This window comes from Streptomyces sp. NPDC057616 (assembly GCF_042800575.1).
Lineage (GTDB): Bacteria > Actinomycetota > Actinomycetes > Streptomycetales > Streptomycetaceae > Streptomyces.
On record NZ_JBHVGU010000031.1, the window covers coordinates 28,179 to 83,544 of the forward strand.

Below are 55,366 nucleotides of genomic sequence, written 5' to 3' on the forward strand. Positions count from 1 at the left end.
GTCACCGCGCGCAGCAGCAGATCGGTGAAGTCGGAGTCCTTCTTGACCGCGAAGAGGCCGGCCGCCTCACCTTCGTCGGCGTTCATCTCCCGCTGGTAGCGGAAGAGTTCGGGGTCAAGACCGAGGTCGCCGAGGTGCTCGATCCAACGGTCGTGGATCTCCTCCCAGTGCACCTCCAGATGGGGATACGCCTTGCCCGCCTCGGTGAGGGCGTCCCGGAAGCCCTTCATGGTGCGGCGGCGGCCCTGTGCGCCCGACTGCCCCTCGACGACCGGCCGCACGGCGGTCGACTCGGCCACGGGCAGGTTGTCCAGCGAGAGCCCCGGCCCGGGCCGGAAGGAGTACCAGGCCTCGGCGAACTTCCGCGGGTCGTTGGAGACCTGCCGCCCGCGCCACTCGCTGGCCTTGCCGACGACGACGCATTCGCCGGTGAGCGTGTGCTGCCACTCCAGGGCGACGTGCCCGCAGTCGTCGGCGAGCAGGAACTTGCGCAGCACGCCGGAGCTGGCGCCGCCGAGGGTGTTGCGGTGGCCCGGCAGCATCACGGAGAAGATCAGCTTCAGCAGCACGGACTTGCCCCCGCCGTTCTCCAGGAAGAGCACGCCGGCGGGCGCGGGGCGGCGCGGCGGGCCGACCGGCTCCTCCTCGAAGAACTCCGCCTGGGTGGGCGCTGGGGCGGGCACGGGCTCCCCGACGCCGCGCAGGTCAAGCACGGTGTCGGCGTAGCGCGCACCGGCGGGACCGATGGAGTAGAGGCGGACCCGGGACAGCTCGTACATGGCGGACTCTCGTAAGTCTTCGGCAGGAAGGGGGAGTTCAGGAGCGGGACGAGTGGAACGGCAGTCCGGCGTCGGCCGCCAGCTCCACCTCTTCGGTGTCCTCGGCGGGCACCAGCGTCGGCGTACCGTCGGTCACCGGGACCACGCCCAGCTCCAGCAGCTCGGCCATCGCGGCGCTGCCCGCCATGTCCCGCACCTGGAGCTGATAACGCGTCGTGGTCCGGTACGTACCGCCGTTGTCGTCGCCGATGCGCTGCAGGAAGCCGGAGTCGGTCAGGAACGCGGCGGCCTTGCCGACGATGCCGGTGGTCGAACCGGCGAGTCTGCGCGCGTCCTTGGTGGCGCCCGTGGCGCTGCGTCTGATCCAGATCCGCCACGCGGCCTCCAGGCCGGGCGCGTCGGTGGCCGGGTCGGTGTTGTCGCCGTGCTCGGCGGCGCGCTCCTCCAGACGGCGGCAGGCCTGCCGTACGAAGGCGTCGACGCCGTTGACCGTCACGCGGCCGATGTAGCCGTCGTCGGCGAGGTCCTCGGGGCGCGGGAACGCCATGGCGGCGACGGCGAGATGGGCCAGGCCGTGCAGGAAGCGGTCGCCGCCGTCGGCGGACGTACGGCGCGCGTAGTCGCTCATGCGGACGGCGAACACCGAGTCCTCGGCGGCCGTCACGGCCATCCCCGCGCGCGGGGACACCTCCAGGACCACGAGCCCGAGGCCGGTGGCCACCGCGTCCGCGAGCCGCGCGAACGGCGGGTCCTCGCGGTAGCGGCGCAGCAGTTCGGCGTACTCCTGGTCGCGCGCCGGCTGCAGCTTGGGCTGCAAGCCGAACGCGACGAGCCGCGCGGCGTCGGCGGCGTCGGCGGGCGTGACGGCGGCGCTGACCGGTACCGCACCGGTCTCCGGCTCACTCCACTCGACGTGCTCGGTCACGGCTGTCGCTCCTTGCTGCTCTCACACTGGTCCGTACGCTGCCCGGGTCCGCTCACGCCGCCTCCGTCCTGTCGGCCGCCATCCCCGCCGCGTCCAGCAGGGCCGTTCCCACGATCAGGTCGGCGCCGCCGAACTCGGGGTCGTCCAGCTCCGTCCCGTCGTCGACGGCGAACAGCAGCTTCTCCTCGCCCTGCCGGTAGGCCGTGCCCACGGGCGGGCTGGCCGCGTGGACGGCCAGCAGGGCCACCAGGTAGGGCAGATCGGGGTCGATGCGCCGCGCCTCGGCCAGCAGGCCGGAGAGTCTGCGGGGCGCGTCCGCCGGGAGATCGAGCAGCTCGGTCGCCGCGGCCAGCTGCTCCTCGCTGAAACGGCTGTCGTCCGGGGTGGCGATGAGGTCCGGTTCGGGCATCTCCGCGCCCAGGTGCTCCCGCTCCACCGGAGGCGTCAGCAGGATGTCGACGAGATCCGTCACCCGGACCGACACCGGGGTGCGCAGCCCGGTCCCGCGCGCGAAGAACGCGTCCGTGACGCGCACCGACTGCTCCAGCGGCAGCGGCAGGATCGGGGCGACGAGATGGCCGTAGAGGTCGATCCCCGAGGAGGTCATGGGGGTGGCGAAGGCCTGCCGGTCCTGTTCCGCGCGGAACAGCGGTCCGGCCTCCAGCAGCCGGGACTGCAGCTGCGTGTGCCTGCGGATGCAGTCCTTGACGATGTCGACGAGCTCGGCCGCGCGCCGCTTGTGCTCGGCGTCCTCGGTCTCGTCGCGTGCCTTGCGGATGTTGGTGAGGATCGCGTTCTCGTGGCGGTACCGGTCGGCGACGTGGTCCAGCGCCTCGGCGATCATGTCCGGCACGGCGTTGAGCCAGTCCACCGCGCGGACGTTGCGCCGGGTGGCCTCCAGGGCGCGGCGCAGCGTCTCCGAGTACTGCACCGTGCGGTACCGGGCCTGCTCGGCCGCGAGCTGGGCGTCGGCGAGCCTCCCCCGGTTGATCAGGACCTCCAGCTTCACCTCGGCGGCGATCTGGGCGCTGGTGACGTCCGTGTCCAGAGCGCCGACCAGGACGTTGACCGCCTCGTCGGTCGTGCGGAGGTAGACGGTGCCGCCGGGGCCGGGCACCTCCTCGATCAGTTTGAAGTCGTAGTCGCGGCGGACGTAGCTGCCGTCGGTGGTGAACGTGCCGTAGACGGCGCGGAAGCCGCGGTCCACGCTGCCGACGTTGATCAGGTTCTCCAGGACCCAGCGGGCCACGCGCTCGTGCTCGGTGACGGGCCGCCGCGGGGCCTGGGCGGCGATGCGCGGGATGAGGCGGGCGACTATCTGGTCGTGGTCGGCGCCCGTGTCGAAGTCCATGTTCAGCGTGACCAGGTCGATGGCGGAGAGGGCCACCTCCGCCATGCCGTAGACCGAGTACTCGCCTGCGAGGTTGGCCTTGCGCGTGTCGAGGTCGTGCAGTGGGGCGGTGCAGGCGAGCGCGCGCAGGCGCCGCGCCAGTCCCTCGTCGGCGGCCGGGCCCGGCGCGGGGCGCGGCCCCGCGCTGAGCTGGGGCGGAACGCTGTCCGTCGGTGCAGGCGAAGTCACGGTGCACAGACTAGGTCCTCGGTCTGACAACGGCCCAAACGGGCGTGAATCGTGTGTGCGCCGTCCGTGGCCCGCCGCGCCCTACGAAAGGGCGTCGCCCTCCCCGACCCTTCTGCGGTAGACGTCGACCACGCGTTCCAGCGAATCGTCGAGGTAGACCGCCAGCAGCTTCTCGGCCGCTTCCCGGTCCCCCGCCTGGAGGGCCTGCTGGATCTGGCGGTTGCGGGCGAGGTAGGGCTCGTGGAGGCGCTTGGGGTCGTCCACCACGTGGAAGGCGAGGCGGAGTTCGGCGAAGACGCTGCGCATCAGCTCGTCGGTGCGGGCGCTGCCGGCGAGCGCCACCAGTTCCCGGTGGAAGTGGATGTTGGCGGTACCCACCGCTTTCCAGTCACCTTCGCGCGCCGCCCGCTGCCCCTCCTCGACGACCGCGCCGAGCGCCTCGAGGGAGTACGGCGGCTCGCCGAGCCCGCGCACGACGGCGCACTCGACGAGCCGGCGGGTGCGGTAGATGTCCTCGACGTCCTCGACGGTCAGGACCCGGACGAAGACGCCCCGGTTCAGCTCGTGGACGAGCAGGCGTTCGTGGGTGAGCAGCCGGAACGCCTCACGCAGCGTGTTGCGCGAGACCCCGAGCGCGCCGCCGATGCTGTCCTCCGACAGCCGGGTCCCGGGCGGGAAGAACCCCTCGGCGATACGGCCTCTGAGGATGTCCGAGACACGCTCGGCGGTGCTGGTGCGCCCCAGGAGAGCGCGATCGTCGGCCAGTCCGTGCAACTGCTCTGCCATGCCCGGAATTCAATCGCAGACACAAGAACGAAACAACATGGGTATTGAAGGATCGTTGAACGATCCTCTACGTTGCTTCCCACGGCGCCGACTCCCCTCGGCGCCGCCCGCTCACGCACGGCACCCCCCACGGCACCCCCATGCACGGCACGGCTCACCTCCCAAGCACCCTCCGTCCTCCCACTGCGAGGTGCACATGAGCACGACCCCTTCACCGCAGGCCCTGAGCACACCCACCGGCGCGGACGAACGCGCCCTCGAAGACGGCGCGTTGGGCTGGCTGCGCGCCCTGGGGCCGCGCGGCCGCCGCGCCTTCGCCGGCGCGTTCGGCGGCTATGCGCTGGACTCGTACGACTACTTCACGCTGCCCCTGACGATGGTCGCGCTGGCCGCCTACTTCGGCCTGGACAGCGGCCAGACCGGCCTGCTCACGACCGTCACACTCGTGGTCTCCGCCGTCGGTGGCGCCCTCGCCGGAGTGGTGGCCGACCGGTTCGGCCGGGTCCGCGCGCTGATGATCACGGTGATCACCTACGCGGTCTTCACCGTGGCCTGCGGCTTCGCGCCCAACTACGAGACCCTGCTGGTCTTCCGGGCCCTGCAGGGCCTCGGGTTCGGCGGCGAGTGGGCCGTCGGCGCGATCCTGGTCGCCGAGTACGCGAGCGCCCGGCACCGCGGCCGCACACTCGGTGCGGTCCAGAGCTCGTGGGCGGTGGGCTGGGCGCTGGCCGCGGTCGTCTACACCGTGGTCTTCTCCTTCGCCGGCGACGACCTGGCCTGGCGCATCATGTTCTGGACCGGAGCGCTGCCCGCGCTGCTGGTGATCTGGATGCGGCGCCGTGTGCACGACGCCCCCGAGGCGGCCGCCGTACGCGAGAAGAGCGCGCACAAGGGCTCGTTCGCGGCCATCTTCCGGCCCGGCCTGCTGCGCATCACGCTCTTCGCCGGACTGCTGTCCACCGGTGTCCAGGGCGGCTACTACACGCTGGCCACCTGGGTGCCGACGTATCTGAAGAGCGATCGCGGTCTGTCGGTCGTCGGCACCGGCGGCTACCTGGCGTTCCTGATCTCCGGCGCCTTCCTCGGCTATCTGACCGGCGGTTACCTCACCGACCGGCTGGGCCGCAAACGCAACATCTGGCTGTTCGCGCTGCTGTCGGCCGTGTGCATCCTGGCGTACGCGAACATCCCTCAGGGCGCCAACGCGCTGCTCCTGGTGCTCGGTTTCCCGCTCGGGTTCTGCATGTCGGCGATCTTCAGCGGCTTCGGCTCCTACCTGAGCGAGCTCTACCCGACGGCCGTGCGCGGCACGGGGCAGGGCTTCACCTACAACACCGGGCGCGCCGTGGGCGCCGTCTTCCCCACCACGGTCGGCTTCCTCGCCGACAGCTGGGGCGTGGGCGGTGCGCTGGTGTTCGGCGCGATCGGCTACGGCGTGGCGGCGCTGGCCCTGCTGGGGCTGCCGGAGACGCGCGGGAAGGAACTGGCGTGAACCGTACGGAAGACCGCCCCCTGACCGTCGTCGAGGAGCACGCGCACGCGTGGAGCCCGTCATCCGCCCGGGCCCGCTTCCGGGACGGGCTCACCGGGCCCACCGCCGGGGTCGCGGCCGGCCACACCCAGGTCAACCTGATCTCGGTGCCCGCCGACTGGGCCTACGACACCCTGCTGTTCTGCCAGCGCAATCCCAAGCCCTGCCCGGTGCTGGACGTCACGGACGCCGGGGACTTCACCACGGTCCTCGCGGACGGCGCGGATCTGCGCACCGACCTGCCGCGCTACCGGGTCTGGGAGAACGGCGAGCTGGTGGACGAACCCACGGACGTGCGCGCGTACTGGCGCGACGACCTGGTCTCGTTCCTCATCGGCTGCAGCTTCACCTTCGAGTGGGCGCTGGCCGGGGCGGGCGTCCCGATCCGCCACATCGAGCAGGGCCGCAACGTCCCGATGTACGTGACCAGCCGCCAGTGCCGCCCCGCGGGGCGGCTGCACGGCCCGCTGGTGGTGTCCATGCGGCCGGTGCCGCCGGAGCACCTGTCGGCCGCGCTGCGGGAGAGCAGCCTGCTGCCGGCGGTGCACGGCAGCCCCGTGCACTGCGGTCCGGCCTCGGCGCTCGGCATCGAGGACCTCGGCCGGCCCGACTTCGGCGACCCGGTGGACGCCGAGCCGGACGACATCCCGGTGTTCTGGGCCTGCGGAGTGACCCCGCAGGCGGCGGTGATGACGTCCCGGCCGCCCTTCGCCCTGACCCACGCACCGGGCCAGATGTTCCTGACCGACGCCCGCGACGAGCAGTACCGCGTGGCCTGAGAGGAGACCGAAGGATCCATGACGTCGATCGATCTCAACGCCGACCTCGGCGAGGGCTTCGGCCGCTGGCGGCTGACCGACGACGAGCAGCTGCTGTCCGTCGTCACCAGTGCCAACGTGGCCTGCGGCTTCCACGCCGGGGACGCCGCCACCATGCGGCGGGTGTGCGAGCTCGCGGCCGCGTGCGGCGTGCGGATCGGCGCCCAGGTCTCCTACCGGGACCTGGCGGGGTTCGGGCGGCGCTCGATGGACGTGCCGCCCGCGGAGCTCGCGGCCGAAGTGGCGTACCAGATCGGCGCCCTGGAGGTCTTCGCTCGCGCGGCGGGCACGCGCGTGTCGTACGTCAAGCCGCACGGCGCGCTCTACAACCGCGTCGTGCACGACGAGGAGCAGGCCGGCGCGGTCGTGGAGGGGGTGCGGCTCGCCGACGCCGCGCTGCCCGTGCTCGGCCTGCCCGGATCACGGCTCCTGGAGCAGGCCGCCAAGGCCGGACTCCCGGCCGTCACGGAGGCGTTCGCGGACCGCGCCTACACCGCGGAGGGCACGCTCGTGCCACGCGGCCACGACGGCGCCGTGGTCACCGATGCGGAGGCGGTCGTGGAGCGCTCGGTGGGCCTGGCCCGCTTCGGCACGGTCACCTCGCACTGCGGTGCCGCCGTCGACGTACGCGCGCGTTCCCTGTGCCTGCACGGGGACACGCCGGGCGCCGTGGAGCTGGCCCGGCTGGTCCGGCGGCGCCTGCAGGAGTCGGGAGTCCGGGTGGAGGCCTTCGCATGAGGGCGCTGCCCGTGGGCGACCGCGCCCTGCTCGTCGAACTGTCCAGCGGGGACGAGGCGCAGGCCCTGCACGCGGAACTGCTGCGCCGCCGCGCGCAAGGGCTGCTCAGCGTGCACGAGATCGTCCCGGCGGCCCGCACCGTCCTGCTCGACGGCCTCGACGACCCGGCCCGACTGGCCTCCGAACTGACCGCCTCCGAGGTACCACCGGCACCCCCACGCGCGCGTGCGGCGATCGACATCCCGGTGCGCTACGACGGCCCGGACCTGACCGAGGTCGCCGCGCACTGGGGCGTGAGCGCACAGGAGGCGGCCCGCATCCACGCGGGCACCGAATTCACCGTCGCCTTCTGCGGGTTCGCGCCCGGCTTCGGCTACCTCACGGGCCTTCCGCAGCGCTACGACGTCCCGCGCCGGGCCACTCCGCGCACGGCCGTCCCACCGGGTTCCGTGGCTCTGGCGGGCCCGTACACGGGCGTGTACCCGCGTTCGTCGCCGGGCGGCTGGCGGCTGATCGGCCGCACGGACGCCGTGCTGTGGGACCACGCGCGCGTGCCGGCCGCGCTGCTGTCGCCCGGCACGCGCGTGCGCTTCGTCCCGGTGGACGGCTCATGACGGACCGGGCGCTCGTCGTCGTACGGGCCGGGGCGCTGACCACCGTGCAGGACCGGGGCCGCCCCGGGCACGCGCACCTCGGCGTGCCCCGCTCGGGCGCGCTCGACTCCCCCGCCGCCGCGCTCGTCAACCGCCTCGTGGGCAACCCGCCCGGGGCGGCGGTCCTGGAGACCACCCTCAACGGCTGTGCCGTACGGCCGCGTTCGACGGTCACGGTGGCCGTCGGGGGCGCCCCCTGCGCGGTCACGGTCGACGGACGGCCGGTCGCCTGGGGAGCGCCGGTGCACGTGCCCGCCGGCGCGCTCCTGGAGGTCGGAGCGGCCGTCTCCGGGGTCCGCGACTACCTGGCGGTCGCCGGCGGCATCGCGGTCGAACCGGTCCTCGGCAGCCGTTCCACGGACCTCCTGTCGGGCCTCGGCCCGCCGCCTCTCGCGGACGGCACGGTGATCCCCCTGGGCACGCCGGAGGACCTCCACACGCGCGTGGACGTCGCCCCGCAGCCGGCTCCGCCGGCCGAGCTGGTCCTGCGGGTGACGCCGGGCCCGCGCCACGACTGGTTCACGCCCGAGGCGCTGCGCACGTTCACGTCCCGCCCGTACCGCGTGTCCTCCGCGAGCAACCGCATCGGCCTGCGCACCGAGGGCCCCGCCCTGGACCGCGCCCTCCCGGGCGAACTCCCCAGCGAGGGCATGGTCCTGGGCGCGGTCCAGGTCCCTCCGGACGGCCGTCCGGTCGTCTTCCTGGCGGACCACCCGACCACCGGCGGCTACCCGGTGATCGCGGTCGTCCACCCTCAAGACCTGGCGGCAACGGCCCAGGCAGCACCGGGCACACCGGTCCGCTTCGTCAACGCACGCAGCCGCCAACTCCCCTAGGGGCGCTTCGTGAAGCCACGCAACCGCCAACTCCCTTAGGGGCGCGAGGAACCGCGCGACCAGCCACAAGGCACCCGCACCGAGCAATCAAGCCTCCTCCCCCGCGAGAACTAGACCGCATCAGGCTGCTCGACAACCGACACCGCAGCCAACGCGGCGGACACGGCGGCAGCCGCCCGCACGTCCAGCCGCGCACTCGTCCCCCGCGCCCGATGCCCCATCTCGTCCGCCGCGAGCCGCAGCAGCTGGGGCAGCAGGTCCGTGCAGCGCCGCGCGACCCACGCGGTCCCCGCCGTGGCCAGCCACAGCAGGCTCGCCGACGTGGTGGGCGCCGGGAACTCCGGTTCGGGCGAGGGAGGCGCACCGGCCGCCCGGTCGGCCTCCCGCAGCAACGAGTGGAAGCGCACCGCCAGTTGGCGGTGCCCCCGCTCCCCCGGATGCAGCCGGTCCGCGCTCCACATCGCGCGGTCCGTGATCCAGTCGGCCTCGGCCGCGTGCAGATGGACGGCCCCGTAGCGGTCGGAGAGCGCGTGGACCACCCGGTTGACCGCCCGCTGCCGCCGGGCCAGCGGACGGGCCAGCGAGCCCGGGAGCCCGAGCATCGAACCGGGGTCGGGCAGACAGGCGGTGAGCAGGGTCGCGCCCTGCCCGGTGAAGGCGGCGTAGACCTGGTCGAGGCGTTCGGCGACGGCGCGGATGTCGAAGGTGCAGCGCAGGGTGTCGTTGACGCCGATGACCACCGACGCGATGTCCGGCTCCAGTGCGAGACCGGCCGGCGTCTGGACCTCCAGCACCTCGCGGGTCTGCGCGCCGCTCACCGCGAGGTTGGTGAACTCGACGGAGTCCGCGGCCAGCCCGCCGGCGAGCAGCGCCGCCCAGCCGCGCCACCCGTCCCCGACGGGATCGCCCACGCCCTCGGTCAGCGAGTCCCCGAGGGAGACGAACCGCAGCGGTCTCATGCCACGCTCCCGGGCACGGAGGGACGCACCGGCACCGTCGCGTCGTGCGCGGAGGGACGCACCGGTACCGTCGCGTCGTGCGCAGCGAGGAACGCGTCCACGGCCGTGTTCCACCCGAAGCACTCGGCGCGTGCGCGTGCGGTCCGCCGCCGCTCCCGCTCGGGCAGGCCGAGCAGGATGTCGACGGCGTCCGCGAAGGCGTCCCCGTGGTCCGCCGCCACGGCTCCCGCCGACCCGATCACCTCGGGCAGCGCGGAGGAGGTGCTGACCACCACGGGCGTGCCGCAGGCCATCGCCTCCAGGGCGGCCAGTCCGAACGTCTCGGCAGGGCCGGGCGCCAGGCACACGTCGGCGGAGGCCTGGAGGGCGCCCAGCGCGGCGCGGTCGGAGACGTGCCCGAGGAAGGTGACCGGCAACCCGCGCTCCCGCGCGCGCTGTTCGAGCCGCGGGCGCAGCGGTCCGTCCCCGGCCACCACGAGCACCGCCCGCCTGCCCCGCCGCCGCAGCGACTCCAGGGCGTCCAGCGCGGTGCCGGGCCGCTTCTCCACGGACAGCCGGGTGCAGGTGACGATCAGCGCCTCGTCCTCGCGCGCGTACAGTGCGCGCAGTCCCGGGTCCCGCAGCGCCGGGTGCCGCTCCACCAGGTCGACGCCGAGGGGGGCGCGTACGACGTTGCGGGCTCCGATCCGCACGAACTCGCGCTCGGCGAACTCGGTGGTGCACACCACGCGCGCGTACGTGTGCGCGGTACGGACGTTGAGGGCGTCGGCGGCGCGCCGGGCCGCCCCCTCCGGCACTCCCCAGGTCCGCAGCACGCCGTCGGCGGTCTCGTGGGAGACCATCACGGCGGGGACCCGGGCCCGCCGCGCCCACCGGCCGGTCCACCGCAGGGTCGTCCGGTCCGAGACCTCGAGGCGGTCGGGGGCCAGCTCCTCCAGGAGGCGGGCCACACGCCGCTTGTCGGTGAGCACCCGGTACCCGCCGGTGCCGGGCAGCAGCGGCCCGGGCAGGGTGATGACGCGCCCCTGTTCGGTCTCGCGGTCGTCGGCACGCTCGCCGGGCACGATCAGCACGGGTTCGTGTCCGGCCTCCCGGAAGCCCTTGCCGAGCTCGCGCAGGGCGGTGCGCAGACCGCCGGACGCGGGGGCGACGAAGTTCGCCAGGCGCACGATCCGGAGCGAGTTCATGCCGCCACCGCCGTCTTCCTGCGCGCGGCGAGGACGTCCGCGTAGTGCCCGATGAGCTGGTCGCCGACGGCCGCCCAGGTGCGGCCCTCGACGGTGGCCCGCGCGGTGTCGCCGAAGGCGGCCCGCCGGGCCGGGTCTGTCACCAGGGACAGCACGGCGTCCCGTACGGCGTCGGCGTCGCGCGGCGGCACCAGCAGGCCGGTGCGCCCCTGGACGACCAGGTCGAGCGGGCCGCCGACGGCGGGAGCCACCACCGGGACGCCGCTGGCCATGGCCTCCTGCACGGTCTGGCAGAAGGTCTCGAAGGGCCCGGTGTGCGCGAACACGTCGAGGGAGGCGTAGATCCGGGCGAGTTCGTCGCCGGTGCGCCGGCCGAGGAAGACCGCGCCCGGCAGCGCCTCGGCGAGGCTCGGCCCGCTCGGGCCGTCGCCCACGATCACGACCTTCACGCCGTCGAGGCCGCAGACACCGGCCAGGAGCTCGATGTGCTTCTCGGGGGCGAGCCGGCCGACGTATCCGACGATCACCTCGCCGTTCGGGGCGAGTTCGCGGCGCAGGGCCTCGTCGCGCAACTCGGGGCGGAACCGGACGGTGTCCACGCCGCGGGGCCACAGTTTGACCCTGGGCACGTCGTGGGTCTCCAGGTCGCGCATCGAGGCGCTGGAGGGGGCGAGGGTGAGGTCGGCGGCGGAGTGGACGGAGCGGATGCGCCGCCAGGCCGCGGCCTCGCCGGCGCCCATGTAGGTACGGGCGTAGCCGGCGAGGTCCGTCTGGTAGACGGCGACGGCCGGCACGCCGAGCCGGGCCGCGACGGCCATGCCGCGGACACCGAGGACGAAGGGGCTGGCCAGGTGCACGACGTCGGCCCGGTGCTCGGCGACGGCCGCGGCGAGGCGGCGGCTGGGCAGGGCGACACGGACCTGGGGATAGCCCGGGAGCGGAAGGGAGGGGACACGGACGACGGGGCACGGCGCCTGGGCGTCGGGCCCGGTTCCGGCCCGGCCGGCGAGAGCGGTGCAGGCCGGAGCGACGACGAGCGGGAGGTGACCGCGATCTACGAGGTGCCGGGCGGTCTGGAGCGCGCAGTGGGCCACGCCGTTCACGTCGGGGGGAAAGGATTCGGTCACGATGACGACACGCATACCGGTGTTCTCGCCGCACCGGACGTGGCCGCGTCAACGTGGATCTTTCCGGACGAGGAACGTCCCGTGAGCGTTCCTCCGCACACCCGAGCAGGTCAGGCCGTGTCCATGACCGCCTGACCCGCGGGTCATCCGCTGTTCATCCGGCGGCCGTGCCGCCGCCCGGACGATCCGTGCGGGACCGGCTCACACCACGGGTTCGTCGGGTGCGATCCGGCTTCGTACGGCTGTCTGCACCTCGGCCTCCTCGGCCGGATCGGCGGCCAGCCGGCGGAGCTGCTCGACGACGCGGGCGTCGCCGGTCTCGGCGTACCGGGCGGCGATCTCCCGGGTGGTCTCCTCGCAGTCCCAGAGGCACTCGACGGCGAAGCCGGCCGGGAAGGAGGGATCGGTGGCGGCCAGGGCGCGGGCAGCCCGGCCGCGCAGATGGGACGAGGCCGTCTCGCGGTAGATGTGGCGCAGGACGGGGGCGGCGCAGACGATGCCGAGCCGTCCGGTGCCGTCGACGAGGGTCCACAGGGTCGGAGCGTCCGGCCCCTCGCCCCGTACGGCTTCGCGCAGTGCGGCGAGGACCAGGTCCCGGTCCTCGACTCCGCCGCGACAGGAGAGCATGCGGCCGGCGGCGGCGCCCAGGGCGTCCGGCCGGCGGGCCCAGCCGCGGGCCCGTTCGACGGCGGCGACGCTCCGCATCCGTTCGAAGGCGTCCACGGCGGCCTCCACCACGGCGGGCGAGCCCGTCACCACGGCCGCCTCGATCAGATCGAGGGCGTCGGGATCATTGCCGTCGGCGAGGTAGCGCAGTGCGGTGCAGCGGGCTCCGTCGCTGCCGTCCTTGGCGGCCCGCACGATCTCGGGCCGGTCCTCGGGGCCGGCCACGGCCGTGAGGCAGCGGGCGGCCGGGACGTGCAGCGCGGCACCGCGTTCGACGCCCTGCTGGGCCCACTCGAACACGGCCTGCACGCTCCACCCCGGACGGGGCCCGGTAGGTCGCATCTGCCGCTGCCAGCGGTCGAAGCAGCCGGTCTCCCGAGCGGCACGCACGCGCGTGGCGATCGATTCGCGCGGATCCTCGGCCCACAGCCGCCAGGGCCGGGGTTCGAAGGAGTCGCGCACGACGGCGGCCAGTTCGGCCTCGCCCTCGGCGTCGGTGGCGAAACGGGCCAGCACCGGGGCGGCGAGGGCGCGCAGCCCCGCGTCGTCGTCCCTGAGGGCCAGCTCGTCCAGGGCCCAGGCCCAGTTGGTGCCGGAGGCCGCGTACCTGCGCAGCAGTGCCAGCGCGTCCAGCCTGCCGTAGGAGGCCAGATGGCCGAGGACCGCGAGGGCCAGGCCGGTGCGGGACTCCTCGGTGTCGAAGGCGTCCTCGACGTCGAAGAGGTGCGCCTCGATCTCGTCCAGCTCGCCGTTGAGGTCGAGGTAGAGACGGGCGTAGTAGAGGGAGCGGTTCTCCACCTGCCAGTCGTGGCGGGGGTCGCGGAGCACACAGTGGTTCAGTGCCGCGAGCGCCTCGGCGCGCGGTGCGGTGAGTGCGTGCAGCGTGCCGTCGCCACGCCCCCTCTGCAGGAGGCCGAGCAGGGTTCCGCTGGGCGCTATGACCGGATCGAACATGGGAAACAGCCTCACATCAAGCGTCGACGCAACCGGGGAGCACGCATTACCTGGCCGCGTGACACAACGTCGGGGCGCCCGCCGTCTCTTGCTTGCTGTAGACCATCTTCCTCTGCCTCTCGTCAGTGGCCCTCACGGACCGATCACGGACCGCGCGGTGCGGCAACACCTGCCCAGCCATCGCGTCCGTGAATCACGACGTCATGATGACCCGGCACTTCGGCCTGCCGCGACCGAAATTTCGGCGGCCCCGTACCGCCTCCCCCGTTTCTCGTGTTTTCGCTGGTCAGAACATGCGGATCAGTGTGCGCCGAACAAGTCGAGCAGTTCAGCCTTGCCGAACATGCGTGCCGTGTCCACGGCCGACGGGGTGCCCGCGGCCGGATCGGCACCACCCTCCAGGAGGGCTTTGATCACTTCCGTCTCACCCTTGAAGACGGCCCCGGCGAGCGGGGTCTGGCCCCGGTCGTTGATCCGGTCGCCCTCCGCGCCGCGGTCGAGCAGCGCCCGCACCGCGTCGGCGTGCCCGTGGTACGCGGCGAGCATCACGAGCGAGTCCCCGCGGTCGTTGGTGAGGTTGGCCGGAACGCCCGCGTCCACGTACGCCACGAGCTCCTCGGTCCGTCCCTGCCTGGCCAGATCGAAGATCTTGGTCGCCAGCTCCACGACCTCGGGGTCGAGGGCTTCACTCATCGGCAGGACCGCCTTCCGTACAACCGTTCAGGTGAATCGCCAGGGTACTGGCTCCGGCGGCACATGAGCCGCTTCACAAGAGGTAAGGATCAGCACAGAACCGACCGAATGCACGAAATCGCCTCGGCCCGTGCAGGACAGCACGGCCATTCGAGGGAAAAACACCGGAATTCACCCAATTGCACCTTTTATAGTATGGATACATCCTGTGATCCTGGAAGTACTCATGGTGACTGTCCCCGTGAACCAGGAGAACTGAAATGATCTTGTCCATCTCCGGCGTGGTCCTGCTCGGCATCATCGTCTTCCTCTTCTTCCGCAAGGACGGGCTGAAGGCGTCCCACGCCCTGGTCTCGGCCCTCTTCGGCTTCTATCTCGCGAGTACGGCCATCGCCCCGAGCATCAAGGCCGGCGGCGAGAGCCTCGCGAGCCTCCTCGGCGGCATCAAGTTCTGACGCCGCCCGTCCCGCCCGTACGCACCAACAGGAGACATCTGTGGCCCGGCGCCCCCTTCCTCGCATCCTGAGCACAGGCAGCGCGCAGATCGCCCGGGGCCGGGAGCTGGCCCGGACCGCGGCCGACAGCGCCACCGACGTCCTCCACCCGCTGATCTCGATCACCCGCGGTCTGCGCCGGCTGGCAGCCGCCGGCCGGCGCAAGTGGGCCGACACGCCCCAGGACCGGCGCGGGCCGCTGCTGTTCCTGGTGGCCTCGGTGGTCCTGGTCGTGGCACTGATGCCCTACGGCCCGCTGCTCGCCGTCATCTCCCTGATGGCGGCGGCAGCATGGCACGGCAGGGAGCAGCGCGGTCCGGCGGAGCCCGAAGGGCCCGACGAGTCCCAGTCCGAGCGCCTGCGGTCGCTGTACGAGGCCCTGGTCCCGTACTTCTCGCTCGCCGGTGACCCCTCCCCCCTCTACGCCCACGGCGGCGAGTGGGAGAAGGCGTTCCCGGCGTACGAGTTCGACGGCTCGGGCCGCATCACCCACCTCGTGATCCGCTACCCGGCCTACTTCACCGACGGCGAGATCGACTCCCGTACCCGCATCGAGCAGCTGCTGCACGCCAAGTCGGGCCGCGGCCGCGAATACCACTTCGGCTGGGACGAGGAGGGCAACCGGCTCACCGTCACGGTCCTGCCGCCGCTGCCCACCGACATCGCCGCCCAGCGATTCGTCACGGCGCCGGGCGAGACGGTCCTCGGCTTCACCGATCCCACCCAGGTCCGGCGCACGCTCCCGCTCACCCACGGCGAGGAGCAGCGCGACGTCCCACCGGTCGTCTGGCGCACCGGCGTGCGCTCCACCGAGCCGCACCTGCTGGTCATGGGCCAGCCGGGCAGCGGCACCACGTCCCTGCTGCGCTGCATCGCCCTCCAGGCGCTGCAGCACGGCGACGTGGTGATCATCGAGGGCGGCACCGGCGAGTACACGTGCCTGACCGGCCGTAAGGGCGTGCTGGCCGTCGAGTGCGGTCTGGCCGGGGCGCTCGCGACCCTGGAGTGGGCCACCAACGAGACGGAGCGCCGGCTCCTGTCCGCCAACCGCGCTCGCCAGGCCGGCCACCCGCCGCCGGAGGACACCAAGCGTCCCCTGTGGATCCTGCTCGACCGGCCGAGCGCCTTCGCCCACCTCGCCGCCGCGGACGGCCGCAAGGACCCGCAGTCTCTGCTCCAGATCCCGCTCCGGCACGGCCGCGCGGCGAACGTCACGGTCGTGGTGGCCGACCAGTTCGACAACGCGGAGGCACTGAGCGACGCCGTACGGCAGCACACACGCGCGCGTGTCGTCCTCGGCCCCGCCACGGCCGAGCAGCTGGCGGGCGTCCTCGGCGCCCTGCCGGCCACGACACCGGCCGTCGACGTCCCGCCGGGCCGCGGCTACGCCCGCCTCGGCGCGGGCGTCGTGCACCGGCTCCAGGTCCCCTCGACCCCGGACCCGTACGACGACGAGACGAGCGAGGCGGACCGCGAGGCGGTGCTGGCCCTGCTGCCGCCGCGGACGACGCCGGCCGAGGCGGAGCCGATGGACTCCGGGCAGGCCGGCCCCGATCCCGTCGAGGCCGAGCCCCTCGGCGCGGACCCGGTCGAGGCCGAGCCGGTCGAGGCGCCGCCCGTCTCCATGGACCCCGTCTCGATGGAGAAGGAGCCCGCCGAGTCCGCGAAAGCCGTGGCGGCAGAGGCGCCGTAGGGCTCCGGGCCGGTCCGCAACCGGCCCGGCCCGGCCCGCTACGCCACGAACGTCCGCGGCGTCTCGCCGCCCCCCGACGCCCCGCTCTCGACCAGCCGCGCCGCCGCGGCCAGCCGCACCGCCGCCTCCTCGGCGACCGCGCCTCCGACCGTGAACGGCAGCCGTACGTATCCCTCGAAGGCACCGTCCACCCCGAAGCGCGGCCCCGAAGGCACCCGCACCCCGACCCGCTCCCCCACCTCGGCGAGCCGCGAGCCGGACAGGCCACCGGTGCGTACCCACAGGGTCAGTCCGCCCCTGGGCACCTCGAACTCCCAGTCGGGCAGCTCCCGGCGCACCGCGGTGATCAGCGCGTCCCGGTTCTCCCGGGCCTGACCGCGCCGCACCTCGACGGCCTGCTCCCAGCCGCCCGTGCTGAACAGCCAGTTCACGGCGAGCTGTTCCAGCACCGGGGTGCCCAGATCGGCGTACGCGCGCGCGGCGACCAGGCTGCGGATCACGTCGGGCGCCGCGCGCACCCAGCCGATGCGCATGCCCGCCCAGAAGGCCTTGCTGGCCGAGCCGACGGTGATGACGCTGGACCCGGCCGGGTCGAAGGCGCACACGGGCCGCGGCATCACCCCCTGATGAAGGTCCTCGTCCAGCCACAGCTCGCTCATCGTCTCGTCGGCGATCAGCACCGTCCCGGCCGAGCGGGCCGCCTCGACCAGCTGCCGCCGCTGGCCGTCGTCGGCGAGCGCGCCGGTCGGATTGTGGAAGTCGGCGACGATGTACGCGATCCGGGGCGCGGCGTCCCGCAGCACCTGCCGCCACCGGTCCAGGTCCCAGCCGGTCAGCCCCTCGGCCATCGCCACGGGCACCAGCCGCGCACCCGCCTCCCGCATCAGCTGGAGGATGTTGGCGTACGACGGCGACTCCACCGCGACGCGCTCGCCGCGGCCCGCGAAGAGGTGGCAGATCGCGTCGATGGCGCCCATGGCGCCCGTGGTCACCATGATCTGTTCGGGCATCGTGGGGATCCCGCGCGCGGTGTACCGGTCGGCGATCATCGAGCGCAGCGCGGGCAGCCCGGCCGGGTAGTCGCCGTGCGTGTGGGCGTACGGCGGCAGTTCCTCCAGGGCGCCCTGGACGGCGCGGGTCAGCCACGGCTCGGGCGCGGGAAGGGCGGCGCAGCCCAGGTCGATCATCGAGCCCAGGGCCTCCGGCGGGAGCGGCTCCAGCCCGCGCGCGGGCAGCGGGTTCCCGGCCGGCACGGCGGTCCAGCTGCCGGCGCCGCGCCGGGACTCCAGGAAGCCCTCGGTGCGCAGCGCCTCGTAGGCGGCCGCGACGGTCGTACGGCTGACGGAGAGGGCGAGAGCCAGCTCGCGTTCGGCGGGCAGGCGCGCGGCCACGGGGACGCGTCCCTCCAGCACCAGCAGCCGGATGCCGTCGGCGAGCGCCCGGTAGGCGGGCGGGCGGCGCGTGCCGGGCCCGGCCGGCCGGTCCTGCTGGGAGTTGAGCAGCCTGGCCAGCTGCGCCGCACCCATCGCCGAGGTCCACTGCGCCATGGAAATCAGTCCACCTTCCCCGAATTGGCCCTGGATGACACTTCCACCCAAGCCACAGGGTGACATGAGCCAGGCCACTACGACCACTGGGGGTATCTCTTGTCCACGAAGGGCCGTCTCGGGCGGCGGTTGATCCAGCTGTACGTCGGCCTGGTGCTGTACGGAGCCAGTTCCGCGCTCCTGGTCGAGGCGGGCCTGGGCCTGGAGCCCTGGAACGTCCTGCACCAGGGCCTGTCCGAGCTGACCGGTCTCACCATCGGCGTCGTGTCGATCGTGGTGGGCGCGGCGGTGCTGCTCCTGTGGATCCCGCTGCGCCAGCGCCCGGGCCTCGGCACGGTCTCCAACGTCTTCGTGGTCGGCCTCGCCATGGACGGCACGCTCGCCGTCGTCCCGGAGGTGCACTCCCTGGCCGTACGGATCCCGCTCCTGCTGGCCGGCATCCTGCTCAACGGCGTGGCCACCGGGCTCTACATCTCCGCCCGCTTCGGGCCGGGCCCGCGCGACGGACTGATGACCGGCCTGCACCGGCGCACCGGCCGTTCGATCCGCCTGATGCGGACGGCGGTCGAGGTGGCGGTGGTCGCGACCGGCTTCGCCCTGGGCGGCACCGTCGGCGTCGGCACGGTCCTGTACGCGGTCTCCATCGGCCCGCTCGCCCAGCTCTTCCTGCGGGTGTTCGACGTCCCCTCGGCATCCGGCGGCAGCACGGTCGTTGCCGCGGGGCAACCGCGGGGAGCGATACTGCGTCCGTGACCTCGCGGATACGCCACCCCTACCTCGACCATCCCGGCCCGATCGCCTTCGCCCACCGGGGCGGGGCGGCCGACGGCCTGGAGAACACGGCACTGCAGTTCCGGCGGGCGGTCGAGGCGGGCTACCGCTACATCGAGACCGACGTCCACACCACGGCGGACGGCAAGCTGGTCGCCTTCCACGACGTGAGCCTGGACCGGGTGACCGACGGCGCGGGGCGCATAGCGGACCTGCCGTGGAGGACGGTGAGCCAGGCGCGCGTGGCGGGCAGGGAACCGGTGCCGCTGTTCGAGGAGTTGCTGGAGACCTTCCCCGAGGTGCGCTGGAACGTCGACCTCAAGGCGGAGTCCTCGCTGCACCCCTTCCTGGACCTGATCGAGCGCACGCGCGCGTGGGACCGGGTCTGTGTGGGCTCGTTCTCCGAGGCGCGGGTGATGCGCGCCCAGCGGCTGGCGGGTCCGCGGCTCGCCACGTCGTACGGCACGCGTGGCGTGCTCAACCTGCGGCTTCGCTCCTGGGGCGTCCCGGCCGCGCTGCGCACCTCCGCGGTCGCCGCCCAGGTGCCCGAGGCGCAGTCCGGGATCGTGGTCGTCGACCGGCGCTTCGTGCGCACCGCCCACGCGCGCGGGCTCCAGGTGCACGTGTGGACCATCAACGAACCCGATCATATGCACCGGCTCCTGGACCTGGGCGTGGATGGCATCATGACCGATCACATCGACACGTTGCGCAAGGTCATGGAAGAACGCGGCGTCTGGGTCTGAGCACCCGGCGCGCCTCCCCGATCCTTCGCACAGCACCTCATCGGGGAAGCGAGGGCACGGGTGAGCGCGGACACCGTGCGGACGGAAGTCTTCGACCGGCGGCGCGAACAGCGCGGCTGGTACTTCTACGACTGGGCCTGCTCCGTCTACTCGACGAGCGTGCTCACCGTGTTCCTGGGCCCCTATCTGACGTCGGTGGCCAAGTCGGCGGCGGACGCGGACGGGTACGTCCACCCGCTGGGCATCCCGGTGCGGGCCGGCTCCTTCTTCGCGTACTCGGTCTCCCTGTCGGTGATCGCGGCCGTCCTGGTGATGCCCATGGTGGGCGCGGCCGCCGACCGGACCGGCCGCAAGAAGCCCCTGCTCGGCGTCACGGCCTACGTGGGGGCCGCGGCGACCACGGGCATGTTCTTCCTCGACGGCGACCGCTATCTGCTGGGCGGCCTGCTGCTGATCGTCGCGAACGCGGCCCAGTCCGTCGGGATGATGCTCTACAACTCCTACCTGCCCCAGATCGCCCCGCCCGAGGAGCGCGACGCCGTTTCCTCCAGGGGCTGGGCCTTCGGGTACGCGGCGGGCTCGCTGGTCCTGATCGCCAACCTGGTGCTGTACCTGGCGCACGACTCCTTCGGGGTCTCCGAGACCACGGCCGTCCGTATCTGCCTGGCCACCGCCGGCCTGTGGTGGGGCGCCTTCACGCTCGTCCCGCTGACCAGGCTGCGGGACCGCGCCTCCACCGGGCCGAAGCAGACCACCGCTCCCGGATTCCGCCAACTGGCGGCCACCGTCCGGGACATGCGCCGCCACCCGCTGACCCTCGCCTTCCTGCTGGCGTACCTCGTCTACAACGACGGCATCCAGACGGTGATCTCCCAGGCCTCGGTCTACGGCTCGGAGGAGCTCGGGCTCGGGCAGTCGACGCTCATCGGCGCCGTCCTGCTGGTGCAGGTGCTGGCGGTCGCGGGCGCCCTGGGGATGGGCAGGCTGGCCCGGACGTACGGCGCCAAGCGCACGATCCTGGGTTCACTGGTGGCCTGGACGGTGACGCTCGCGGCCGGGTACTTCCTGCCGCCCGGGGCGCCGGTGTGGTTCTTCGTCCTGGCGTCCGGGATCGGCCTCGTGCTCGGCGGCAGCCAGGCCCTGTCCCGCTCCCTGTTCTCGCATCTGGTCCCGCCGGGCAAGGAGGCCGAGTACTTCTCGGCGTACGAGATGAGCGACCGGGGCATGAGCTGGCTCGGGCCCCTTCTGTTCGGGATCACCTACCAGCTGACCGGAAGTTATCGTGACGCGATCATCTCGCTCGTCGCCTTCTTCGTCATCGGATTCGTCCTGCTCGCGCGGGTACCCGTACGGCAGGCGATCTCCGAGGCGGGCAATCCGGTCCCGCAGAGGATTTAGCGCTCATGGCGAAAGGGCTGTAGTGTACGCGTTTGGCCTGCCAGGCGTACCGTTACTGCGCGTCAAAGATGCCGAAACGCTGGGTGACATCTGCTAGCAGATGTGACAAACCGGGCGCCGGTGGGTACGACATTGGTCAGCAAGGCTGCGGCTACGACGGCGACGCATGACCCGGAACGGGACACGGGACGGGAATCTTTACCGCCGACCGGACGTTGACCGGATGACGACGACAGCGACACCTGTCCTGTGGGCGACAAGCCCGGGAGGCACGATTCATGAGTGAGCGAGCTCTTCGCGGCACGCGCCTCGTGGTGACCAGCTACGAGACGGACCGCGGCATCGACCTGGCCCCGCGCCAGGCCGTGGAGTACGCATGTGAGAAGGGGCACCGCTTCGAGATGCCCTTCTCGGTCGAGGCGGAGATCCCGCCGGAGTGGGAGTGCAAGGTCTGCGGAGCCCAGGCACTCCTCGTGGACGGCGACGGCCCTGAGGAAAAGAAGGCCAAGCCCGCGCGTACGCATTGGGACATGCTGATGGAGCGGCGTACCCGCGAGGAACTCGAAGAGGTCCTCGAGGAGCGCCTGGCCGTTCTCCGTTCGGGCGCGATGAACATCGCGGTTCACCCGAGGGACAGCCGCAAGTCGGCTTAGTTCCCGCCGGGGCCGAGCGGCGGACCAACGACGCAAGCGACTGCGGGCGTCCACGTGAATTCACGTGGACGCCCGCAGTCGTATGTCGTACGGCGGTGATCAGCGCGTCAGCGGCGGGCGCGGGTCCTGCGGGGCGTCACCGGGCTCGTCCCTGACGACCTCGCCCTGGACGATCTTGCCGTCGGGGCGGTGGATGCGGGCCTGCTGGAAGGCGTCGCCGAACCCGCCCGGCCGGGCCTCGCGCAGCTTGCGGTCGACGGTGCGCTCGGTGAGGCGGCCGAGGGCCTTCTGGACCGGCGGGATCAGCAGAAGCAGACCCGCCACGTCCGAGATCAGGCCCGGGATCATCAGCAGCAGTCCGCCGAGCATCATCAGGCCGTTGCCACCGCCGCTCTGCGGGGTGCCGCCCCGCTGCAGCGCCTCGTTGAGGTTCTGGAAGGCCCGGCGTCCCGCCTTCTTGATCACCGCCGCGCCGGCCACGAAGCCGGCGAGCAGCAGCAGGAAGACGGTGAGCCCGTTCGTGGCGCCGGCGACCACGATCAGCAGCCAGATCTCCAGCACCAGCCAGGCCGCCACGCCCAGCGGCAGCAAGGTCCGCAGCCGGGAGCGCCTCGGGCGGGCGGGGTGGGTGGGGGTCTGAGCACCAGTCGTCATGCATCCAGTGTGCCTGGGCCCGGCTCAGTGCGGGATAAGTGAATGATCAACTGATGCTGTGAAACCCCAGGCGGGCCGGAGCGGCGGCCGCTCAGGCCTTCTTGGCGCGGTCGGCGGCCACGTTCTTGCCGCGGCCGGTGACCTTGTCGACCCGCTCCCCCACACCCCACGCCGTGACCCGCCACAGGGCTTCGACAAGGATGTCGCGGCTCATCTTCGAGTCGCCGAGCTCGCGCTCGACGAAGGTGATGGGCACCTCGACGACGTGGTAGCCGGCCTTGACCGCGCGGCGGGCGAGGTCGACCTGGAAGCAGTAGCCCTGGGAGGCGACCTGGTCGAGGCCGAGTCCCTCCAGCGTCTCGCGCCGGAAGGCGCGGTAGCCGCCGGTGATGTCGCGCAGCGGCAGGTCGAGGGCGAGGCGCGAGTAGAGGCTGCCGCCGCGGGAGATGATCTCCCGGCTCTTGGGCCAGTTCACCACGCGGCCGCCGGGCACCCAGCGGGAGCCGAGCACCAGGTCCGCGTTCTTGAGCGCGGTGAGCAGGCGGGGCAGCTCCTCCGGCTGGTGCGAGCCGTCGGCGTCCATCTCGACGAGGACGCCGTATCCGTGCTCCAGGCCCCAGCGGAAGCCCGCGAGGTAGGCGGCGCCCAGGCCCTCCTTGCCCTTGCGGTGCAGCACCTGCACATGGTCGTCCCCGACCGCGAGTTCGTCCGCGAGCTTGCCCGTGCCGTCGGGGCTGTTGTCGTCGGCCACGAGGACGTGCGCCTCGGGGACGGCCTCGCGCACCCGGCCGACGATGGACTTGATGTTCTCCGCCTCGTTGTAGGTCGGAATGATCACCAAGGCCGTGCCGAGCGGGCCGAACTTCCTCACCTGGGACTGTGCCGCGAGGGTCCCGTCGCCGTCGTTCACTACTGCCCCTTCAAGTCCGTCGCAGACGTCCACCATAGTGGCCACGGCCTGCGATGACGTGACAGCTCGTTCGTATCGTGGTGTCGATTCCACAAGAGCGGGGTAAGAACGCGTATTCGGGCGGTTTTGCTCCTGCGGATGGGGGCCCGGCGCCCTTCGGGCCGACCTGGGATCCGCTGGCTGCGGATCGACCGAAAGCCGTTGTCTACTGAGCGCCCGGGCCCCACCCGGGTCACACCTCCCCGGCCGGCCGGAACGTTCCCTCGTCGCGCGCGGGCGCTGAGCCTGGCTCCCAGTGGCGGTGCTCCGGTGCGGCACACCGTCCCTGACCCAGCGGCGCTGCGACTGGCGCGAAGAAGTTCCCCGGTCGGGCGTCCGGTGGTGGACTCGGCCGAACCTACCGGCCCCCCGCCATCGGCTGTCAACAGCCGTTTGACCTGCGGGTTTTCCAGCAAAGTCCTGGTCAGGGCCGAGGACACGCAGGTCGTACGACGGCGTGGCGGGCGATGTTCGGCGCGGCGCCACCCCGGGAGATCACTCGCCCGGCCCTACGAAGACGGTCCGTCCGCCGACCACCGTGCGCAGACAGACGGGCAGGTCACGGCCGGGGGTGAGGTCGGGCAGGCCGGGGGTGCCGGAGCGGGGGTCGGTGGACCAGCGGGCGACCCGGTCGTCCGGAGCCTGGACCACCAGTTCGCCGGTGTGCCAGACGGCGTAGTCGGCGGGCGCACCCGGCACCAGCACGCCCGCGTCGTCCCGGCCGATCGCGCGCCAGCCCCCGCGGGTGTGGGCGGTGAACGCGGCGCGCACGGAGACCCGGTGGTCGGGGGTGCGGTGGAAGGCGGCGGCGCGGACCGTGCCCCAGGGGTCGAGCGGCGTGACCGGGCTGTCGGAGCCGAAGGCGAGCGGGACGCCCGCCTTGAGCAGGGCCGCGAAGGGGTTCAGGGTGCGCGCCCGCTCGGCGCCCAGGCGCTGGGCGTACATGCCGTCCTCGCCGCCCCACAGGGCGTCGAAGGCGGGCTGCACGGAGGCGGTCAGGCCCAGCTCCGCGAAGGCCGCGATCGTCTCCGGGGTGAGCATCTCGGCGTGCTCGACGCGGTGCCGGGCGGCCCGGACGCGGGCCAGGCCGATCTTCTCGGCGGCGGCGCGCACGCCCTCGGCGACGGTGGTCACCGCGGCGTCCCCGATGGCGTGGAAGCCGGCCTGGAGTCCCGCCTCGGTGCAGGCCGTGACGTGGGCCGCCACGGCGGCGGCGTCCAGGTAGGCGGTGCCGGTGTGGCCGGTGTCGGCGTACGGCGTGTGCAGGCAGGCCGTGTGCGAGCCGAGGGCGCCGTCGACGAAGAGGTCGCCGGCCGCGCCCGCGGCGCCGAGCTCGCGCGCCTTCTCCACGTCCTGCTCCGCCCAGTAGCCGACCACCCGCGGGGTCGCCTCCTCGGCGGCCAGCCGCAGCAGGGCGGTGAAGTCGTCCGCGGAGGAGATGTCCGGGCCGGCGCACTCGTGGACCGAGCCGATGCCGAGGGAGGCCGCGTGGGCGAGCGCGGCGCGCTGGGCCTCCGCGCGCTGGGCCGGCGTCACGGCCGCGAACGCGGCGGCGCGCACGGCGTGGTGGGCGCCGGTGGTGAGCGGACCGTCGCCGGACACGGCGCCGACGCCGGGCGCGAGGTCCAGCAGGGCCGTGGTGACGACGGCCGAGTGGACGTCGATCCGGGAGAGATAGAGGGGACGGCCGCCGGTGGCCTCGTCCAGTTCCGCGCGCGTCGGGGGGCGGCCACCGGGCCAGCGGGAGGCGTCCCAGCCGTGCCCGAGCAGGACCTTGTCCTGCGGCCGGGCCGCGGCGAAGTCCCGCACGCGGGCGAGGGCCGCCTCCAGGGAGGGGGCGTCCGAGAGGTCGAGGCCGGTGAGGGCGAGACCGGTGGACGTGGTGTGCACATGGGCGTCGGTGAACGCCGGGGTGACGAGGGCGCCGTCGAGGTCGACCACCTCGTCCACGCCCTCGGCGAAGGCGTCGGCGGCGCCCTCGGAGCCGACCCAGGCGACCTGGCCGCGCTCCACGACCATCGCGGTCGCGAACGGGTCGGCGGGGCTGTGTACCTCTCCGCGGCGGAGCAGGACGGTCTTCGGCTCGGGGGTGCGCGCGTTCATGACCGACAGTTTCTCGCGCCGCGGCGGCGGGCTCGCACCTGGGGCGCGCTTGCCGGGCGCCCGGCACGGCGGCGCGGCTCAGACGCGCGGCGGCCGTGCCTCGTACGGCGTCGACAGGACCACCGTCGTGCGCGTGGAGACGCCCGCCAGCGACCGCAGCCGGGCCAGCAGCTCCTCCAGCTCGTGCGGGGTCGCGACCCGGACCTTGAGGATGTAGTTCTCGTCGCCCGCGACGCTGTGGCAGGCCTCGATCTCCGGGACGCCGGCCAGGCGGTCGGCGATGTCGTCGGGGGCGCTGGGGTCGAACGGCTTCACCGAGATGAAGGCGGTCATGGGCAGCCCGACGGCCTCGGGGTCGACGACCGCGGCATAGCCGCGGATGACGCCACGCTGTTCCAGCCGGCGCACCCGCTGGTGCACGGCCGACGTGGACAGGCCCGTGGCCTTGCCCAGGTCTGTGTAGCTCATCCGCCCGTCCTTGACGAGCAGCTGCACGATCTGACGATCCAGCTCCTCCATGGCGCAAGAACCTACAGTGCGTCTGACCTCCCGGGATACCTCGGCAGCCCAGCTCATGCCCGGTTTGTGATGTGGCCGCGGGCCGCCGGTGAGCCGTCCGGGCGACGCCCGGGCAGGCATCTGCGAGCGGCATGTGACGAACGCCACAGCCGCCGGGACCGCTCCGTGATGTTCTCGTGATTACCGCCATGACCGGGCGGGAAGTGCTTGCTGTGGTCGAGGCCGCAGTGCCTGAACGGCCCAGCCCGAGGGGGAGAACCCATGCAGAGTCTTAAGCGTCCTGGCCGTACCGCGCCCAAGCGCCTCCAGGCGGTCACCGAGCCCGAGCCGGAGGGCGTCGAACCGGACGACTTCGACGAGGAGTTGGACGCGTACGACACCTTCGAGATGTACCGGGTGATCTGCCCGGACTGCGCGCAGCCCATCGCGCTGCTGGCGGACGAGGAGATCCTGCCGGAGCACGCGCTGTGTGCCTCGCCGTGGAACCCGTTCGGCCTGACGGTGTGTGCCGGTACGGGCCGCAGGGCCACCGAGGCCCGGGCCGCGGACGAGTCCTTCCGGCCCCAGGAGCAGGACACGGCCCTGCTGTTGACGCTCCCTCAGGGACTCGACTGGCGCACGCAGCCGTTCTCGCACGTGGGCGGGCCGGGCTCGCGCCCGATCCGGGTCCCCGTGCTGCGCGGCCAGGCCGCCTGAGCGGTCGCGCTCAATCCCAGTAGCTGCCCTGCACCATGGCCCGCAGACTGCCGTGGTGCAGGATCAGTGTGTCCGGGTCCGCCGGGACGGCCGCCTCGCCGAAGTGCACCTGCCGGTAGGCGATCCGCAGCATGACGATCGCGTGCCGCAGCGCGGCGTACAGGGTGTGGAAGTCCATGTCGCGCGGTGTGTGGCCGGTGAGTTGGGCGTAGCGGGCCTCGACGCGGTCGCGGCGCAGGAAGTCCGGCAGGCCGCGCTGGCCGAAGGCCGCCGTCAGGTCCTGGAAGAAGCGGTGCAGGTACACGGTCCAGCCGAGGTCGACCTCGCGCGGGGCCAGGGCCGCCATCTCCCAGTCCAGGACGGCGACGGGCTCGAAGCCGTCGTAGACGACGTTCCCGATGCGTGCGTCGCCCCAGTTGAGCACCGGTGCGCCCGGGTCGTGGGGCCACAGCTCCTCCAGCCGGTCGAACGCCGCCTCGATCAGGGGTGAGCGGGCGCGCCCGTCGACGACCCAGTCGTAGTAGGCGCGTTGGGCGGTGACGTGGCGGCGCAGGGCGTCGCCCTCGCCGGGGAGGGCGAGGAACTCGGCCTGTCCGGGCGGCACTTGGTCGTGCAGCCGGGCCAGCAGCCCGATCGAGGCGGCCTCCAGCCGCTCGCGCTCGGCGTCGCTCGCGGCGTGCAGCCAGTTGCCCTCGTAGGTGTAGGGCATCACGTCGGGCGGCACGCGCCCCTGGACGCGCTCCATCACGAAGAAGGGCGCGCCGAGCGGACCGGGGTCCTCCTCCAGCCACAGCACCCTCGGCACGGGCAGGTCCGAGTGCTCCGCCACCACGCGCAGGGTGCGGTACTGGCGCGCCATGTCGTAGACCGGGAAGACGGTGTACGCCGCCGGGTCCGCCGCGAGCCGCAGCGCGCAGGCCCGCACCGGGGGCCGGGGGTGCTCGATCTCGAAGAGCAGGGTCTCGCTGGACATGCCGTTGGACTCGGGGACGGCCATCCTGACCGCCTGGGCGCCGGGCAGGCGCACGCCGAGCCAGGCGGTGAGGCGGCGGGCGATCTCCTCCGGGTCACGCGTGGTGGTACGAGGCCGGGGCGCCGTGGCCATGACGCAAACCCCCTACGGTGCGACCGATGTGAAGTCCGCGAAGCCGCTCGGATCGTGCCGCCCGAACGAGCCGTGTTCGAAGATGCCGTGCCCGGTGCGGCCGTCCAGCCGGAACCGGGCGGCGTGGTCGGTGACCCCGTAGGCGGCCAGGCCGTGCTGCCGGGTGAGGTCGTAGGTGCGCCGGTCCGTCCAGCCGGGACCGCGCCAGGTGCCGTGCTGCCAGTCGTCGGCGGGCGGGTAGCCGGCGCCGACGGCCAGCGGCGAGGAGGTGAGGATCTCGGCCTCCAGCTCCAGCGGCTTGCGGACGTCGCCCAGGTGGACGAGGGCGCGGACGGGGTCGCGGGTGCCGGAGCGGTAGCTGATCTCCGCCTGCGGCCAGCCGAGTTGGCGGTCGCGCCGGCCCGGGCGGACCAGGGTGGCGTCGTTCAGGGAGCGGTAGCCGTCCGCGTCCTCCTGGACGATCACCATCAGGAAGCGGTCCTCGAAGCGCACCGGGCACCACAGCCAGTGGAAGCCCTCGGTCGGGTGCTCGTCCGCAAGCCGGCCGCCCTCCTCCCCCGGTATGGGCCGCACGCCCCAGCTGCGGTCGCGGGTGCCGGTCCAGGAGCCGGGCGTGACCCGGAACTCCTCACCCTCCGCGCGGACGACCCCGCTCACCCCGCCCGCCTGCACGAAGCGGCGCCCTTCCAGGGTCAGCCGGCCGCCGCGGCGCTGAAGGTGGTGGGGCTCCCACAGGGCCGGGAACTCGGCGGTCCAGGTGAGGTCGTACGAGAGCGCGTCGTCGTCGGCGATCAGCCGCAGCCGTCGCAGCGGCTCCTCCACCTCGATCCTGAGCGGGCCCACGGCCAGCTTCATGCGGTCGTCGCCGAGGGCGTCCGAGGCGCGCAGCGCGTGCAGGGTGTCCCCGGTCCGCAGGGTCGCGTAGGCGTCGATCACACCGACGTTGGGGTACACGCCGAGACCCACGATGAGCAGCGCGCGCCCCTCGTGGTCGAGGACGTGGAAGATGCAGCGGTCGTAGGCGTTCCGGTCTCCGGTCGCCACGTGCTTCATGGAGAGCGGGACCTGGTGCACGGGGTACTCGTCGAGCGGTACGGGGCGGTCGTCGGCCACGCCAAACCTCCCTGGAGACGGCTGGCCTGACGGTACGTCAGACGGCTGGCGGTGACCAGACGAGCGACCGTACGTCCGTGAACTCACGCTCGATTCCGCAGAAAGGTGACCTGTCGCCAACCTCCGCGTTGCCCTGGTATGACCCCCACCTACTCCGCCATCGGGCGTCAGCGCCGCGTGTTCGTGCCGCCCCCCACAGGAACGGTTCCGCCCGCGCCGCCGCAGCCGCAGGACCCACCGATCTACCGCGATCTGATGCGCACCTGGGCCGACCGGGGCCGGACCCTGCCGGGCCGCCACGACCCGGAGTGGGTCAGGCTGGCGGCCCCGCAGGTCGCGACCGGTGAGTTCAGCGGGTTTCCGGACCCGCGAGGTGACGGGCGATGACCATCCGCTGGATCTGGTTGGTGCCCTCGACGATCTGCAGCACCTTGGCCTCGCGCATGTAGCGCTCGACCGGGAAGTCCGCGGTGTAGCCGTATCCGCCGAGGATCTGCACGGCGTCGGTCGTCACCTTCATCGCGGTGTCCGTGCAGTGCAGCTTGGCCATGGCCGCCTGCTTGGCGAACGGCCGCCCGGCGTCCCGCAGCCGTGCCGCCGCCAGATACAGCGCGCGGCCCGCCTCGACCTGGGTCGCCATGTCGGCGAGCATGAAGCGCAGCCCCTGGAAGTCGGCGATGGGGCGCCCGAACTGGCGCCGCCCGGTGGCGTAGTCGACCGCCTCGTCGAGCGCGGCCTGGGCGAGTCCGATGGCGCAGGCGGCGATGCCGAGCCGGCCGGAGTCCAGCGCGGACAGGGCGATCGCGAAGCCCTGGCCCTCCTCGCCGACCCGACGCTCGTCCGGTAGGCGCACCCCGTCGAAGTGGACCTGCGCGGTCGGTGAGCCCTTCATGCCCATCTTCTTCTCGGGAGCGGCGCTGCTGAGCCCCTCGGCGTCACCGCGCACCAGGAAGGCGGAGATCCCGCGCGGGCCGTCCTCGCCGGTGCGGGCCATGACCGTGTAGAAGTCGGCGACGCCGCCGTGCGTGATCCACGCCTTGGTCCCCGTCAGCACCCACTCTTCACCGTCCCGCACCGCCTTGGTGCGCAGGGACGCGGCGTCGGATCCGGAGGACGGCTCGGACAGGCAGTAGGCGCCGAGCAGGCCGCCGCCGAGCATCTCGGGCAGATGCTCGACCTGCTGCTGCTTGGTGCCGTAGGTGGCCAGCGCGTACGTGGCCAGCGTGTGCACGCTGACGCCGAGGCCCACGGTGAGCCGGGCCGCCGCGAGTTCCTCGAGAACCTGGAGGTAGACCTCGTAGGGCTGGTCTCCGCCGCCGTACTCGGAGTCGTACGGCAGGCCGAGCAGTCCGGACCGGGACAGGAGCGTGAAGACCTCGCGCGGGAAGCGGCCGGCTTCCTCCTCCTCGGCAGCCTTGGGCCCGATCTCGCGCTGGGCGATGTCCCGGACGAGCGAGATCAGATCCCGGGCCTCGTCCGTGGGCAGTTGACGGTCCACCGGCTGCGGGGCGCGGTCGGGCATGGCGACGCTCTCCTCCCTGTTTCGGGCACATCGGCGGATGCGCGCCTTGGGTGGGGGCGGCTCCGCCGGGTCGTACTGAGGCTGGGCCGATGCTCCGCCTCCGGGTCTCGGAAGCTGCTGACCAGCGGCTTGCGCTGTGAGTATGCCCGATCGGAGACAGCCCGTCACCAGTTAACGACCGCTTACTTCAAGAATATCCCGGGCCCCGACGAAGTGCCGCGCATTCCCCGCGGAATTGGTCCGCACCATTGACCGCACTGGTCTAGTCCTCCTACTGTTCATGACCAACGCTTTACCGCGTTCATGCCAATCGGCGCGCGTTCCCCTCTCCCCCACGAGGAGACACCCGATGCACATCCCCCACACCCGTCTGAAGGCGCTCCTGTCCGCCGCCTGTTGCGCCGCTCTGGGCGCCGGGCTGCTGGCCGGCGCGGGCACGGCCTCCGCCCGGCCCTCGGCACAGGAGGCCGCCGGCTCGAAGGTCGTCGGCTACTTCACCGAATGGGGCACCTACGACCGCAAGTACTACGTCAAGAACATCGAGACGTCCGGCTCGGCGGCCAAACTGACGCACATCAACTACGCCTTCGGCAACGTCACCGGCGGCAAGTGCGCGATGGGCGACTCGTACGCGGCGACCGACAAGGCCTACACCGCGGGCGAGTCGATGGACGGCACGGCCGACACCTGGGACCAGCCGCTGCGCGGCAACTTCAACCAGCTGCTGAAGCTGAAGAAGAAGCACCCCGGCCTGAAGATCCTGTGGTCCTTCGGCGGCTGGACCTGGTCCAGCGGCTTCGGCGAGGCCGCGAAGAACCCGTCGGCCTTCGCCCAGTCCTGTTACGACCTGGTCAACAACTCCAAGTGGGCGGGCCTGTTCGACGGCATCGACATCGACTGGGAGTACCCGAACGCCTGCGGCAACACCTGCGACACCAGCGGCAAGGACGCCTTCGAGAACGTGATGGCCGCGCTGCGTTCGAAGTTCGGCGGCGGCAAGCTCGTCACCGCGGCCATCACCGCCGACGCCACCAGCGGCGGCAAGATCGACGCGGCCGACTACGCGGGCGCGGCGCAGTACGTCGACTGGTACAACCCGATGACGTACGACTACTTCGGCGCCTGGGACGCTGCCGGGCCGACGGCCCCGCACTCGCCGCTGACCTCCTACTCCGGCATCCCCAAGGCCGACTTCAACACCTCGTCGACCATCGCCAAGCTCAAGGGCCTCGGCATACCGGCGTCCAAACTCCTGCTCGGCATCGGCTTCTACGGCCGCGGCTGGACCGGCGTCACGCAGGCGGCACCCGGCGGCACCGCCACGGGTCCGGCCGCGGGGACGTACGAGCAGGGCATCGACGACTACAAGGTGCTGAAGACCAAGTGCCCGGCGACCGGCACGGTGGGCGGCACCGCCTACGCCAAGTGCGGCAACGACTGGTGGAGTTACGACACCCCGGCCACCATCGGCACCAAGATGACGTACAAGAACCAGCAGGGGCTCGGCGGCACGTTCTTCTGGGAGCTGAGCGGCGACACCGCGAACGGCGAACTGATCAAGGCCATCAACTGACCGCGGCGGTACGGTGATCCGGGGCGGAGGCGCGGGAGCCTTCGCCCCTCGGTCATCAGTCCCGGCGGGCGGCGGACGGGGCGGGGTAGGACGGGTCCAGTTCCTCCACGGCCCGCATGGCGCCGCCGAGCGTCCTGACCAGGAGTTCACGCATCTGCTCGCGGGAGATCCGCGGGCCGTCGATCCAGTCGAGCGTGGCGCCCTCGACGCTGCACACCCAGGCGAGCAGGCCCATGCGGGCGAGCGGGCTGATGTCCGTGCGGCCGTAGGCCCCTTCGGCGACGGTCGCGATGATCGCCTCGCGCACCCCGTCGCGGATCGCGTGCACCTCGGCGTCGAAGCCGACACCGCCGCTGACGATCGCGCGGAACGCCGCCTGGTTGTGCTCGGCGTAGCGCAGGTAGCCCTCCATGGTGCGGTGGACCCGGCCCACCTGCTCCAGTTCGGCACCGCTCGCCGCGTAGGTGACCAGGTCCGCGACGGAGTCCTGGATGATCGCCAGGTAGTAGCCGCGCTTGGACTGGAAGTAGTAGTAGATCAGCCCCTTGGCGACATGCGCCTGCCGCGCGATGTCGTCCATGGAGAGCGTGTCGTAGGACGTGTCGGCGAACAACTTCCGCCCGATGGAAATGAGTTCGGCGCGACGCGCCAGCGAGCGCTCGGTACCGCGCGCCCGGGGGCGGGTGGCCTCGCTCTGTTGGCTGATCTTCAATTTCGACCCTGGTCTCCAGCGGGCGGCGGGACCACCGCAGTATGTCAGAACAACCGCGCCCACTCGTTCGAGTCCGATCGACGAGCGGGCGCAGGGGGGCCGGAGCGGTGTGGGTCACGTCACAGCAGACCCAGCTGCGCGACGAACATCGCGACGACCACGACGAGCGTCCAGCCCATGACGTGCTCGAAGATCTTCGGGCCGTCGTCCTTGGGGCCGCCGGTACGGGAGCGGGCGGCGGTGGCTGAGTGTGCGGTCATGGCGTCTCGCTGTGGTCGGGTATGTGGTGGATTCCCCCTCTGTCGGTCCACCTTGCCATCCGGTACGGCCTCTGCGGCCGAGACCTTGGTCACACGCGAAAGGCCCCGGTCGCCCGGGGCCTTCGCACGGTGCCGAACGGCTCAGCGGACGCCCACCGCCGCGAGCGCCTTGCACTGGTGGGGCGTGGGACGGGCCGGGAAGTACAGGTAGCAGACGCCTCCGGTACCGGAGACGACCTTGCCGCCGGCGTTGTAGCGCTTGGTGCGCAGCCAGATGTTCTCCCACTCGCGCCGCTTGTAGACGCGGCGCACCGCGTCGTCGCTCGGCGAGGCCGGGTCGTTGGCGATCACGTCGCCGTCGGCGGTGAAACCGATGACCGTCATCAGATGCCCCGAGGTGCCGTAACCCGCCCCGGTCAGCTCCTCCTTGAGGAACGACTGGGACGTTATGGCCGGGATGCCGGCCGCGATCAGCGTTTCCAGGTCGGTGAGCGAGCCGAGGCGGGTGACCACGCCCTGCAGGCCCTTGTACGTCGCCGCGTAGGCGGCGTTGAAAGGCCAGTTGCCGCAGCCCTGGTACTGGTAGTCGTAGGTGAAGCGGGCGGCGTGGTCGACCTGGGGGTCGGCGTAGCTCGGGTCCACCCAGGACAGTTGCTCTGGGGTGAGCCGGCCACCCCAGTACTCGATGATCATCTGCGAGGAGGTGGGGCTGCACCACGCCTCGCCGCCGTTGTCGTACTCGGGGTACTGCCCCTTGTGGATCTCCTGCGAGAAGCGCGGGACGGCCAGTTCCTGGGCCAGGCCCGGTGTCGAGGCCGGGACCGTGAAGCGGTCCGGGATGTCGGAGCCCATCGCGCCCAGCCGCCACACGGTGGGCGTGAGCTTGGTGCCGGGCTTGCGGTAGAGGGTGAGGCGCAGACGGTACGAGACCAGGCGCAGCCCCGTCGTCGCGTCGTCGATGGCGAAGGTGTCGGTCCAGATCGTGCTCTTGCCGTCGGTCTGGTCGTCCACCGAGGTCCGCTTGATGTCCTGGTCGCCGGCCGCCCAGCGGCCCATCACGTACCAGGGCGTCTGCGTGCCGTCGGAGTACGTGCCCTGCAGTTCGACCTGGAGCCAGGTGCCGGCCGGGGTGTGCGCGTTCCAGGAGGCGATCGTCTCGGTGGCGGGGACGCGGAGCGTGTGGACGGGGGACGTCCAGGTCGCGTACTCCCACGTGGCGGTGGTGCCGGTGTGCGGGTCGGTGTAGTCGGTCGTGCCGTCGGGGGTGGCGATCACCACGCCGGGCCGGGCGCCGGCGACGGCGCGCACGCCCTTCGCGGTGCCGGTGCGCCAGTCGTGGTGGGTGGTCCAGGCGCGGTAGTCGACCGGCCGGGCCGGGGCCTTGGCGGCCTCGGCGACGCCGGCACTGACCGCCGGGCCCACCACTGCCGCCGCGACCGCGGCGGCCAGAACGGTTCTGCGGGACGGCTTTTCGGCTCTGCTCATGGGCGGAATGACCCCCAGGTGTCCGAGTCGGTGCGAGTCCGAAGGCAGCGCTGCGCCGCGCTGCCGTGCTGCGTGTGTGCGCCAACTATGGCCGCAGGTGGGACGTCCTGCCAGCACTTCGGCCCATGCCACACCCATCAATATTGGTCTGGGCCACTGGCATGACCTGCTGAACCGCGCGGCCCGGCGGGCCCGCGGGGGCACGCCGGGCGCCGGGGCTCAGATCAGGTCCATCGCCGCGACCTCGTCGGGGCGGCCGTAGCTGACCGGTCCCTGGAAGCGGCGGCGGGCGGTGGCGAACCACCAGACCGTCGCGACGATCAGGACGACGGCGAGGGCGATCGGTGCGTAGTTGAAGGAGTCGACGGTGATCGGCGAGGCCTGCGGCAGCATGAACAGCAGGCTGCTGAGCAGGATCCACGTCACCGCGACCACGCCCACCGGGCGGCCCCAGCGCCCCAGGTTCCACGGGCCGGCCTGGAACTCGTCGCCCAGCCGCAGCCGCAGGAAGATGGGCACGCCGTAGGCGAGGAAGAGCCCGACGACGTTGACGCTGACGATCGCGGTGAACGCCGTGTGGGACCACCAGCCCGGCAGCACCAGGGCCAGCGAGCAGCCGACCGCGAGCCAGACCGCGTTGACGGGGGTGCGGGTGCGCGAGGAGACGGTGTGCCACCAGCGGGAGCCGGGCATCGCGCCGTCGCGGGAGAAGGCGAAGATCTGCCGGGTGTTGCTGGTGAGATTCGCCAGTCCGCAGAAGAGCATCGCGCCGATCACGATCAGCAGGAGCACCTTGGCGGTGGTGAGGCCGAGCCCGTCCATCAGAATCTGGACGGGCGGAGCGGAAGCGCTCGCCACATGGTCGTAGTCATGAATGCTGTAGACCAGTGCGAGCATGAGGATCAGGCCGGTGATCGCCGAGTATCCGATCGCCCGCGTGATCCCCTTCGGGGCGTTGACCGTGGCCCGCACCGTTTCCTCGGACATGTGGAAGCTGCCGTCGAAGCCGGTGAAGGTCCAGCTGGTGACGAGCAGGCCGAGCATCCCGGCGTAAAGCCCGCTCGTGAAACCGGTGTTGTTCGCGAAATGCGTGACGAAGGACGCCGAACGGTGCTGATCGGGACCGGCGATCAGCGCGGTCACGATCACCACGAGACCGATCAGCAGCCACCACACGGAGATCCGGTTGAGCAGGGCGACCAGCTGGACGGTGTAGGTGTTGGCCAGGCCCTGGAGCACGATGATCACGGCTGTGATCAGCACCGTCTGGTGGGCGGTCGGCACGTACGAGGGCCACTGCAGGGCGACGAAGGCCTGGATGAAGGTGGCGGCGGCGTAGCCGGTGGCCGCCGTGCCGCCTATCTGGCCCACGAAGTTCAGCCACCCCGTGTACCAGGACCACGCGCCCCGGTGCCGTCTGGCGAGTTTGCCGGCGGAGAAATACAGCGCACCGCTCGTCGGATAGGCGGAGGCGACTTCCGCCATCGCGAGACCGACGAAGAGCACCATGACGGATACGCCGATCCAGCCGAACACCAGAATGCGGGGGCCGCCGGCATTCATGCCGAATCCGAAACTCGAGAAGATTCCCGAGATGATGTTGATGATGGTGAACGAGATGGCGAAATTGTCGAACGCCTTGAAGCGGCGGGTGAGTTTTCTCGGATAACCCATCGCGTGGAGAGTGGCGTCGTCGTCGAGCTCAGTCGGTTCTGCCGTGCGTTCTGACACGTGCCGGCCTTTCTCTCTATGGGGGGACGGGGAGGCCGCAGGCGCGGCGGGCTCGGGACAGCTGCTCGGCCGGCTCACCGAAGGCCGACCAGGGCATCCGGGAGGCGTACGGCCCCGTCGCCGCGAAGACCGCGCGCGCCTCGAACTCGCACTTGCCCATGACCAGCGCGTGCGCCAGGTAGGCCAGGTCGAGCACCGGGGTGAAGCGGTAACGGGCGGCCGCGGGCAGCCAGTTCTGGTAGATCGCGAGGGCGGTGGAGCGCCACTGCGGCTGCTCCCAGATGCTGTCGGCGAGCAGCTGGGTCGGGTTGTAGCTCTCGACCAGGGCGACGAGCGGCAGCAGGCGCAGCGGGGAGTCGACGGGCGCCCGCTGGCCGAGGAAGGCGGCGACGTCCCAGGCGGCGTTCACCGAGCCGCCGTTGCGGCTGAAGAAACAGGCCAGGAAGCGGTGGTGGGCCTCGCGGTGCCACGGGTCGAGCGACAGGATGTGCGCGAACAGCCGCCAGGGCCCCGGCGGCGCGGTGAGCAGCCCCCGCGGGGCGGGGTCGCTCAGCCGGTGCAGCCGGGCCATGGCCAGCCGGGCCGTCCAGGGCGTGGGATCCGCCGGGTTCGCCGCGGCCGCCCGGTCGCAGGCCGCGAGCGCGATCCGCTCCAGCGCCTCGGCCCGCTCGTCGCGCGTGTCGGCCGCGCGCACCGCCCGCAGCACCGCCACCCGCGCCCACAGCAGCGCGGCCTCGGGGCTCGGCTCCTCGTCCAGCCAGCGCTCGGTCAGGTCCGAGTCGGCGGCCTCGGAGGCGAGCACCAGGGAGCGGTGGGCCCGCAGCCCCGCGTCCCCGCGCGTTTCGACGAGGGCTTCATGGGCACTGCGGTAGCGGCCGGCGCGTACGTCGACGCATACGTTCGCGAGCAAGCGGTCGTCCGCCGCCGGATGCCACACATACTGCCCCTCGAATAACCCGGCGGCCATCTGCTCCTGTCTCCCCGTACGACGCCTCGCAGTTGCGCACCTGTACCTTACTCAGCAAGGAGCGCAACCGGAACGCGGTTTTCGACATGGCGTGCCGGGGTTACCGGACCGGAATAGGACTGGTTGACGGCCAGCCAAAAACTAGTTCAATGCCGCACTATTTCCGGTCGGCCCATTCGCCCCATTTCGCCCACCACTAGAATGTTCCCACCGAATATGCCCAGCCCCCGCCGCACGAGGAAACGACCATTCACGAGCTCGCCTCCCGGCTCCGCCGCCTCCCGCCGTCCTGCGGCCCGGTCCGTCTGATCGGCGTCGACGGGCACGCCGGCTCCGGCAAGTCCACCTTCGCCGGGCAGCTGGCCCACGCGCTCGGCGGCGCACCCGTGCTGCGCCTCGACGACATCGCCAGCCACGACGAGCTGTTCGCGTGGACCGGCCGGCTGCTGGCCCAGGTGATCGAGCCGTTCGGCCGCGGCGAGAGCGCCCGCTACGCCCCCTACGACTGGCGCGCCCGCGCCTTCGGACCGCCCCGCACCCTGCCGCCCGCGCCGGTGGTCCTGATCGAGGGCGTCGGCGCGGGCCGCCGCGCGCTGCGCCCGTATCTCACCGCCCTGCTGTGGATGGAGTTGCCGCAGGAGGAGTCCTGGACACGGGGACGGCAGCGGGACGGGGAGGAGCAGCGGGAGTTCTGGGCCGGGTGGGTCGGGGCGGAACGACGACACTTCGCCGAAGACCCCTCACGGGCGTACGCCGACCTCCTGGTGCGGCAGTTGGAGAAGGGGTACGAGGTGCTCCCGGGGCCCGCGAAGACCTTTGGACCGGACCAGACGCTCACGCAGGGTGACGGACCATCGGCAGTGTGCTGAACTTGTGAAGACCATCTCCGGGCAAGTTCCCGGAGTGCCCCAACTCCGCTTGACCCGGGGGCCGTACAGGTCTTACGTTCTCAATGTGCGGCCCTCCGAGGCCGCCCGCAGACGCGAAGCCCCCGGTTGTTCCCCCGTGATCGGGGGCTTCGTTCTGCCCTCACCCCACTTTTCCGGACGCTCCGAGGCGTGATTCGCTCACCCACGGTCACCGTCCGAAGTGCGCCCCATCTGCTCCCACCTCGTCAAACGGCCCGTGCGGCACCCTACGGCGGGCGACACCGGCGCAGGTACGATGCCCTCGGTGCGACCTGACGGACGGCTGCGCGCACCGCAACTCCGGTCCGCGGCACGGCGGTTCGATCAAGGCGGCCGACGCACGACGGTCCGGCGGTCAACCGACGGGGGCACGGTTTGTGGGGGACGTGATGGACTTCGGCACGCAGGGCCCCGAGGCCCCGGCCGACCTCGCCTGGCTGCGGGGTGTGGACGCCTACACGATGGGCGCCTATCCGCAGGCCGAGGAGGAGTTCCGGGCCGCGGTCCGGATGGACCCGGGCATGGCCGACGGCTGGCTCGGGCTGCACGCGCTGCGTGTGGACACGACGACCGCGTTGTTACGCATGTTCCGGCACCGGGACCGGTTCGGCGAGCAGCGTGCCCGGCACCGCCGCTCCCTCAACTCCTGGTACTGGCTGGGCTGGTGGGTTCAGCCCGTGCTGGAGAGCCCGCGCGATCTGCTGCTCGCGCACGCCTCGCACTGGCTGGACGGCCGCCATGTCCCGGAGCTGGACCGGGCGCTGGCCGGCCTGCCGCCCGTGGACACCGACCCGCAGGTCCGCTTTCTGCACGCCTGCCGCGCCTATCTGGTCAAGGACTGGGACCAGCTCGTGCGGCACACCGACCCGCTGATCGAGGACCCGCTGCTCGGCATCGAGGCGGGCCTGTTCGGCGGCATGGCGCGGGTGCGCCTGGAGATGTACGGACAGGCCGAACCCCTGCTCGCCGCCGCCCTGATGCGCTGCCGCAGCGAGCAGCCGCAGCGCAAGGAGCTGCGCTACTGGCTGGCCCGGGCGCACGAGGGCACGGGCCGCTCGGCCGCCGCCCTCCCCCTGTACCGCGCCGTGCACCGCGTCGATCCCGCCTTCATGGACACCTCGGCCCGGCTCGCGGCGATCGCCGAGGGCGACGGCTACGACGAGGCCACCGACCTCGCGGCGATCACGCTCTCCGGCGGCCAGGACGCCCTGGAGAGCCCCGACACCCTGGACCCGCTCTTCGGCAGCGACGGCCGCGACCTGCGGCTGCCCGACCCGGACCTGCCGCCGGTCGGCCCGCTCCCGTCGGCCATCGACCCGTCGGTGCGCCACAAGACCGGCCCGTCCGGATCCCCGCTGCCCGCGGGCCCCACCGATCCGCTGCTGCTGGAGGAGGCGCTCGCCGAGCTGGAGGGCATGGTGGGCCTGGAGCCGGTCAAGCGCCAGGTCAAGGCGCTGTCGGCGCAGTTGAACATGGCGCGGCTGCGGGCGCACCAGGGCCTGCCGGTGCAGCCGCCGAAGCGGCACTTCGTCTTCTCCGGCCCCTCCGGCACGGGCAAGACCACCGTGGCCCGCATCCTCGGCCGCGTCTTCTACGCCCTCGGCCTGCTCGGCGGCGACCATCTCGTCGAGGCCCAACGGGCCGATCTGGTGGGCGAGTACCTGGGCCAGACGGCGGTGAAGGCCAACGAGCTGATCGACTCCGCGATCGGCGGCGTGCTCTTCGTCGACGAGGCCTACTCGCTGTCCAACTCCGGCTACGGCAAGGGCGATGCGTACGGCGACGAGGCGCTGCAGGTGCTGCTGAAGCGGGCCGAGGACAACCGCGACCACCTGGTGGTCATCCTGGCGGGCTACCCGGAGGGCATGGACCGCCTCCTGGCCGCCAACCCGGGCCTGTCCTCCCGCTTCACCACCCGCGTCGACTTCCCGTCCTACCGCCCGCTCGAACTCACCTCGATCGGCGAGGTGCTGGCCGCGGAGAACGGCGACGTGTGGGACGAGGAGGCGCTCGACGAGCTGCGCTCGATCGCCGGGCACGTGGTGGACCAGGGCTGGATCGACGAGCTCGGCAACGGCCGGTTCCTGCGGACGCTGTACGAGAAGAGCTGCGCCTACCGGGACCTGCGGCTGTCGACGTATCCGGGGGCGCTGTCCCGTGACGACCTGTCGACGCTGCGGCTTCCTGACTTGATGCAGGCGTACGGCGAGGTGCTGTCGGGCCGGGGGCCGCAGGACCCGTCACCGATGTGACGCACCCGCGGCCCCCGTCCCCCGGTGTCAGCCGGTCAGCGCGCTCTCCGGTTCGCCGCTGGAGCGCGGCTCGGTCACCTTCACCGGCGGCACGTCGCGGTGCGCCGGGTCCGTGACCTCGCCGACCAGGAGCTCCAGGACGTCCTCCAGGGCGACCAGGCCCAGCACCCGGCCCGACGCGTCGGCCACCTGGGCCAGATGCGTGGCGGCCCGGCGCATGACCGTCAGGGCGTCGTCCAGCGGGAGTTCGGAGCGCAGGGTCGTCATGGGCCGCCACAGCTGCTGCGGCACGGCCCGGTCGGAGTCCTCCAGGTCCAGTACGTCCTTCACGTGCAGGTAGCCCATGAAGGCGCCGTTCTCCGCGGCGATCGGGAAGCGGGAGTAGCCGGTGCGCGCGGTGAGCTCGACGATCCGGCCCGGCGTGACCGACGGCGGGATCGTCACCAGGGACTCCCGCTTGAGGAGCACGTCCGTCACCGGGCGGGAGCCCAGCTCCAGCGCGTCCTCGAGGCGTTCCTGCTCCTCGGGGCCGAGCAGGCCGGCCTGGCCGGAGTCCTCCACCAGGCGGTTGAGCTGCTCGCTGGTGAAGACGGCCTCGATCTCGTCCTTCGGCTCGACCCTGAACAGCCGCAGGACGCCCTTGGCGCAGGCGCCGAGGAAGACCGTGATCGGCTTGCACAGCCGGGCGAAGGCGACCAGGCCGGGGCTGAGCCACAGCGCGGCCTTCTCCGGCGCCGCCATCGCCAGGTTCTTCGGGACCATCTCGCCGATGACGAGGTGGAAGAAGACCACGGCGGCGAGCGCGATGACGTAGCCCAGCGGGTGGATCATCCCGTCCGGGAGGTGGACCCACTCGAAGACCGGCTCCAGCAGGTGCGCGACGGTCGGTTCGGCGACCGCGCCGAGGGTCAGCGAGCAGACGGTGATGCCGAACTGGGCCGCGGCCATCATCTGCGGCAGCCGCTCCAGGCCGTAGAGGACCTGGCGGGCGCGGGCCGTGCCGAGCGGTTCGATCTGGCTGCGGCGCACGGACACGAGCGCGAACTCGGCGCCGACGAAGAAGCCGTTGGCGAGCACGAGCAGCCCGGCGAACAGGAGTTGGAGCACGCTCATCGGGCCACCTCCACGACCGGACCGGTCCTGACCAGCCGGACCCGCTCGGCGCGGTAGTGCCCCACGCGGCGCACGGTCATCCGCCAGCCCGGCAGCTCGGCCTTGTCGCCGACGGCCGGAATCCGCCCCAGCCGGTCGGCGACCAGCCCGGCGACGGTCTCGTACGGCCCCTCGGGGACGTCGAGGCCTATGCGCTGCAGGATGTCGACGCGGCAGCTACCGTCGGCGTCCCAGGCGGGCCTGCCCTCCTCCGGCGGAGCGGCGGCGAGTTCGGGCACGTCCTGCCCGTCGTGCTCGTCGCGGACCTCGCCGACGATCTCCTCGACGATGTCCTCCAGCGTCACGACGCCCGCCGTGCCGCCGTACTCGTCGACGACGACCGCGATGGGCTGCTCGCTGCGCAGCTGCGCCAGCAGCGGCTGGACGGGCAGCGTCTCGGGGACCAGCAGGGCCGGGCGGGCGATGCGGCCCACCGGCGTGCGCAGCCGGTCGTGCGCCGGGACGGCCAGGGCGTCCTTGAGGTGGACCATGCCCACGACCTCGTCGATCCGCTCCCGGTAGACCGGGAAGCGGGACAGGCCGGTGGCGCGGGTGAGGTTGACCACGTCTTCGGCGGTCGCCGACGACTGCAGCGCGCTGACCTTCACCCGCGGCGTCATGACGTGCTGCGCGGTCAGCTCGCCGAGCGACAGAGTCCGTACGAAGAGGTCGGCCGTGTCCTGCTCCAGGGCGCCGGCCTGGGCGGAGTGCCGGGCCAGCGAGACGAGCTCGCCGGGGGTCCGGGCGGAGGCCAGCTCCTCGGCGGGCTCGACGCCCAGGGCGCGCACCAGCCGGTTGGCCACGGTGTTCAGCGCGGCGATGACCGGGCGGAACAGGCGGGCGAAGACGTACTGCGGGCCGGCGACGAAGCGCGCGACCTGCATCGGCCGGGACACCGCCCAGTTCTTGGGCACGAGTTCGCCGATCACCATCTGCACGGCGGAGGCGAGCAGCATGCCGACGATCACCGCGACGCCGGGGACGGCGCCCTGCGGGATGCCGACCGCGCTGAACGGGCCGTGCAGCAGCCGCGCCAGGGCCGGCTCGGCGAGCATGCCGACGACCAGGGAGGTGATGGTGATGCCGAGCTGGGTGCCGGAGAGCTGGAAGGACAGCTCCCTGAGCGACTCGGCGACGCGGTGGGCCCGCTTGTCGCCCTCGGCGGCGGCCTTCTCGGCGTCCGTCGCCTCGACCGTGACCAGGCCGAACTCCGCGGCCACGAAGAAGCCGTTGGCGAGGATCAGCAGGAATGCCGCGGCAAGAAGGAGCAGGGAGGTGGTCATGATGCCGCCGCCTCGTTATCTCGTGAGGGGGCGGCGCAGGTACTGCCGGACGATCCGTCCATCGCTGGAGGGAGTCACTCCTTGGGTAGCAGGGGACCGCTGAGGGCCGGTGCTGGACCGGCCGGATGCGTCAGCGGCGGGGGCGCAACGACAACGCCTCCGACAACAGATTAATCAAGTCAGGGGGCAGTACGGCAGGGTGGACGTCCCCGAGTCGCCCCGGAAACCGCTCCCAGTGGCTCCGGGTCAGCCCTGACGCTGCTCGGGATCGCGGATGGAACGGGCCTCGGCGAGTGCGCGCAGCGTGCGCGCGTCGGCGATGGCGCGCTCCTTGGCGATGCCCGGCTGGATGCCGAGCGCCGGCAGGCTGGTGCCGTCGCTGAGGTTGAGGAACACCCAGGGGTCGCCGGGCCGCAGGTTGACCTGCAGGATCTCGGCCCATGCCAGATGCCGCCGGCCCGCGATGTTGACGACGGTGACGCCGGACTCGTCGGCGACGACCTTCACGCGGGCCAGCGTCGCGAGCACGCCGAACAGGAGCGCGCCCGTGACGACGAAGCTCAGGCGCTCGCCGGGGCCGAGGTGCTCCAGGAGCAGCGCGACCAGCGTGATGACGACGAAGGTCGCGACACCGGAGGTGAGCAGCACCACGCGGGTGCGGCCCGGCCGGAACGTGACGGGAAGCTCGGGCAGGTCGGACATCTCTGTGCGCCCCTCAGAGACGGCAGGCGTGGATGGCCGTGGTCAGGATGGCCCGCGCGCCGATCGCGTACAGGTCGTCCATGATGCGCTGGGCGTCCCGGGTGGGAACCATGGCGCGGACGGCGACCCAGCCCTCGTTGTGCAGCGGGGAGATGGTCGGGGACTCCAGACCCGGGGTCAGGGCCACGGCCTTCTCCAGCTGCTCGACACGGCAGTCGTAGTCCATCATCACGTACGTCCGGGCCACCAGGACACCCTGGAGGCGGCGCAGGAACTGCTGGACCTTCGGCTCCGCGGACTCCTCGTCGCCCGCGCCGGTGCGGCGGATCACGACGGCCTCGGACTTCATGATCGGCTCGCCGAACACCTCCAGGCCCGCGTTGCGCAGCGAGGTGCCGGTCTCGACGACGTCGGCGATGACCTCGGCGACGCCGAGCTCGATCGCCGTCTCCACGGCGCCGTCGAGGTGCACGACGGAGGCGTCGACGCCGTGCTCGGCGAGGTGGCCCTCGACGATGCCCTCGTAGGAGGTGGCGACGGTGCGGCCCTTGAGGTCCGCCAGGCCGCTCGCCGTGCCCGGCTTGGCCGCGAAGCGGAAGGTCGAGCGGGCGAAGCCGAGCGCCAGGATCTCCTCGGCGTCGGCGCCGGAGTCGATCAGCAGGTCGCGGCCGGTGATGCCGATGTCGAGCTTGCCGGAGGAGACGTAGATCGCGATGTCCCGGGGGCGGAGGTAGAAGAACTCGACCTCGTTCGTCGGGTCGACGATCCGCAGCTCCTTGGACTCCCGGCGCTGCCGGTAGCCGGCCTCATGCAGCATCTCCGCCGCAGGGCCTGACAGGGAACCCTTGTTGGGGACGGCGATGCGCAGCATGAGGTCGGCTTCCTTTGCGTGATGGGGTGGGTGTCTGGACCGGGACGGCTTACAGGTGGGCGTAGACGTCGTCCAGGGAGATTCCCCGGGCGACCATCATCACCTGGACGTGGTACAGCAGCTGCGAGATCTCCTCGGCGGCCGCCTCCTTGCCCTCGTACTCGGCGGCCATCCAGACCTCGGCGGCCTCTTCGACGACCTTCTTGCCGATGGCATGGACGCCCTTGCCGACCAGTTCGGCGGTGCGGGAGGAGGCGGGGTCGCCGTGCGCGGCCTTGTGCTGGAGCTCGGTGAAGAGCTCCTCGAACGTCTTCTTGGACATGATGACGCTCAGCCTATGCCACACGGGCTCTGCGTCAGCGCCACGGTTCAGATACTGAGCGGAGGGTGGCCGCGGTCGCCACCGCCGCCGTCACCGCCTCGTGCCCCTTGTCCTCGTTGGAACCGGCCAGTCCCGCGCGGTCCAGGGCCTGCTCCTCGGTGTCGCAGGTGAGGACGCCGAAGCCGACCGGAACGCCGGTGTCGACGGAGACCTGGGTCAGGCCCTGGGTCACGCCCTGGCACACGAAGTCGAAGTGGGGGGTGCCGCCGCGGATGACGACGCCCAGGGCGACGATCGCGTCGTAGCCGCGGCCCGCTAGGACCTTGGCCACCACCGGGAGCTCCCAGCTGCCGGGGACCCGCAGCAGGGTCGGCTCGTCGATCCCCAGGTCGTGCAGGGCGCGCAGGGCGCCGTCCACCAGGCCGTCCATCACCTTTTCGTGCCACTGCGCCGCGATGACGGCGACCCGCAGATCCCCGACGTTCCGTACCGACAGCTCCGGTGCGCCCTTGCCGCTCACGTTCCCGTGTCTCCTCTGTGCCTTCTCAGGTGCTTCTACTGGTTGCTGCAGGTGGACACGGGAGCCGTGTCCAGCCAGGGCAGGTCGTGCCCCATCCGGTCCCGCTTGGTGCGCAGGTAGCGGAGGTTGTGCTCGCCCGCCTGTACGGGCATCGGCTCCCGGCCGGTCACCTTGAGCCCGTGCGCGACGAGCGCTTCGGTCTTGGCGGGGTTGTTGGTCATCAGGCGCACGCTGTGCACGCCGAGGTCCTCCAGGATCTGGGCGCCCGCGCCGTAGTCCCGGGCGTCGGCGGGCAGGCCGAGTTCCAGGTTGGCGTCGAGGGTGTCGCGGCCGCGCTCCTGGAGCTCGTACGCGCGCAGCTTGGACAGCAGCCCGATGCCGCGTCCCTCGTGCCCGCGCAGGTAGACCACCACTCCCCTGCCCTCGGTCTGGATGCGCTGCAGGGAGGCCTCCAGCTGGGGGCCGCAGTCGCAGCGCAGGGAGGCGAAGATGTCGCCGGTCAGGCACTCGGAGTGGACCCGGACCAGGACGTCCTCGCCGTCGCCGATCTCGCCGTGGACGAGCGCGACGTGCTCCACGCCGTCGACCGCGGAGCGGTAGCCGTAGGCCGTGAACTCGCCGTGCTTGGTGGGCAGTTGGGTCTCGGCCTCGCGGCGGACGGTGGGCTCGGCGGTCCGGCGGTAGGCGATCAGGTCCTCGATGGAGATGATCGTCAGACCGTGCTTGCGGGCGAAGGGGATCAGCTCGGGCAGGCGCAGCATGCGGCCGTCCTCGCCGGCGATCTCGACGATCGCGCCGGCCGGGCGCAGGCCCGCGAGCCGGGCGAGGTCCACGGCGGCCTCGGTGTGGCCGTCACGGGTCAGGACGCCGCCGGACCGGGCGCGCAGCGGGAAGATGTGGCCCGGGCGCACGAAGTCGGAGGGCTCGGCGTCGCCGCTCGCCAGCAGCTGGAGCGTGGTGGCGCGGTCGGCGGCCGAGATGCCGGTGGTGACGCCGTGCGCAGCGGAGGCGTCGACGGAGACCGTGAACGCGGTCTTCATCGATTCGGTGTTGTCCTCGACCATCTGCGGCAGGGCCAGCCGGTCCAGCTCCTCGCCCTCCATGGGGGCGCAGATCAGACCGCGGCACTCGCTCATCATGAAGGCGACGATCTCGGGGGTGACCTTCTCGGCGGCGACGACGAGGTCGCCCTCGTTCTCACGGTCCTCGTCGTCGACCACCACGATGGGGCGGCCGGCCGCGATGTCGGCGATGGCCTGCTCGATGGGGTCGAGGGACCAGTCCTCGATGCCGTCGGTGCTGTAGAGAATGGGTGCCGAGGTCATGCCGGCGCTCCTTCCAGGACGGGCTGCGGCGCCCTGCGGGAGCGCAGCCACCAGTCGCGCATGCCCCACAGGACGAGTGCGCCGTAGATGACGTAGACGAAGCCGGAGAAGGCGTAGCCGTTGGCGAAGTTGAGGGGGACGCCGACGACGTCCACCAGGAGCCAGGCGATCCAGAACTCGACCATGCCGCGCGCCTGCGCGTACATGGCGACGACGGTGCCGACGAAGATGTAGGCGTCGGGCCAGGGGTCCCAGGACAGGGACGGGTAGGCCTTGAAGAGCAGGGCCACGGCGACGGTGCCCACCGCCGCGGCGGCGATCATCGCGCCGCGCTCGCGCCAGGTGGCGAACCGGGGGGCGATGTGACCGTCCTCGGCCTGCCCCTTGTTCCGGTTCCACTGCCACCATCCGTAGAGGGCGACCACCATGACGACGACCTGCTTGCCCGCGCTGCCGGCGAGATGGCCGTAGAAGGCGACGAAGAGGACCAGGCCGGAGAGGAACTGCACCGGCCAGGTCAGCAGGGAGCGGCGCCAGCCGAGGGCGAGGGTGATCAGGCCCAGGACGTTGCCGATCATGTCCGACCAGATGATGTGCTGGCCGAGGAGGGTGAACGCCTCGGAGTTCAGCCAGTTCACTTGGCCGCCCCCTGTGGACCGAGCAGCCGCTCGACGTACTTGGCGACGACGTCGACCTCGAGATTGACCGGGTCGCCGGGCTGCTTGTGGCCGAGCGTGGTCAGGGCGAGGGTGGTCGGGATGAGGCTGACCGTGAAGTAGTCGGGGCCGGCGTCCACCACGGTGAGGCTGATGCCGTCGACCGTGATCGAGCCCTTCTCCACCACGTACCGGGTCAGGTCGGCGGGGAGGGAGACCTTCACGATCTCCCAGTGCTCGGAGGGCTTGCGCTCCAGGATCTCGCCCGTGCCGTCGACATGGCCCTGGACGATGTGGCCGCCGAGGCGGGCACCGACGGCCATGGGGCGCTCGAGGTTGACGCGGGAGCCGACGGCGAGTGCGCCGAGGCTGGAGCGGTCGAGGGTCTCCGCCATGACGTCGGCGGTGAATTCGTCGCCCTCGTGGTCGACGACGGTGAGACAGACCCCGTTCACGGCGATGGAGTCGCCGTGCTTCGCGCCGTCGGTGACGACGGGCCCACGCAGCCGGAAGCGGGAGGCGTCGCCGAGGTTCTCGACGGCCGTGATCTCGCCCAGCTCTTCGACGATTCCGGTGAACACTTCCCGGGTCCTCCCTCTTCGGGCACGGACTCCGGGGCCTGTCGATGACGACAGAATGAACGAGCGAGGACACCGGGGGCGACGCCGGACGCTCTCGTCCCGCAGGACGAAGCCGATACGGCGGCGCGCACGAATGCCCGCCCGCCGCGCACTGCCTCCCATCCGGACTTTAACCGTCGGTCCAGGAATTTCACCTGGTCAACCGGCCGCTGGAAGCGGTCGGGTCGCGGACTGTAACCGCCGGTTCGGACTTTCACCGACCCCGGAGTGCGCTGCTTCTGGTACAGAGCCAGTGTGCCACGCCTGATCGAGGTCCATACGGGCGATCGGTGTGCGTTGGCTCACAGGACGTGACGATGGACTTCTCAACTGCCCCGATCTGCTGGACCCTTTGGTCTAGTCCTTTTGGATCCGCGATCCGGTCCGGCGGTGGTGACGACGGCCCTTGCCCACCGCCGGGCCTTCAACTCCCGGGCCGGGCCGCTCTGGCAGGGTGGTGCCCATGAGCAGCGCGATCGCCGACGAGTTCGAGACCCACCGCCCCCGGTTGTTCGGCCTCGCCTACCGCATGCTCGGCTCGGCCCACGAGGCGGAGGACATCGTCCAGGACGCGTATCTGCGCTTCAGCGCCGCCGATCGCGCGGGCATCGAGCATCCGGCGGCCTGGCTCGCCAAGGTCGTCGGCAACCTCTGCCTGAACCGGCTCACCTCCGCGCGGGCCCGGCGCGAGAGATACGTCGGCGTCTGGCTGCCGGAGCCGGTGGTCACCTCGGACGGCACGCTCGGCCCGCTGGAGTCGGCGGAGCAGCGCGAGGCGGTGTCGCTCGCGCTGCTGGTCCTGCTGGAGCGGCTCGGCCCGACCGAACGCGCGGTGTACGTGCTGCGCGAGGCCTTCGGGTACGGCCACCGGGAGATCGCCGAGGCGCTCGACCTCACCGAGGCCAACTCCCGTCAGCTGTACCGGCGGGCGGTGCGGCGGGTGAACGAGGAGCGGCCCCGTTTCGAGCCGGCGCCCGAGCAGCAGGAGGAGCTCGTCACCTCGTTCATCACGGCGGCCCGCGACGGCGATCTGGCCGGTCTGGAGAAGCTGCTGACGGCGGACGTGACGTTCTCCAGCGACGGCGGCGGCAAGGTCCGCGCGGCACTGCGCGCGGTCGAGGGCCCCGACAAGGTGGCGCGGCTGGTGGCGGGCGTCGTCGAGCGGTACGTCGCCGGTCTCTCCGTCACGAAGGTCGAGGTCAACGGTGCCGAAGGGCTGGCGATCTGGGACGGCGACACGCTCTTCGGCGTGACCGTGTTCGAGATGCGGGACGGGCTGATCTCCCATGTGCGCGCCGTGCTGAACCCGGACAAGCTGGACTTCGCGCAGCGCCAGCTCAGGCCGTCGTAGCGGGTTGTCACATCTCGGGGCGGCTACCCGGTCTCAGCTGCCGAAGGGCGTTCCACCGGGGAGCGCCCGGCGTCGAAGGAGCTGAACAGCATGACCACGATCCTGGTGACCGGCGGCACCGGAACCCTCGGCCGGCTCGTCACCGAGCGGCTGCGGGCCGACGGTCACGAGGTCAGGGTACTCAGCCGCCACACCCAGCCCTACGCCGTCGATCTGCGCCGGGGCGGTGGCGCCCTGGACGCGGCGCTCGCGGGCGTCGGCACCGTCGTGCACTGCGCGACCACGCAGACGGGCGGGGACGAGAAGGCCGCCCGGCACCTGGTCGAGGCGGCGCGGCGGGCCGGCGTGGAGCATCTGGTCTACATCTCGATCGTCGGCGTCGACCGGGTGCCGTTGCCGTACTACCGGACCAAGTTCGCGGTCGAGAGGCTGATCGAGGAGTCGGGGCTCGGCTGGACGGTGCTGCGCGCGACCCAGTTCCACGACCTGCCCGTGATGATGTTCCGGGCGCTGGCCAAGCTGCCGGTCCTGCTGCTGCCGGCCGGGGTGCGCGACCAGCCCGTCGAGGTGGCCGAAGTGGCCGAGCGGCTGGCCGAGTTGGCGGCGGGGGCGCCCGCCGGGCGGGTCGAGGACATGGGCGGACCCGAGATCCGCACCTTCGAGTCGCTGGCCCGCGCCTGGCTCAAGGCGACGGGGCGCCGGCGGCCGGTGGTGGGTGTGCCGCTGTTCGGCAGGACGTACCGGGCGTTCCGCGACGGCGGTCATCTGGCGCCGGAACAGGCCACGGGGAAGGGCACGTTCGAGGAGTACCTGAAGCGGGCCTGAGCGCGGCCGGGACCTAGCGCTCCGGAGGCGCGAACAGCTCCTCCTGGGCGCGGTCCCGGGCGGTGAGCAGGGCCCCGCGCAGGACGGCGCCGCCGCCGAGGGTGCTGGGCCGGACCTCCGTGCCCAGCGGCGTCATCCGGCGCACCCGCTCGGCCACGCGCCGGGCGAGCTCCTCGCCGCCGGCCTGCCCGACCTCACCCCCGAGCACGACGCATCCCGGGTCGAGGATCGCCACGACGGAGGCGACCCCCACGGCGAGCCGGTCGGCGAGAGCGTCGAGAAACGCCCCGGCCCCTTCGCGCTGGGCGGCGGCCGAAGCGGCGTCCGGGGCCGCAGCCCCATCAGGCGTGACCGTCGCCGCGTCCGCAGCCGATGCCGATGCCGGATCCGGCACCGACGACGAAGCCGCGTCGGACGCCGTCGGCGAGCCCGCTCCCGGAGCCGCGGCCCGAGCGGCTGCCGGATCCGTTCCCGCCACCGGATCCGTTCCCGCCGCCGCAGCCGCGTCCGAAGCCGAAACCGCCCGCGCAGCGTCCCGCACAACCCCGGCCGCCGCCGGCTGCTCCGACGTGTCCGTGACCGTCAGGCCGTGGTCCCCCGCCAGGTCCACGATCGCGGACGAGCCGGCCAGGGAGTGGAAGCCGCCGTCGCAGTCGGTCGCCGAGGGCAGACCGGACGTCCCCGGCACCGGCAGGAAACCGATCTCGCCCGTGCCGCCGGAGGCCCCGCGGCGCAGGGCGCCGTCCAGCACCACGGCGGCGCCCGTGCCGTGGCTCAGCCACAGCAGGACGAACGTGTCGCGGTCGTTGGCCGCGCCGTCGCGCTGCTCGGCCAGCGCCGCGAGGTTGGCCTCGTTGTCGACGCTGACGCGGGCCTCGGGGAAGCGTTCCTGGAGGGCGGCGACCAGGCGGCGGTGCCATTCGGGCAGGCCGGAGGAGTCGCGGAGTTCACCGGTGGCCGGGTCTATCAGGCCGGGGGCGCCGATGCCGACCGTGTGCAGGCGCCCCCATGCGCGGGCCGCCTCGCCCGCGGGCGCGCCCGCCACTCCGGCCTCCTTCGCCGCCCGCTCGACCAGCGCGACCGCCTGCTCCACCACGGGCCCGGTCCCCGTCCCCCCGGCGACCGGCACGGACGCCTCGGCGAGCACCCGGCCCACCAGGTCGGTCACGACCACCGAGACGCCCTCGGTGCGGACGTCCAGCGCGGCCAGGTGCGCGCGGTCGGCCACGATCCCGTAGAGCCGGGCGTTCGGGCCGCGCCGCTGCTCCCCCGCCTCCCCGACGACGGTGATCAGCCCGGACGCGGTGAGGCGGTCCACGAGGTCGGCGACGGTCGGCCGGGACAGTCCGGTCAGCTGCTTCAACTGCCCCGCCGTGAGCGGGCCCTGCTCCTGGAGCAGACGCAGGGCGAGCCGGTCGTTGATGGCCCGGGCGGTGCTCGGAGAGGCAGGCATGCCGGGATCCTTCCAGATCGGCGGGACCGCACCGCACCATGTCCGGCCGCCCGCACGGCCATTGAAAGCCCTATCTATCAGGCAGGGTTCCTGATAGTTTACCGGGCGCAGGTGGGGAACCTGGGGAGCTCGGCGGGACCAGGAGGGGCCGGAGAATGAGTGACGTGGTCTACGACCTGCGCGAGGTACGGCGCGCCCGGTACGCCGTGGCCGCCGTGTTCGCCGTGCACGGAGCCGTCACCGGCACCTTCGCGACCCGTGTGCCCTGGGTCCAGGACCACGCCTCGCTCAGCGCGGGCCAGCTCGGCTTCGCCCTCGCCTTCACGGCGCTCGGCGCCTCCTGCTCCATGCCGCTGGCCGGCCGGATCAGCCACCGCTTCGGCAGCCGTAGGGCGCTGCGCGGACTGATCTCGCTCTGGACGCTGTCCCTGATCCTGCCGTCCCTCGCGCCGAACCTGCTCACCCTGTGCCTGTCGATGTTCGTGTACGGCGCGAGCGCGGGCATGGCCGACGTGGCCATGAACGCGCTCGGTGTCGAGGTCGAGCGGCTGCTCGGCAAGTCGATCATGTCGGGGCTGCACGGCATGTGGAGCGCGGGCGCCCTCGTCGGGTCGGCGGCCGGCACGCTCGCCGCGCACCTCGGCGCGGACGCCCGGCTGCACTTCGCGCTGGCCGCGGTGACGCTGACGATCCTGGGGGTGCTGGCCTGCCGCTGGGTGCTCGACCTGCAGCCGGCCGAGGACGAGGAGCCGCCGCCGCGGTTCGCGCTGCCGCCCAGGTCCGCGCTGCTGATCGGCGCGGTCGGCTTCTGCGCGGTGTTCGCCGAGGGGGCGAGCCTGGACTGGTCCGCGGTCTATCTGCGCGACCGGCTGGAGACCTCGGCGGGTCTCGCGGCCGCGTGCACCACCGGGTTCATGCTCACCATGGCGGTGGCCCGGCTGGTGGGCGACGCGGTGGTCAACCGCTTCGGGGCGGTGCGCACGGTGCGGGCGGGCGGCGCCCTCGCCGTCGCCGGCGGGCTGCTGATCGTCGTCGCCGGTCATCCGGTGGTGGCGATGGCCGGGTTCGCCCTGATGGGCCTCGGCATCGCCGTCGTCGTACCGCTCTGCTTCGCGGCGGCCGGGCACAGCGGCCCGAACCCGAGCCAGGCCATCGCGGGCGTCGCGACCATCACCTACACCTCGGGCCTGATCGCCCCCAGCCTGATCGGCGGCGTGGCCCAGGCCACCAGCCTGACGGTGTCGTTCGTCCTGGTCACCGTCCTGTCCTGCGGACTCGCGGCCTTCGCGGGCGTCCTGCGCTCCGGCGACCGCAACCGCACACGGATCGACCGGCCGAAGGCCACGGTCCCCGACCCACGCCCCTGAGCCCGCCGCACAGACCCCGGCGACCTGGCCCCCGGGCACCGCACGGAACCCGCCCGGAGGGACCCCCGGGCACCAAGGCCGGAGCGGTGGGGACACTCCGGCCCCGGTGGATGCCCGGGAGCCCCCGTCGGGGAGGCGCCCGTGGGGCGCCGGGTCGGTCAGCCTGCGATCGAGTCCAGTTGCTCGGCCGCCGGGCGCAGCGCCCAGAGGTCGCCGCCGGGCGGTGCCTCAAGGTCCGGGACGGCCCTGCGCGCCGCCCGGTCGCCCGCGTCCGCCGCCGCGTGCACGACGTCGCTCGCCGCGAAGCGGTGGAACTCCAGCTCCGGGTACGCCCATGAGCCGGCCCCGGTCGCGGCGGGCAGCAGGAAGTCCACGGCCTTGAACAGGCTCTGCCCGTCCGGCCCCTGGTAGCCCCACAGGTCGACGCCGACGTGCCGGCCGATGGCCGCGAGCCGGGTGTACGCCACCAGGTCGAAGGTGGAGTAGTGCCAGCTCCGGGTCCGCGCCAGTTCCTGGGGCTGGCTGCCGTCGCCCGCGATCTGCGGGTCGATGCGCCGGGCGCGCGCGTCCAGCACGGTCCGCCGGGCCAGCGCCCGGTCCCCGGTCGCGTAGGCGAGGGCGGCGACCTGCATGTCGTAGAAGGTGCCGTGGTTGTTGGCGGCGGCGCCCTCCTCCTTGCCGAAGCCGCTGTTCTTCAGCCAGTCAAGGAAGTCGGTGTTCCACCGGGTCATGCCGCTGCGGTCGGCCGTCGTCCAGCCGGGGGCGCCGGTGCCGAGGACGGCGAGGGCGTCGACGACGCTGGTGTACGACTGCGAGAAGTCGATGATGCCGATGGCCCGGCCGTCGTACTTGCAGGGGATGAACTGGGCGTGGTTCAGGTTGGGGTTCATGCGCGTGGCCGGGTCGAGGAACCAGGTGCGCAGAACCTGGGCCGCCTTCTCGGCGTACTGCCGCCTGCCCGTGTAGTACCAGGCCAGCGAGAGGTCGTAGGAGGAGTCGAAGACCTTCTCGACGTCCTGGCGGTCGGTGCCGGAGTCGACCTCGGGATTGCGCTGTCCGTCCTTCTGAACGTAGGGGCAGCCCCAGGGGTTGTCGGCCGTCGGAGCCGTGGTGGGCCACCAGTAGGGGGCCTGGCTCAGATAGTCGTGGACGTCGCCGCCGGGCGCCGGCTTCGGCTTGTCGACCACCGTCCAGGGGCCCTGGTCCAGCCAGGCGTCGGCGCGGGTCGTCAAGGAGCGGACGGCGCGGCGCAGTTGTGGATCACCGCGGTCCAGGCGGACCTTCGTCTGCTGCAGCCGGGCGCCGTCCAGGACGGCGGTGTCGGGCACCCTCGGTGCCGCGTGCGCGGAGGGCACGAGTCCGGCTCCGAGCGTCAGCACCGCGGCCAGCAGGACGGCGGCACGGGATCTTCCACTCATCTAGCACTCCGATCAGCCGTACATTCGATCAGATACGTGAACACAGTTCATGAGGAGGACCGTGCGAGCGTAGGACGTCCTGGTACCCGTGACAATGGTCCGGACAGGCTTCACGTACAGAGAAAGCGAAACCTCACCATGGACCTCGGCGTGCGCTGGAAGCTGCACGGAGGCGACGGGCGAACGCCCGCGCCCGGAGCGGTGGTTCGGCCCGACGAACGCCTCACCTGGCCCCGCACGGTCGGACTCGGCGCCCAGCACGTGGTGGCGATGTTCGGCGCGTCCTTCGTGGCTCCGGTGCTCATGGGCCTCGACCCGAACCTCGCCATCATGATGTCCGGCGTCGCGACCATGATCTTCCTGCTGGCGACCCGCGGCCGGGTGCCCAGCTATCTGGGCTGCTCGCTGTCGTTCGTGGGCGTGGCCGCCGTGATCCGCGCGCAGGGCGGCACGAGCGCCACGGTGACCGGCGCGGTCCTCGTCGTCGGGGTCGCGCTCTTCCTGGTGGGGCTCGCGGTGCAGCGCTTCGGCGCGCGGATCATCCACGCGGCGATGCCGCCGATCGTCACCGGCGCCGTCGTCATGCTGATCGGCTTCAACCTCGCACCCGTCACGGCCTCCACCTACTGGCCGCAGGACCAGTGGACCGCGCTGCTGACCATGCTGTTCACCGGTCTGGCCATCGTCTGCCTGCGCGGCTTCTGGTCCCGCATCGCGATCTTCCTCGGTCTGGTCTTCGGCTACGTCGTCTCCTGGGGCTTCGACCGGATCTTCGGCCGGATCCACTCGGTGGACGCGAGCGGCAAGCTCACCGACCACTGGCGGCTCGACCTCTCCGCCGTGGGCAAGGCCGACTGGATCGGCCTGCCGTCCTTCCACGGGCCGTCCTTCCAGTGGTCGGCGATCCTGGTCGCGCTGCCCGTGGTCATCGCCCTGGTCGCCGAGAACGCCGGGCATGTCAAGGCGGTCGGCGAGATGACCGGCGACCCGCTGGACGACAAGCTCGGCACCGCGATCGCCGCCGACGGCCTCGGCTCCGTCCTGTCCACCGCGCTCGGCGGCCCGCCCAACACCACGTACTCCGAGAACATCGGCGTGATGGCCGCGACCCGCGTCTACTCCACCGCCGCCTACTGGGCCGCCGCCGGCTTCGCCCTCCTCTTCGGCCTCTGCCCGAAGTTCGGCGCGATCGTGGCCGCGATCCCGGGCGGCGTCCTGGGCGGCATCACCGTCATCCTCTACGGCATGATCGGCCTGCTCGGCGCGCAGATCTGGACCAACGCCCGGGTGGACCTGCGCAATCCGCTGAACCTGGTGCCTGCCGCCGCGGGCATCATCATCGGCGTCGGCAACGTCACCATGAAGTTCACCGACAACTTCTCGCTCAGCGGCATCGCGCTCGGCACGATCGTCGTCATC

General features: G+C 72.2%; 51 protein-coding genes, 1 pseudogene and 1 riboswitch (1 of these 53 running past the window's edge). Of the genes and pseudogenes, 19 read left to right on the top strand and 33 right to left on the bottom strand.

Annotated features, from left to right (window positions below; translation table 11 throughout):
- The 4 genes and pseudogenes from ACFU97_RS32475 to ACFU97_RS32490 form a co-directional block, all read right to left on the bottom strand.
- Positions 1-779 (bottom strand): annotated as a pseudogene (locus ACFU97_RS32475) (hypothetical protein); the annotation flags it as partial.
- A gap of 37 nt (positions 780-816) precedes the next feature.
- Positions 817-1,704: a hypothetical protein gene (locus tag ACFU97_RS32480; RefSeq protein WP_384263959.1), complete on the bottom strand. Its 888-nt coding sequence runs from the start codon at positions 1,702-1,704 to the stop codon at positions 817-819.
- A gap of 52 nt (positions 1,705-1,756) precedes the next feature.
- Positions 1,757-3,283, bottom strand: a complete 1,527-nt coding sequence (locus ACFU97_RS32485; RefSeq protein WP_384263960.1) for a hypothetical protein — start codon at positions 3,281-3,283, stop codon at positions 1,757-1,759.
- An 81-nt stretch (positions 3,284-3,364) separates the two neighbouring features.
- Positions 3,365-4,069: a GntR family transcriptional regulator gene (locus tag ACFU97_RS32490; protein ID WP_384263962.1), complete on the bottom strand. Its 705-nt coding sequence runs from the start codon at positions 4,067-4,069 to the stop codon at positions 3,365-3,367.
- A gap of 196 nt (positions 4,070-4,265) precedes the next feature.
- On the opposite strand from ACFU97_RS32490, the gene ACFU97_RS32495 reads away from it, so the two are divergent.
- Genes ACFU97_RS32495 through ACFU97_RS32515 form a run of 5 tightly spaced genes read left to right on the top strand, consistent with a single transcriptional unit; the run spans position 4,266 to position 8,645 of the window.
- A complete protein-coding gene (locus tag ACFU97_RS32495; RefSeq protein WP_384263963.1) occupies positions 4,266-5,561 on the top strand; it encodes an MFS transporter in 1,296 nt (431 codons plus the stop codon).
- Positions 5,558-6,379, top strand: a complete 822-nt coding sequence (locus tag ACFU97_RS32500; RefSeq protein ID WP_384263965.1) for a putative hydro-lyase — start codon at positions 5,558-5,560, stop codon at positions 6,377-6,379. The genes ACFU97_RS32495 and ACFU97_RS32500 overlap by 4 nt, the downstream gene beginning before the upstream one ends.
- Positions 6,380-6,397: 18 nt before the next feature.
- A complete protein-coding gene (locus ACFU97_RS32505; protein WP_384263967.1) occupies positions 6,398-7,156 on the top strand; it encodes a LamB/YcsF family protein in 759 nt (252 codons plus the stop codon).
- The gene (locus ACFU97_RS32510; RefSeq protein WP_384263968.1) at positions 7,153-7,770 is read left to right on the top strand and encodes an allophanate hydrolase subunit 1; all 618 of its coding nucleotides are present in this window, start codon (positions 7,153-7,155) and stop codon (positions 7,768-7,770) included. The genes ACFU97_RS32505 and ACFU97_RS32510 overlap by 4 nt, the downstream gene beginning before the upstream one ends.
- Positions 7,767-8,645 (top strand): biotin-dependent carboxyltransferase family protein, encoded by an 879-nt coding sequence (locus tag ACFU97_RS32515; RefSeq protein ID WP_384263970.1) that lies wholly within the window; start codon positions 7,767-7,769, stop codon positions 8,643-8,645. The genes ACFU97_RS32510 and ACFU97_RS32515 overlap by 4 nt, the downstream gene beginning before the upstream one ends.
- 110 nt (positions 8,646-8,755) lie before the next feature.
- Here ACFU97_RS32515 and ACFU97_RS32520 read toward each other — a convergent pair whose 3' ends face one another.
- The 5 genes from ACFU97_RS32520 to ACFU97_RS32540 all read right to left on the bottom strand — a co-directional run bounded on the left by ACFU97_RS32520 (position 8,756) and on the right by ACFU97_RS32540 (position 14,231).
- A complete protein-coding gene (locus tag ACFU97_RS32520) occupies positions 8,756-9,604 on the bottom strand; it encodes an SGNH/GDSL hydrolase family protein (protein ID WP_384263971.1) in 849 nt (282 codons plus the stop codon).
- Positions 9,601-10,791 carry a glycosyltransferase gene (locus ACFU97_RS32525; protein ID WP_384263972.1) on the bottom strand — a complete coding sequence of 397 codons (1,191 nt, stop codon included), beginning with the start codon at positions 10,789-10,791 and terminating at the stop codon, positions 9,601-9,603. The genes ACFU97_RS32520 and ACFU97_RS32525 overlap by 4 nt, the downstream gene beginning before the upstream one ends.
- Positions 10,788-11,933: a glycosyltransferase family 4 protein gene (locus tag ACFU97_RS32530; protein ID WP_384263974.1), complete on the bottom strand. Its 1,146-nt coding sequence runs from the start codon at positions 11,931-11,933 to the stop codon at positions 10,788-10,790. The genes ACFU97_RS32525 and ACFU97_RS32530 overlap by 4 nt, the downstream gene beginning before the upstream one ends.
- Positions 11,934-12,119: 186 nt before the next feature.
- A complete protein-coding gene (locus ACFU97_RS32535; protein ID WP_384263975.1) occupies positions 12,120-13,538 on the bottom strand; it encodes a HEAT repeat domain-containing protein in 1,419 nt (472 codons plus the stop codon).
- 300 nt (positions 13,539-13,838) lie between these two features.
- A complete protein-coding gene (locus ACFU97_RS32540; RefSeq protein ID WP_384263976.1) occupies positions 13,839-14,231 on the bottom strand; it encodes an ankyrin repeat domain-containing protein in 393 nt (130 codons plus the stop codon).
- A gap of 260 nt (positions 14,232-14,491) precedes the next feature.
- Between ACFU97_RS32540 and ACFU97_RS32545 the strand changes: the two genes are divergently transcribed.
- Both ACFU97_RS32545 and ACFU97_RS32550 read left to right on the top strand, forming a co-directional pair.
- Positions 14,492-14,686: a hypothetical protein gene (locus ACFU97_RS32545; protein ID WP_016434155.1), complete on the top strand. Its 195-nt coding sequence runs from the start codon at positions 14,492-14,494 to the stop codon at positions 14,684-14,686.
- A 40-nt stretch (positions 14,687-14,726) separates the two neighbouring features.
- On the top strand, positions 14,727-16,418 hold the full coding sequence (locus ACFU97_RS32550; protein ID WP_384263977.1) for a hypothetical protein: 1,692 nt from the start codon (positions 14,727-14,729) through the stop codon (positions 16,416-16,418).
- Positions 16,419-16,456: 38 nt separating this feature from the next.
- On the opposite strand, the gene ACFU97_RS32555 is transcribed toward ACFU97_RS32550, so the two are convergent.
- The gene (locus ACFU97_RS32555) at positions 16,457-17,965 is read right to left on the bottom strand and encodes a PLP-dependent aminotransferase family protein (protein WP_384263979.1); all 1,509 of its coding nucleotides are present in this window, start codon (positions 17,963-17,965) and stop codon (positions 16,457-16,459) included.
- Between the two features lie 99 nt (positions 17,966-18,064).
- On the opposite strand from ACFU97_RS32555, the gene ACFU97_RS32560 reads away from it, so the two are divergent.
- From ACFU97_RS32560 to ACFU97_RS32575, 4 genes are all read left to right on the top strand, one after another.
- Complete coding sequence (locus tag ACFU97_RS32560) at positions 18,065-18,718, top strand: YitT family protein (RefSeq protein WP_384263980.1); 654 nt, start codon at positions 18,065-18,067, stop codon at positions 18,716-18,718.
- Positions 18,715-19,482, top strand: coding sequence for a glycerophosphodiester phosphodiesterase (locus tag ACFU97_RS32565; RefSeq protein WP_384263981.1), 768 nt, complete (start codon positions 18,715-18,717; stop codon positions 19,480-19,482). Before ACFU97_RS32560 ends, ACFU97_RS32565 begins: the two co-directional genes overlap by 4 nt.
- Before the next feature lie 60 nt (positions 19,483-19,542).
- The gene (locus tag ACFU97_RS32570) at positions 19,543-20,880 is read left to right on the top strand and encodes an MFS transporter (RefSeq protein ID WP_384263982.1); all 1,338 of its coding nucleotides are present in this window, start codon (positions 19,543-19,545) and stop codon (positions 20,878-20,880) included.
- 278 nt (positions 20,881-21,158) lie between these two features.
- A complete protein-coding gene (locus tag ACFU97_RS32575; protein ID WP_003977404.1) occupies positions 21,159-21,533 on the top strand; it encodes an RNA polymerase-binding protein RbpA in 375 nt (124 codons plus the stop codon).
- A 99-nt stretch (positions 21,534-21,632) separates the two neighbouring features.
- On the opposite strand, the gene fxsA is transcribed toward ACFU97_RS32575, so the two are convergent.
- From fxsA to ACFU97_RS32595, 4 genes are all read right to left on the bottom strand, one after another.
- Positions 21,633-22,187, bottom strand: a complete 555-nt coding sequence (gene fxsA, locus ACFU97_RS32580; RefSeq protein ID WP_384263983.1) for an FxsA family membrane protein — start codon at positions 22,185-22,187, stop codon at positions 21,633-21,635.
- Between the two features lie 91 nt (positions 22,188-22,278).
- On the bottom strand, positions 22,279-23,133 hold the full coding sequence (locus tag ACFU97_RS32585; RefSeq protein ID WP_384264053.1) for a polyprenol monophosphomannose synthase: 855 nt from the start codon (positions 23,131-23,133) through the stop codon (positions 22,279-22,281).
- 498 nt (positions 23,134-23,631) lie between these two features.
- Positions 23,632-25,239 carry an amidohydrolase gene (locus tag ACFU97_RS32590; RefSeq protein WP_384263984.1) on the bottom strand — a complete coding sequence of 536 codons (1,608 nt, stop codon included), beginning with the start codon at positions 25,237-25,239 and terminating at the stop codon, positions 23,632-23,634.
- A gap of 78 nt (positions 25,240-25,317) precedes the next feature.
- A complete protein-coding gene (locus ACFU97_RS32595; RefSeq protein ID WP_016434164.1) occupies positions 25,318-25,758 on the bottom strand; it encodes an Lrp/AsnC family transcriptional regulator in 441 nt (146 codons plus the stop codon).
- A gap of 261 nt (positions 25,759-26,019) precedes the next feature.
- On the opposite strand from ACFU97_RS32595, the gene ACFU97_RS32600 reads away from it, so the two are divergent.
- A complete protein-coding gene (locus tag ACFU97_RS32600; protein WP_384263985.1) occupies positions 26,020-26,454 on the top strand; it encodes a hypothetical protein in 435 nt (144 codons plus the stop codon).
- A 10-nt stretch (positions 26,455-26,464) separates the two neighbouring features.
- Here ACFU97_RS32600 and ACFU97_RS32605 read toward each other — a convergent pair whose 3' ends face one another.
- The 3 genes from ACFU97_RS32605 to ACFU97_RS32615 all read right to left on the bottom strand — a co-directional run bounded on the left by ACFU97_RS32605 (position 26,465) and on the right by ACFU97_RS32615 (position 30,194).
- Positions 26,465-27,559, bottom strand: a complete 1,095-nt coding sequence (locus tag ACFU97_RS32605; protein WP_384263986.1) for a phosphotransferase family protein — start codon at positions 27,557-27,559, stop codon at positions 26,465-26,467.
- A gap of 12 nt (positions 27,560-27,571) precedes the next feature.
- Positions 27,572-28,672 carry a hypothetical protein gene (locus tag ACFU97_RS32610; protein ID WP_384263987.1) on the bottom strand — a complete coding sequence of 367 codons (1,101 nt, stop codon included), beginning with the start codon at positions 28,670-28,672 and terminating at the stop codon, positions 27,572-27,574.
- 349 nt (positions 28,673-29,021) lie between these two features.
- Complete coding sequence (locus tag ACFU97_RS32615) at positions 29,022-30,194, bottom strand: acyl-CoA dehydrogenase family protein (protein ID WP_384263989.1); 1,173 nt, start codon at positions 30,192-30,194, stop codon at positions 29,022-29,024.
- A gap of 349 nt (positions 30,195-30,543) precedes the next feature.
- Between ACFU97_RS32615 and ACFU97_RS32620 the strand changes: the two genes are divergently transcribed.
- Positions 30,544-31,767, top strand: a complete 1,224-nt coding sequence (locus ACFU97_RS32620; protein WP_384263990.1) for a glycoside hydrolase family 18 protein — start codon at positions 30,544-30,546, stop codon at positions 31,765-31,767.
- Positions 31,768-31,822: 55 nt separating this feature from the next.
- Here ACFU97_RS32620 and ACFU97_RS32625 read toward each other — a convergent pair whose 3' ends face one another.
- The 5 genes from ACFU97_RS32625 to ACFU97_RS32645 form a co-directional block, all read right to left on the bottom strand.
- Positions 31,823-32,479, bottom strand: a complete 657-nt coding sequence (locus tag ACFU97_RS32625) for a TetR/AcrR family transcriptional regulator (protein ID WP_384263992.1) — start codon at positions 32,477-32,479, stop codon at positions 31,823-31,825.
- A gap of 119 nt (positions 32,480-32,598) precedes the next feature.
- On the bottom strand, positions 32,599-32,739 hold the full coding sequence (locus ACFU97_RS32630; protein WP_384263993.1) for an SCO1431 family membrane protein: 141 nt from the start codon (positions 32,737-32,739) through the stop codon (positions 32,599-32,601).
- 141 nt (positions 32,740-32,880) lie between these two features.
- A complete protein-coding gene (locus ACFU97_RS32635; RefSeq protein ID WP_384263994.1) occupies positions 32,881-34,224 on the bottom strand; it encodes a peptidase C39 family protein in 1,344 nt (447 codons plus the stop codon).
- A gap of 219 nt (positions 34,225-34,443) precedes the next feature.
- The gene (locus tag ACFU97_RS32640; protein ID WP_384263995.1) at positions 34,444-35,898 is read right to left on the bottom strand and encodes an amino acid permease; all 1,455 of its coding nucleotides are present in this window, start codon (positions 35,896-35,898) and stop codon (positions 34,444-34,446) included.
- 73 nt (positions 35,899-35,971) lie between these two features.
- Complete coding sequence (locus ACFU97_RS32645; protein ID WP_384263996.1) at positions 35,972-36,922, bottom strand: hypothetical protein; 951 nt, start codon at positions 36,920-36,922, stop codon at positions 35,972-35,974.
- 248 nt (positions 36,923-37,170) lie between these two features.
- On the opposite strand from ACFU97_RS32645, the gene ACFU97_RS32650 reads away from it, so the two are divergent.
- Both ACFU97_RS32650 and ACFU97_RS32655 read left to right on the top strand, forming a co-directional pair.
- The gene (locus ACFU97_RS32650; protein WP_384264055.1) at positions 37,171-37,791 is read left to right on the top strand and encodes a uridine kinase; all 621 of its coding nucleotides are present in this window, start codon (positions 37,171-37,173) and stop codon (positions 37,789-37,791) included.
- 428 nt (positions 37,792-38,219) lie between these two features.
- Positions 38,220-40,082: an AAA family ATPase gene (locus tag ACFU97_RS32655; protein WP_384263998.1), complete on the top strand. Its 1,863-nt coding sequence runs from the start codon at positions 38,220-38,222 to the stop codon at positions 40,080-40,082.
- 27 nt (positions 40,083-40,109) lie between these two features.
- Here the strand turns inward: ACFU97_RS32655 and ACFU97_RS32660 are convergent, their stop codons facing one another.
- From ACFU97_RS32660 to ACFU97_RS32700, 9 genes are all read right to left on the bottom strand, one after another.
- A complete protein-coding gene (locus ACFU97_RS32660) occupies positions 40,110-41,195 on the bottom strand; it encodes a hemolysin family protein (protein ID WP_384263999.1) in 1,086 nt (361 codons plus the stop codon).
- Entirely contained in the window at positions 41,192-42,517 is a 1,326-nt protein-coding gene (locus ACFU97_RS32665) for a hemolysin family protein (protein WP_384264000.1), read from the bottom strand. Before ACFU97_RS32665 ends, ACFU97_RS32660 begins: the two co-directional genes overlap by 4 nt.
- A gap of 246 nt (positions 42,518-42,763) precedes the next feature.
- Positions 42,764-43,219 (bottom strand): PH domain-containing protein, encoded by a 456-nt coding sequence (locus ACFU97_RS32670; protein ID WP_384264001.1) that lies wholly within the window; start codon positions 43,217-43,219, stop codon positions 42,764-42,766.
- Between the two features lie 13 nt (positions 43,220-43,232).
- Positions 43,233-44,090: an ATP phosphoribosyltransferase gene (gene hisG, locus ACFU97_RS32675; RefSeq protein ID WP_384264003.1), complete on the bottom strand. Its 858-nt coding sequence runs from the start codon at positions 44,088-44,090 to the stop codon at positions 43,233-43,235.
- 49 nt (positions 44,091-44,139) lie between these two features.
- Complete coding sequence (locus tag ACFU97_RS32680; RefSeq protein ID WP_028423093.1) at positions 44,140-44,412, bottom strand: phosphoribosyl-ATP diphosphatase; 273 nt, start codon at positions 44,410-44,412, stop codon at positions 44,140-44,142.
- A 34-nt stretch (positions 44,413-44,446) separates the two neighbouring features.
- Complete coding sequence (gene ribH / locus ACFU97_RS32685; RefSeq protein ID WP_384264004.1) at positions 44,447-44,932, bottom strand: 6,7-dimethyl-8-ribityllumazine synthase; 486 nt, start codon at positions 44,930-44,932, stop codon at positions 44,447-44,449.
- 35 nt (positions 44,933-44,967) lie between these two features.
- The gene (locus tag ACFU97_RS32690) at positions 44,968-46,257 is read right to left on the bottom strand and encodes a bifunctional 3,4-dihydroxy-2-butanone-4-phosphate synthase/GTP cyclohydrolase II (RefSeq protein WP_384264005.1); all 1,290 of its coding nucleotides are present in this window, start codon (positions 46,255-46,257) and stop codon (positions 44,968-44,970) included.
- On the bottom strand, positions 46,254-46,895 hold the full coding sequence (gene pnuC, locus ACFU97_RS32695; protein WP_384264007.1) for a nicotinamide riboside transporter PnuC: 642 nt from the start codon (positions 46,893-46,895) through the stop codon (positions 46,254-46,256). The genes ACFU97_RS32690 and pnuC overlap by 4 nt, the downstream gene beginning before the upstream one ends.
- On the bottom strand, positions 46,892-47,494 hold the full coding sequence (locus tag ACFU97_RS32700; protein WP_384264008.1) for a riboflavin synthase: 603 nt from the start codon (positions 47,492-47,494) through the stop codon (positions 46,892-46,894). Before ACFU97_RS32700 ends, pnuC begins: the two co-directional genes overlap by 4 nt.
- Positions 47,495-47,638: 144 nt before the next feature.
- Positions 47,639-47,769: riboswitch (FMN riboswitch) on the bottom strand.
- Positions 47,770-47,996: 227 nt separating this feature from the next.
- Here ACFU97_RS32700 and ACFU97_RS32705 point away from each other — a divergent pair.
- Positions 47,997-48,884: an RNA polymerase sigma-70 factor gene (locus tag ACFU97_RS32705; protein ID WP_384264010.1), complete on the top strand. Its 888-nt coding sequence runs from the start codon at positions 47,997-47,999 to the stop codon at positions 48,882-48,884.
- A 90-nt stretch (positions 48,885-48,974) separates the two neighbouring features.
- Positions 48,975-49,709 (top strand): SDR family oxidoreductase, encoded by a 735-nt coding sequence (locus ACFU97_RS32710; protein ID WP_384264011.1) that lies wholly within the window; start codon positions 48,975-48,977, stop codon positions 49,707-49,709.
- A 13-nt stretch (positions 49,710-49,722) separates the two neighbouring features.
- On the opposite strand, the gene ACFU97_RS32715 is transcribed toward ACFU97_RS32710, so the two are convergent.
- Positions 49,723-51,162 carry an ROK family transcriptional regulator gene (locus tag ACFU97_RS32715; protein ID WP_384264012.1) on the bottom strand — a complete coding sequence of 480 codons (1,440 nt, stop codon included), beginning with the start codon at positions 51,160-51,162 and terminating at the stop codon, positions 49,723-49,725.
- Positions 51,163-51,317: 155 nt separating this feature from the next.
- Between ACFU97_RS32715 and ACFU97_RS32720 the strand changes: the two genes are divergently transcribed.
- On the top strand, positions 51,318-52,529 hold the full coding sequence (locus ACFU97_RS32720) for an MFS transporter (protein ID WP_384264013.1): 1,212 nt from the start codon (positions 51,318-51,320) through the stop codon (positions 52,527-52,529).
- Between the two features lie 158 nt (positions 52,530-52,687).
- Here ACFU97_RS32720 and ACFU97_RS32725 read toward each other — a convergent pair whose 3' ends face one another.
- Positions 52,688-53,947 (bottom strand): alginate lyase family protein, encoded by a 1,260-nt coding sequence (locus tag ACFU97_RS32725; protein WP_384264015.1) that lies wholly within the window; start codon positions 53,945-53,947, stop codon positions 52,688-52,690.
- Between the two features lie 138 nt (positions 53,948-54,085).
- On the opposite strand from ACFU97_RS32725, the gene ACFU97_RS32730 reads away from it, so the two are divergent.
- Positions 54,086-55,366, top strand: the 5' portion of a protein-coding gene (locus tag ACFU97_RS32730) for a uracil-xanthine permease family protein (protein ID WP_384264016.1). The gene runs 102 nt beyond the window's last position; 1,281 of the gene's 1,383 nt are visible here — the first part of the coding sequence; it begins with the start codon at positions 54,086-54,088; its stop codon lies off the right edge, out of view.

What these genes read in the sequence shown, in the direction of transcription:
- ACFU97_RS32680 (WP_028423093.1), bottom strand. Translation starts at nt 44,412, where the DNA reads ATGTCCAAGAAGACGTTCGAGGAGCTCTTCACCGAGCTCCAGCACAAG.
- ACFU97_RS32535 (WP_384263975.1), bottom strand. Translation starts at nt 13,538, where the DNA reads ATGTTCGATCCGGTCATAGCGCCCAGCGGAACCCTGCTCGGCCTCCTG.
- ACFU97_RS32660 (WP_384263999.1), bottom strand. Translation starts at nt 41,195, where the DNA reads ATGAGCGTGCTCCAACTCCTGTTCGCCGGGCTGCTCGTGCTCGCCAAC.
- ACFU97_RS32620 (WP_384263990.1), top strand. Translation starts at nt 30,544, where the DNA reads ATGCACATCCCCCACACCCGTCTGAAGGCGCTCCTGTCCGCCGCCTGT.
- ACFU97_RS32525 (WP_384263972.1), bottom strand. Translation starts at nt 10,791, where the DNA reads ATGAACTCGCTCCGGATCGTGCGCCTGGCGAACTTCGTCGCCCCCGCG.
- ACFU97_RS32540 (WP_384263976.1), bottom strand. Translation starts at nt 14,231, where the DNA reads ATGAGTGAAGCCCTCGACCCCGAGGTCGTGGAGCTGGCGACCAAGATC.
- ACFU97_RS32515 (WP_384263970.1), top strand. Translation starts at nt 7,767, where the DNA reads ATGACGGACCGGGCGCTCGTCGTCGTACGGGCCGGGGCGCTGACCACC.
- ACFU97_RS32585 (WP_384264053.1), bottom strand. Translation starts at nt 23,133, where the DNA reads ATGGTGGACGTCTGCGACGGACTTGAAGGGGCAGTAGTGAACGACGGC.
- ACFU97_RS32665 (WP_384264000.1), bottom strand. Translation starts at nt 42,517, where the DNA reads ATGACCACCTCCCTGCTCCTTCTTGCCGCGGCATTCCTGCTGATCCTC.
- ACFU97_RS32490 (WP_384263962.1), bottom strand. Translation starts at nt 4,069, where the DNA reads ATGGCAGAGCAGTTGCACGGACTGGCCGACGATCGCGCTCTCCTGGGG.
- ACFU97_RS32605 (WP_384263986.1), bottom strand. Translation starts at nt 27,559, where the DNA reads ATGGCCACGGCGCCCCGGCCTCGTACCACCACGCGTGACCCGGAGGAG.
- ACFU97_RS32555 (WP_384263979.1), bottom strand. Translation starts at nt 17,965, where the DNA reads ATGGCGCAGTGGACCTCGGCGATGGGTGCGGCGCAGCTGGCCAGGCTG.
- ACFU97_RS32725 (WP_384264015.1), bottom strand. Translation starts at nt 53,947, where the DNA reads ATGAGTGGAAGATCCCGTGCCGCCGTCCTGCTGGCCGCGGTGCTGACG.
- ACFU97_RS32590 (WP_384263984.1), bottom strand. Translation starts at nt 25,239, where the DNA reads ATGAACGCGCGCACCCCCGAGCCGAAGACCGTCCTGCTCCGCCGCGGA.
- ACFU97_RS32520 (WP_384263971.1), bottom strand. Translation starts at nt 9,604, where the DNA reads ATGAGACCGCTGCGGTTCGTCTCCCTCGGGGACTCGCTGACCGAGGGC.
- ACFU97_RS32495 (WP_384263963.1), top strand. Translation starts at nt 4,266, where the DNA reads ATGAGCACGACCCCTTCACCGCAGGCCCTGAGCACACCCACCGGCGCG.
- ACFU97_RS32630 (WP_384263993.1), bottom strand. Translation starts at nt 32,739, where the DNA reads ATGACCGCACACTCAGCCACCGCCGCCCGCTCCCGTACCGGCGGCCCC.
- ACFU97_RS32600 (WP_384263985.1), top strand. Translation starts at nt 26,020, where the DNA reads ATGCAGAGTCTTAAGCGTCCTGGCCGTACCGCGCCCAAGCGCCTCCAG.
- ACFU97_RS32505 (WP_384263967.1), top strand. Translation starts at nt 6,398, where the DNA reads ATGACGTCGATCGATCTCAACGCCGACCTCGGCGAGGGCTTCGGCCGC.
- hisG (WP_384264003.1), bottom strand. Translation starts at nt 44,090, where the DNA reads ATGCTGCGCATCGCCGTCCCCAACAAGGGTTCCCTGTCAGGCCCTGCG.
- fxsA (WP_384263983.1), bottom strand. Translation starts at nt 22,187, where the DNA reads ATGACGACTGGTGCTCAGACCCCCACCCACCCCGCCCGCCCGAGGCGC.
- ACFU97_RS32545 (WP_016434155.1), top strand. Translation starts at nt 14,492, where the DNA reads ATGATCTTGTCCATCTCCGGCGTGGTCCTGCTCGGCATCATCGTCTTC.
- ACFU97_RS32595 (WP_016434164.1), bottom strand. Translation starts at nt 25,758, where the DNA reads ATGGAGGAGCTGGATCGTCAGATCGTGCAGCTGCTCGTCAAGGACGGG.
- ACFU97_RS32645 (WP_384263996.1), bottom strand. Translation starts at nt 36,922, where the DNA reads ATGGCCGCCGGGTTATTCGAGGGGCAGTATGTGTGGCATCCGGCGGCG.
- ACFU97_RS32575 (WP_003977404.1), top strand. Translation starts at nt 21,159, where the DNA reads ATGAGTGAGCGAGCTCTTCGCGGCACGCGCCTCGTGGTGACCAGCTAC.
- ACFU97_RS32510 (WP_384263968.1), top strand. Translation starts at nt 7,153, where the DNA reads ATGAGGGCGCTGCCCGTGGGCGACCGCGCCCTGCTCGTCGAACTGTCC.
- ACFU97_RS32530 (WP_384263974.1), bottom strand. Translation starts at nt 11,933, where the DNA reads ATGCGTGTCGTCATCGTGACCGAATCCTTTCCCCCCGACGTGAACGGC.
- ACFU97_RS32635 (WP_384263994.1), bottom strand. Translation starts at nt 34,224, where the DNA reads ATGAGCAGAGCCGAAAAGCCGTCCCGCAGAACCGTTCTGGCCGCCGCG.
- ACFU97_RS32710 (WP_384264011.1), top strand. Translation starts at nt 48,975, where the DNA reads ATGACCACGATCCTGGTGACCGGCGGCACCGGAACCCTCGGCCGGCTC.
- ACFU97_RS32615 (WP_384263989.1), bottom strand. Translation starts at nt 30,194, where the DNA reads ATGCCCGACCGCGCCCCGCAGCCGGTGGACCGTCAACTGCCCACGGAC.
- ACFU97_RS32655 (WP_384263998.1), top strand. Translation starts at nt 38,220, where the DNA reads ATGGACTTCGGCACGCAGGGCCCCGAGGCCCCGGCCGACCTCGCCTGG.
- ACFU97_RS32690 (WP_384264005.1), bottom strand. Translation starts at nt 46,257, where the DNA reads ATGACCTCGGCACCCATTCTCTACAGCACCGACGGCATCGAGGACTGG.
- ACFU97_RS32715 (WP_384264012.1), bottom strand. Translation starts at nt 51,162, where the DNA reads ATGCCTGCCTCTCCGAGCACCGCCCGGGCCATCAACGACCGGCTCGCC.
- ACFU97_RS32705 (WP_384264010.1), top strand. Translation starts at nt 47,997, where the DNA reads ATGAGCAGCGCGATCGCCGACGAGTTCGAGACCCACCGCCCCCGGTTG.
- ACFU97_RS32640 (WP_384263995.1), bottom strand. Translation starts at nt 35,898, where the DNA reads ATGGGTTATCCGAGAAAACTCACCCGCCGCTTCAAGGCGTTCGACAAT.
- ACFU97_RS32720 (WP_384264013.1), top strand. Translation starts at nt 51,318, where the DNA reads ATGAGTGACGTGGTCTACGACCTGCGCGAGGTACGGCGCGCCCGGTAC.
- ACFU97_RS32670 (WP_384264001.1), bottom strand. Translation starts at nt 43,219, where the DNA reads ATGTCCGACCTGCCCGAGCTTCCCGTCACGTTCCGGCCGGGCCGCACC.